This is a genomic window from Sulfurimonas sp. NWX367 (assembly GCF_039667065.1).
Classification (GTDB): domain Bacteria; phylum Campylobacterota; class Campylobacteria; order Campylobacterales; family Sulfurimonadaceae; genus Sulfurimonas; species Sulfurimonas hydrogeniphila.
The window spans coordinates 632,012-689,682 of sequence record NZ_JALCZM010000001.1; the positions used below are offsets into that span (position 1 = coordinate 632,012).

At 35.9% G+C, this 57,671-nt stretch carries 54 protein-coding genes, 1 tRNA gene and 1 CRISPR repeat array (2 of these 56 running past the window's edge); of the genes, 41 read left to right on the forward strand and 14 right to left on the reverse strand.

The window, feature by feature from the left end:
- Together rny and MNY28_RS03275 are read right to left on the reverse strand one after the other, a co-directional pair.
- Window positions 1–916: the 5' portion of a ribonuclease Y gene (rny, locus tag MNY28_RS03270; protein ID WP_151900088.1), read on the reverse strand. Its footprint begins 653 nt before the window's first position; the window shows 916 of its 1,569 coding nt (coding positions 1–916); the start codon lies at window positions 914–916; its stop codon lies off the left edge, out of view.
- 24 nt (window positions 917–940) lie between these two features.
- Window positions 941–1,507 carry a 5-formyltetrahydrofolate cyclo-ligase gene (locus MNY28_RS03275; protein ID WP_151900087.1) on the reverse strand — a complete coding sequence of 189 codons (567 nt, stop codon included), beginning with the start codon at window positions 1,505–1,507 and terminating at the stop codon, window positions 941–943.
- A 66-nt stretch (window positions 1,508–1,573) separates the two neighbouring features.
- Here MNY28_RS03275 and MNY28_RS03280 point away from each other — a divergent pair, with 66 nt between their 5' ends.
- The 7 genes from MNY28_RS03280 to acpS all read left to right on the forward strand — a co-directional run bounded on the left by MNY28_RS03280 (window position 1,574) and on the right by acpS (window position 7,692).
- On the forward strand, window positions 1,574–2,137 hold the full coding sequence (locus MNY28_RS03280; RefSeq protein ID WP_346388891.1) for a TlpA disulfide reductase family protein: 564 nt from the start codon (window positions 1,574–1,576) through the stop codon (window positions 2,135–2,137).
- A gap of 2 nt (window positions 2,138–2,139) precedes the next feature.
- A complete protein-coding gene (ftsY, locus tag MNY28_RS03285; protein ID WP_346388892.1) occupies window positions 2,140–3,018 on the forward strand; it encodes a signal recognition particle-docking protein FtsY in 879 nt (292 codons plus the stop codon).
- Window positions 3,019–3,123: 105 nt separating this feature from the next.
- Window positions 3,124–4,308, forward strand: a complete 1,185-nt coding sequence (locus MNY28_RS03290) for an AAA family ATPase (RefSeq protein WP_346388893.1) — start codon at window positions 3,124–3,126, stop codon at window positions 4,306–4,308.
- Window positions 4,309–5,005: 697 nt separating this feature from the next.
- The gene (radA, locus tag MNY28_RS03295; protein WP_346388894.1) at window positions 5,006–6,352 is read left to right on the forward strand and encodes a DNA repair protein RadA; all 1,347 of its coding nucleotides are present in this window, start codon (window positions 5,006–5,008) and stop codon (window positions 6,350–6,352) included.
- A gap of 70 nt (window positions 6,353–6,422) precedes the next feature.
- The gene (locus MNY28_RS03300) at window positions 6,423–6,683 is read left to right on the forward strand and encodes a hypothetical protein (RefSeq protein WP_151900081.1); all 261 of its coding nucleotides are present in this window, start codon (window positions 6,423–6,425) and stop codon (window positions 6,681–6,683) included.
- Between the two features lie 64 nt (window positions 6,684–6,747).
- Window positions 6,748–7,305, forward strand: coding sequence for a flagellar basal body-associated protein FliL (fliL, locus tag MNY28_RS03305; protein WP_151900080.1), 558 nt, complete (start codon window positions 6,748–6,750; stop codon window positions 7,303–7,305).
- A 3-nt stretch (window positions 7,306–7,308) separates the two neighbouring features.
- Window positions 7,309–7,692: a holo-ACP synthase gene (acpS, locus tag MNY28_RS03310; RefSeq protein ID WP_151900079.1), complete on the forward strand. Its 384-nt coding sequence runs from the start codon at window positions 7,309–7,311 to the stop codon at window positions 7,690–7,692.
- Here acpS and thiS read toward each other — a convergent pair.
- Both thiS and MNY28_RS03320 read right to left on the reverse strand, forming a co-directional pair.
- On the reverse strand, window positions 7,660–7,860 hold the full coding sequence (thiS, locus tag MNY28_RS03315) for a sulfur carrier protein ThiS (protein WP_346388895.1): 201 nt from the start codon (window positions 7,858–7,860) through the stop codon (window positions 7,660–7,662). The genes acpS and thiS overlap by 33 nt on opposite strands.
- Window positions 7,861–8,023: 163 nt before the next feature.
- On the reverse strand, window positions 8,024–9,115 hold the full coding sequence (locus tag MNY28_RS03320; protein WP_346388896.1) for a DUF1887 family CARF protein: 1,092 nt from the start codon (window positions 9,113–9,115) through the stop codon (window positions 8,024–8,026).
- 115 nt (window positions 9,116–9,230) lie between these two features.
- Between MNY28_RS03320 and MNY28_RS03325 the strand changes: the two genes are divergently transcribed.
- From MNY28_RS03325 to MNY28_RS03395, 15 genes are all read left to right on the forward strand, one after another.
- On the forward strand, window positions 9,231–10,154 hold the full coding sequence (locus MNY28_RS03325) for a WYL domain-containing protein (RefSeq protein WP_346388897.1): 924 nt from the start codon (window positions 9,231–9,233) through the stop codon (window positions 10,152–10,154).
- 53 nt (window positions 10,155–10,207) lie between these two features.
- On the forward strand, window positions 10,208–10,732 hold the full coding sequence (locus MNY28_RS03330) for a hypothetical protein (RefSeq protein ID WP_346388898.1): 525 nt from the start codon (window positions 10,208–10,210) through the stop codon (window positions 10,730–10,732).
- 10 nt (window positions 10,733–10,742) lie between these two features.
- A complete protein-coding gene (locus MNY28_RS03335) occupies window positions 10,743–12,911 on the forward strand; it encodes a CorA family divalent cation transporter (protein ID WP_346388899.1) in 2,169 nt (722 codons plus the stop codon).
- Window positions 12,904–13,986 carry a hypothetical protein gene (locus MNY28_RS03340; protein WP_346388900.1) on the forward strand — a complete coding sequence of 361 codons (1,083 nt, stop codon included), beginning with the start codon at window positions 12,904–12,906 and terminating at the stop codon, window positions 13,984–13,986. The genes MNY28_RS03335 and MNY28_RS03340 overlap by 8 nt, the downstream gene beginning before the upstream one ends.
- A complete protein-coding gene (locus MNY28_RS03345) occupies window positions 13,983–15,245 on the forward strand; it encodes a type III-B CRISPR-associated protein Cas10/Cmr2 (protein WP_346388901.1) in 1,263 nt (420 codons plus the stop codon). Before MNY28_RS03340 ends, MNY28_RS03345 begins: the two co-directional genes overlap by 4 nt.
- Window positions 15,245–16,210: a hypothetical protein gene (locus MNY28_RS03350; RefSeq protein WP_346388902.1), complete on the forward strand. Its 966-nt coding sequence runs from the start codon at window positions 15,245–15,247 to the stop codon at window positions 16,208–16,210. Before MNY28_RS03345 ends, MNY28_RS03350 begins: the two co-directional genes overlap by 1 nt.
- 1 nt (window position 16,211) lies before the next feature.
- Entirely contained in the window at window positions 16,212–17,030 is an 819-nt protein-coding gene (gene cmr4 / locus MNY28_RS03355; protein WP_346388903.1) for a type III-B CRISPR module RAMP protein Cmr4, read from the forward strand.
- A complete protein-coding gene (locus MNY28_RS03360; RefSeq protein WP_346388904.1) occupies window positions 17,030–17,398 on the forward strand; it encodes a type III-B CRISPR module-associated protein Cmr5 in 369 nt (122 codons plus the stop codon). The genes cmr4 and MNY28_RS03360 overlap by 1 nt, the downstream gene beginning before the upstream one ends.
- A 1-nt stretch (window position 17,399) precedes the next feature.
- Complete coding sequence (gene cmr6 / locus MNY28_RS03365) at window positions 17,400–18,413, forward strand: type III-B CRISPR module RAMP protein Cmr6 (RefSeq protein WP_346388905.1); 1,014 nt, start codon at window positions 17,400–17,402, stop codon at window positions 18,411–18,413.
- 3 nt (window positions 18,414–18,416) lie between these two features.
- Window positions 18,417–20,648: a CRISPR-associated endonuclease Cas1 gene (gene cas1, locus MNY28_RS03370; RefSeq protein ID WP_346388906.1), complete on the forward strand. Its 2,232-nt coding sequence runs from the start codon at window positions 18,417–18,419 to the stop codon at window positions 20,646–20,648.
- Window positions 20,648–20,929 (forward strand): CRISPR-associated endonuclease Cas2, encoded by a 282-nt coding sequence (gene cas2 / locus MNY28_RS03375; protein ID WP_346388907.1) that lies wholly within the window; start codon window positions 20,648–20,650, stop codon window positions 20,927–20,929. Before cas1 ends, cas2 begins: the two co-directional genes overlap by 1 nt.
- A gap of 414 nt (window positions 20,930–21,343) precedes the next feature.
- Window positions 21,344–21,976: a CRISPR direct-repeat array (repeat unit 37 nt; unit sequence ATCCATCTCACCCCGCGTGAGATAGTTATTTCGAGAC).
- A 178-nt stretch (window positions 21,977–22,154) separates the two neighbouring features.
- Window positions 22,155–22,886 (forward strand): hypothetical protein, encoded by a 732-nt coding sequence (locus MNY28_RS03380; RefSeq protein ID WP_346388908.1) that lies wholly within the window; start codon window positions 22,155–22,157, stop codon window positions 22,884–22,886.
- Window positions 22,883–24,427 carry a hypothetical protein gene (locus tag MNY28_RS03385; protein ID WP_346388909.1) on the forward strand — a complete coding sequence of 515 codons (1,545 nt, stop codon included), beginning with the start codon at window positions 22,883–22,885 and terminating at the stop codon, window positions 24,425–24,427. Before MNY28_RS03380 ends, MNY28_RS03385 begins: the two co-directional genes overlap by 4 nt.
- Window positions 24,420–25,634 (forward strand): vWA domain-containing protein, encoded by a 1,215-nt coding sequence (locus tag MNY28_RS03390; protein ID WP_346388910.1) that lies wholly within the window; start codon window positions 24,420–24,422, stop codon window positions 25,632–25,634. Before MNY28_RS03385 ends, MNY28_RS03390 begins: the two co-directional genes overlap by 8 nt.
- A gap of 2 nt (window positions 25,635–25,636) precedes the next feature.
- Window positions 25,637–26,242 (forward strand): hypothetical protein, encoded by a 606-nt coding sequence (locus MNY28_RS03395; RefSeq protein ID WP_346388911.1) that lies wholly within the window; start codon window positions 25,637–25,639, stop codon window positions 26,240–26,242.
- Window positions 26,243–26,274: 32 nt separating this feature from the next.
- Here MNY28_RS03395 and MNY28_RS03400 read toward each other — a convergent pair whose 3' ends face one another.
- Window positions 26,275–26,532, reverse strand: coding sequence for a c-type cytochrome (locus tag MNY28_RS03400; RefSeq protein WP_346389036.1), 258 nt, complete (start codon window positions 26,530–26,532; stop codon window positions 26,275–26,277).
- A gap of 297 nt (window positions 26,533–26,829) precedes the next feature.
- Here MNY28_RS03400 and MNY28_RS03405 point away from each other — a divergent pair, with 297 nt between their 5' ends.
- From MNY28_RS03405 to MNY28_RS03450, 10 genes are read left to right on the forward strand one after another with little or no spacing between them, the layout of a single operon-like run.
- Window positions 26,830–27,975 (forward strand): succinyldiaminopimelate transaminase, encoded by a 1,146-nt coding sequence (locus MNY28_RS03405; RefSeq protein ID WP_346388912.1) that lies wholly within the window; start codon window positions 26,830–26,832, stop codon window positions 27,973–27,975.
- Complete coding sequence (locus MNY28_RS03410; RefSeq protein WP_151900076.1) at window positions 27,962–28,471, forward strand: hypothetical protein; 510 nt, start codon at window positions 27,962–27,964, stop codon at window positions 28,469–28,471. The genes MNY28_RS03405 and MNY28_RS03410 overlap by 14 nt, the downstream gene beginning before the upstream one ends.
- Window positions 28,468–29,781, forward strand: a complete 1,314-nt coding sequence (gene murC, locus MNY28_RS03415) for a UDP-N-acetylmuramate--L-alanine ligase (protein WP_151900075.1) — start codon at window positions 28,468–28,470, stop codon at window positions 29,779–29,781. Before MNY28_RS03410 ends, murC begins: the two co-directional genes overlap by 4 nt.
- A complete protein-coding gene (locus MNY28_RS03420) occupies window positions 29,781–30,110 on the forward strand; it encodes a hypothetical protein (protein WP_151900074.1) in 330 nt (109 codons plus the stop codon). Before murC ends, MNY28_RS03420 begins: the two co-directional genes overlap by 1 nt.
- Window positions 30,103–32,325, forward strand: a complete 2,223-nt coding sequence (locus tag MNY28_RS03425) for an endonuclease MutS2 (RefSeq protein WP_346388913.1) — start codon at window positions 30,103–30,105, stop codon at window positions 32,323–32,325. Before MNY28_RS03420 ends, MNY28_RS03425 begins: the two co-directional genes overlap by 8 nt.
- On the forward strand, window positions 32,325–33,512 hold the full coding sequence (locus MNY28_RS03430) for an NAD(P)/FAD-dependent oxidoreductase (RefSeq protein WP_346388914.1): 1,188 nt from the start codon (window positions 32,325–32,327) through the stop codon (window positions 33,510–33,512). The genes MNY28_RS03425 and MNY28_RS03430 overlap by 1 nt, the downstream gene beginning before the upstream one ends.
- Before the next feature lie 45 nt (window positions 33,513–33,557).
- The gene (locus MNY28_RS03435; RefSeq protein ID WP_346388915.1) at window positions 33,558–34,112 is read left to right on the forward strand and encodes a LemA family protein; all 555 of its coding nucleotides are present in this window, start codon (window positions 33,558–33,560) and stop codon (window positions 34,110–34,112) included.
- A gap of 3 nt (window positions 34,113–34,115) precedes the next feature.
- Entirely contained in the window at window positions 34,116–35,078 is a 963-nt protein-coding gene (locus tag MNY28_RS03440) for a DUF3137 domain-containing protein (RefSeq protein WP_346388916.1), read from the forward strand.
- Window positions 35,075–35,593: a YtfJ family protein gene (locus tag MNY28_RS03445; protein WP_346388917.1), complete on the forward strand. Its 519-nt coding sequence runs from the start codon at window positions 35,075–35,077 to the stop codon at window positions 35,591–35,593. Before MNY28_RS03440 ends, MNY28_RS03445 begins: the two co-directional genes overlap by 4 nt.
- Window positions 35,594–36,379, forward strand: coding sequence for an EI24 domain-containing protein (locus MNY28_RS03450; RefSeq protein WP_346388918.1), 786 nt, complete (start codon window positions 35,594–35,596; stop codon window positions 36,377–36,379). It begins immediately after the preceding gene.
- 342 nt (window positions 36,380–36,721) lie between these two features.
- Here the strand turns inward: MNY28_RS03450 and MNY28_RS03455 are convergent, their stop codons facing one another.
- Entirely contained in the window at window positions 36,722–38,800 is a 2,079-nt protein-coding gene (locus MNY28_RS03455; RefSeq protein WP_346388919.1) for an ATP-dependent helicase, read from the reverse strand.
- 108 nt (window positions 38,801–38,908) lie between these two features.
- On the opposite strand from MNY28_RS03455, the gene MNY28_RS03460 reads away from it, so the two are divergent.
- The 4 genes from MNY28_RS03460 to MNY28_RS03475 all read left to right on the forward strand — a co-directional run bounded on the left by MNY28_RS03460 (window position 38,909) and on the right by MNY28_RS03475 (window position 45,928).
- Window positions 38,909–39,730 (forward strand): GGDEF domain-containing protein, encoded by an 822-nt coding sequence (locus MNY28_RS03460; protein WP_151900068.1) that lies wholly within the window; start codon window positions 38,909–38,911, stop codon window positions 39,728–39,730.
- A gap of 76 nt (window positions 39,731–39,806) precedes the next feature.
- Window positions 39,807–42,434: a valine--tRNA ligase gene (locus MNY28_RS03465; protein ID WP_346388920.1), complete on the forward strand. Its 2,628-nt coding sequence runs from the start codon at window positions 39,807–39,809 to the stop codon at window positions 42,432–42,434.
- A gap of 1 nt (window position 42,435) precedes the next feature.
- Window positions 42,436–43,974: a SulP family inorganic anion transporter gene (locus MNY28_RS03470; protein WP_346388921.1), complete on the forward strand. Its 1,539-nt coding sequence runs from the start codon at window positions 42,436–42,438 to the stop codon at window positions 43,972–43,974.
- 91 nt (window positions 43,975–44,065) lie between these two features.
- Window positions 44,066–45,928 carry a diguanylate cyclase gene (locus MNY28_RS03475; RefSeq protein ID WP_346388922.1) on the forward strand — a complete coding sequence of 621 codons (1,863 nt, stop codon included), beginning with the start codon at window positions 44,066–44,068 and terminating at the stop codon, window positions 45,926–45,928.
- A 3-nt stretch (window positions 45,929–45,931) separates the two neighbouring features.
- Here MNY28_RS03475 and MNY28_RS03480 read toward each other — a convergent pair whose 3' ends face one another.
- Complete coding sequence (locus tag MNY28_RS03480; RefSeq protein ID WP_346388923.1) at window positions 45,932–47,347, reverse strand: hypothetical protein; 1,416 nt, start codon at window positions 47,345–47,347, stop codon at window positions 45,932–45,934.
- Window positions 47,322–48,044 carry a flagellar basal body L-ring protein FlgH gene (gene flgH, locus MNY28_RS03485; RefSeq protein ID WP_151900064.1) on the reverse strand — a complete coding sequence of 241 codons (723 nt, stop codon included), beginning with the start codon at window positions 48,042–48,044 and terminating at the stop codon, window positions 47,322–47,324. Before flgH ends, MNY28_RS03480 begins: the two co-directional genes overlap by 26 nt.
- Window positions 48,045–48,116: 72 nt before the next feature.
- Here flgH and MNY28_RS03490 point away from each other — a divergent pair, with 72 nt between their 5' ends.
- Window positions 48,117–48,560 carry a GatB/YqeY domain-containing protein gene (locus tag MNY28_RS03490; protein ID WP_346388924.1) on the forward strand — a complete coding sequence of 148 codons (444 nt, stop codon included), beginning with the start codon at window positions 48,117–48,119 and terminating at the stop codon, window positions 48,558–48,560.
- 3 nt (window positions 48,561–48,563) lie between these two features.
- Here MNY28_RS03490 and MNY28_RS03495 read toward each other — a convergent pair whose 3' ends face one another.
- The gene (locus MNY28_RS03495; RefSeq protein ID WP_346388925.1) at window positions 48,564–51,608 is read right to left on the reverse strand and encodes a DNA mismatch repair protein; all 3,045 of its coding nucleotides are present in this window, start codon (window positions 51,606–51,608) and stop codon (window positions 48,564–48,566) included.
- 412 nt (window positions 51,609–52,020) lie between these two features.
- Here MNY28_RS03495 and MNY28_RS03500 point away from each other — a divergent pair, with 412 nt between their 5' ends.
- The 4 genes from MNY28_RS03500 to MNY28_RS03515 all read left to right on the forward strand — a co-directional run bounded on the left by MNY28_RS03500 (window position 52,021) and on the right by MNY28_RS03515 (window position 53,397).
- The gene (locus tag MNY28_RS03500; protein WP_346388926.1) at window positions 52,021–52,425 is read left to right on the forward strand and encodes a hypothetical protein; all 405 of its coding nucleotides are present in this window, start codon (window positions 52,021–52,023) and stop codon (window positions 52,423–52,425) included.
- Between the two features lie 4 nt (window positions 52,426–52,429).
- Complete coding sequence (locus tag MNY28_RS03505; protein ID WP_346388927.1) at window positions 52,430–52,717, forward strand: hypothetical protein; 288 nt, start codon at window positions 52,430–52,432, stop codon at window positions 52,715–52,717.
- 181 nt (window positions 52,718–52,898) lie between these two features.
- Window positions 52,899–53,126, forward strand: coding sequence for a CopG family transcriptional regulator (locus tag MNY28_RS03510; protein ID WP_151900060.1), 228 nt, complete (start codon window positions 52,899–52,901; stop codon window positions 53,124–53,126).
- Window positions 53,113–53,397, forward strand: a complete 285-nt coding sequence (locus MNY28_RS03515; RefSeq protein ID WP_151900059.1) for a type II toxin-antitoxin system mRNA interferase toxin, RelE/StbE family — start codon at window positions 53,113–53,115, stop codon at window positions 53,395–53,397. Before MNY28_RS03510 ends, MNY28_RS03515 begins: the two co-directional genes overlap by 14 nt.
- A 295-nt stretch (window positions 53,398–53,692) precedes the next feature.
- On the opposite strand, the gene MNY28_RS03520 is transcribed toward MNY28_RS03515, so the two are convergent.
- The 5 genes from MNY28_RS03520 to MNY28_RS03540 all read right to left on the reverse strand — a co-directional run.
- Window positions 53,693–53,782: transfer RNA gene (locus MNY28_RS03520), tRNA-Ser, on the reverse strand.
- Between the two features lie 43 nt (window positions 53,783–53,825).
- Window positions 53,826–54,509 (reverse strand): orotidine-5'-phosphate decarboxylase, encoded by a 684-nt coding sequence (gene pyrF / locus MNY28_RS03525; RefSeq protein WP_346388928.1) that lies wholly within the window; start codon window positions 54,507–54,509, stop codon window positions 53,826–53,828.
- A 75-nt stretch (window positions 54,510–54,584) separates the two neighbouring features.
- Window positions 54,585–56,549, reverse strand: coding sequence for an acetate--CoA ligase (acs, locus tag MNY28_RS03530; protein ID WP_346388929.1), 1,965 nt, complete (start codon window positions 56,547–56,549; stop codon window positions 54,585–54,587).
- A gap of 271 nt (window positions 56,550–56,820) precedes the next feature.
- Window positions 56,821–57,432 carry a 3'-5' exonuclease gene (locus tag MNY28_RS03535; protein WP_346388930.1) on the reverse strand — a complete coding sequence of 204 codons (612 nt, stop codon included), beginning with the start codon at window positions 57,430–57,432 and terminating at the stop codon, window positions 56,821–56,823.
- Window positions 57,432–57,671, reverse strand: partial view of a putative nucleotidyltransferase substrate binding domain-containing protein gene (locus tag MNY28_RS03540; protein ID WP_346388931.1) — the 3' end only. 1,575 nt of this gene lie beyond the right edge of the window; only the last 240 of its 1,815 coding nucleotides appear in the window; its start codon lies beyond the right edge, outside the window; its stop codon occupies window positions 57,432–57,434. Before MNY28_RS03540 ends, MNY28_RS03535 begins: the two co-directional genes overlap by 1 nt.

Sequence of the window (57,671 nt, forward strand, 5' to 3'; positions counted from 1 at the left end):
CACCTTCTGCCAAAATTTTGGATTCAAACTCCTCAGAAACTTTTTTAAATATCTCTTCTATTCGCGCAGGCTGAATTCTTCCGTCTTCTATAAGCAACTGCAGTGTTTTTGTTGCAATAGCTCGACGATACAAATTAAAACTGCTCACAAGAATAGCATTTGGTGTGTCATCTATAATGATATCCACACCAAGAAGAGTTTCCAAAGCCTTGATATTTCGCCCTTCTTTACCGATAATGCGGCCTTTGAGTTCATCACTCTCCAAATGAACCAGATTTGTCAATCTCTCAGAAGCAAATTCTCCGGCAAAACGACTCGTTGCCTGTGCCAAAATAAAATTGGCTTTGCGCTCCCCTTCTTGTCTGGCTTCATTTTCATATTTTCTTACAATATGTGCTATCTCGCCACGCGCCTTTTCTTCAATTTTATCAAGAAGAATTTTTTTAGCCTCTTCCTGTGTCATACCTGCACTGTGTTCTATGGTATGGACTGCTTCATCTATTTTCTCTTCATACTTTTTTTTCAGTGAAGCCAGTGATTTTTCATTTCTTTCCAGGTTAACTTTTTGTGCTTTGATTCTGTTTAACTCATTTTGAATGTTTTTTTCTTCATCCTGTATCAAGCGCTTCAGACTTTGTTCTTTGCGTAAAAGTTCATCTTCTCTTTGCGCAAAATCTGCACGTGCACGTTCTTTGGCACTGTCAAAGGCTTTTTGTGCTTCATGCTCTATTTCACGTGCTTTGAGTTTTGCACGTTCCAGAAGTGTCTGTGCTTCATTTTCAATCGCCTTTGCTTTGGCAACCGCCTGTTCAACATATACATCAAAGTTAGCACCGGTTATCTTTTTAGAAATTAAAAAACCAACTACTCCACTTACTGTTGCAATTGCACCACCAAGCAGTATTTCGTTTAACATCTAATAAACCTTTTTATAAAGACCTTAGCTACTCCGTTTACGCAGTGTTCTTGTCGGGGTTATAAGTACATCACATGCCACATCATATGCATCACATATCAAACTGTCTGTGTGACAAAATACCGGTTGTACAAAAATAGTATATGGTTTTTCTTTTAATTTTGCAAAGAAACGATCATACATCCCTTTTCCAAAACCAATTCTCTGTAAATTACCGTCAACTCCCACTGCTGGAACTATAGCTATATCAATTTTATTATTTTTTTTTATTGTATTTCCCGCTTCAAAAATATCAAATTTTTTTTTCTTTAGCGGTAATCTAAATGGTACCATTTTAAAACTTTCGCCTTGCATAAACGGCACAAAAATATCGTGTTTTTTTCTCATTTTTTTAAGCACTTTAAGGATGTCCGCCTCATATGGCAACGGATAAAAAAACAATATTTTCAGTCTTTTGCCGGTTTTAAAATGTTCCAACTCTTTTAAGAGTGCATTATTTATTAAAAAATCTTTATAAAACTTATTGTGTTGTGATGCTTTTTTAATCTTTTGAAGACATATTTGCCTGAAACTGTTTTTTGTAAGAGTCATATTAAATCTTTATCGCTATAATTTTGCATATTTTACACAAATAAACAAACAAAGGCAAAAAAATATATGAGAAACACTCCACTCTTAACTACTTTACTGGCAATCGGATTACTTTTTGGAGCCTGCTCAAAAGAGAAAGAAAACACCCGCCAAGAAGCAAATTCACTCCTTGCAACAAATGAAATCATTTTAACATCACTCGACAACAAACAGCTTGTTGTCGAAAAAGCAGACAATGGACTGCAACTTGAGGGGGCAAAAGGCAAAGTAGTCATTTATGATATATTTGCAACCTGGTGTCCGCCTTGTCAGGCGGAAGCGTCACACCTTGCCTCACTCCAAAAAAAATACAAAGATAAACTCATCATTATTGGGATTAGTGTTGAAAACAATATTCCAAACGAAAAGCTTGAAACATTCAAAAAACAATATAATGCAAACTATACTCTTGTCAATTCAAGTGAAAACTCACGTATCATCAGTGAAATAGCAAAAGAGTTAAAATTAGGCAGAGACTTCGGAATTCCGCTTATGGTTTTATATAAAGACGGTAAAATAATCAATTATTATCAGGGTGCTACAGAAGAAGAGTTTATCGAAAGTGACATTAAAAAAGCGTTAGGAATATAACAATGTTTGGTTTTATAAAAAAATCCCTCAGCAAAACCGTCGCCGCTATAAAAACAGTCGCTCCAAAGAAAAAAATCACTTTTACCAAAGAAGAACTCGAGGACATTTTGCTTGAAGCGGATGTAGAATATGCTTTGGTCGAAATCATTCTCAACGAAATATACCAAGACAAAATCACACGTGAAATTTTGCGTTCCAAACTCTTGGCGACACTGGCATACACCTCTTACAAAGAACCGGAGTTCACACCGCCTTTTGTAGAACTCATAGTCGGCGTCAACGGTGCCGGAAAAACAACCACTATTGCAAAACTCGCTTACAAGTACAAGCAGGAAGGCAAAAAAGTTTTACTCGGTGCAGGCGATACCTTTCGTGCCGCAGCCATCGAACAGCTGACACTTTGGGCAAACAGACTTGACATTCCCATTGTTTCTTCCAAACAGGGACATGACAGCTCGGCAGTTGCCTATGATGCCATAGATTCGGCAAAGGCAAAAGGCATAGACAACGTCATCATTGACACCGCAGGGCGTCTGCACACACAGACAAACCTGGCAAATGAGCTCAAAAAAGTAAAACGCATCTGCGACAAAGCCCACAAAGGCGCACCGCACAGAACCGTACTCATCATAGACGGCACACAGGGCAATTCCGCAATAAGTCAGGCAAAGGCCTTCAATGAGATGATAGGCATAGACGGCATCATCATCACAAAACTCGACGGTACGGCAAAAGGCGGCAGTATCTTCTCCATCGCCTATGCCTTGGAACTTCCTATAATTTACGTAGGCACAGGAGAACAGCCGGAAAATCTCACACCGTTTGACAAATACGAATTTGTAGACGGTCTGCTTGATGCCATTTTTACAGAAGATGCATAACTCTGCTTTTATATTATAGTACTTCATAAAACATACGGATAAAATATGGTTCAAACCATAATTTTATGATATAATATTTATGTTCAAACAATAAAAGGACTTCTAATGCTTCAAACTCTTAAAGATTATCAACTGAACTATTTACGAGTTTTAAAAAGTTCCTATAAGCGCTATATACACAAAAATATAGATTTTTCTCAAAAAATGATAGGTCTCATAGGTGCCAGAGGTGTTGGAAAAACAACTTTCTTATTACAGTATTTACAAGAAAATGATCTGCCTCTTGCTAAAAAGCTTTACTTTAGTGCAGATGCAATAGAAATAGAATCATTGTTTGAGATAGCATACAACTTTTCAAAAGAGGGTGGGAAGCTACTTGTCATAGATGAAATTCATAAATATAAAAATTTTGAAATAGAGCTAAAAAAAATTTATGATATGCTTGATTTACATGTAATATTTTCTGGTTCAAGTGCATTGCAATTAGATAATTCTAAAGGAGATTTAAGCAGACGAGCTGTTCTATACCATATGAAAGGTCTGTCTTTTAGAGAATTTATAGAGTTAAAGAGCTCAAAAAAGTTGCCAACTTTTACATATGAAAAACTTTTTGTCGACCATGAAAATATAGCGTATGAAATATCTTCCAAATTAAAAATTTATGAGTATTGGACGGAGTATCTAAAAATGGGATACTACCCTTTTTATTTTGAAAATGAGGGAAGTTATCTGCTTAGACTCCAAGAGACAATCAATACGGTTATTGAAGTAGATATACCCTCTATTTTTCCGATAGAGTATGATAAAATTATTAAGCTTAAAAAGCTTATAAAATTTGTATGTGAATCTAAACCATTTAAAATCAATATTAAAGAGCTCTCTGTAAAAATAGGTACAAGTGATTACCATACACTCTATAAATATATGGAGTATTTAAAAAGAGGTAAAATTCTTAACCTTTTAAGAGCGAAAACCAAAGGCGATAATATTTTCACTAAGCCGGATAAACTTTATTTGGGAAATACGAATCTTCATTATGCGTATTGCCAAAATATTGAGATAGGTACGATTAGAGAAGTTTTTTTTATGAGTATGTTTGACGATGATGTTCTAAGTGTACCTGCAAAAGGTGATTTTTTAATAAACAATAAATATTTGGTAGAAGTAGGCAGTAAAAATAAAACTTTTAAACAAATAAAAGATATACCAGACAGCTTTGTTGTTGCGGATGATATTGAAATCGGGCACGGCAATAAGATTCCACTCTGGTTGTTTGGGTTTTTATATTAAAATTTATCGTTAAAGCAGGTTGAACATAAGGTAGTAAAAAGGATATTCAATCACAGGGGTGGAATTAGAAGATATGTAACAAAAGAAGAAAATCAAGTTTTTCACTCTCTGAGACATAATCCAAGTTCACAAATGCTTAGAAATGCAGTACACCAAAAACTTCCGAAAGATTTAATAAACAGAATACTTGGACATGAACCTGATAAAGACACTACTACTCAGCAGTATTTTAGTGGGTATAGTGTTAAGGAACTTTTTAAGGGAATTAAGTGGTTGGAGTTTGGAAAATTATAGCTTGATAAATATTTATATTATCAGTTGTATCATTTTAAGCTTTTCTATATATAATTTGTAGGAAGTAGAATAATCTGCAACAGATGTTTGATGTGTCAATATAAAGAGTTGCAAAAATATTATGCAAAAAAAAATTAATACAAAATTACCCCTCTCAATGCCATTAAGTTAAGAAAATAGCTTGATGTTTTCTCGGAACCTAGGTTTTAACCAAGGCCTTAGTCTTGAAAGGCACAAAGCCCGCACTGAAGTACGGGTTTCGAAAAAGCCGCTTAACTTAATGCCATTGGACTACCCCCCCCCTGTGATTGGCTCTTTCTTTTTTATGACAAAATGTCATTTTTTTAATACAAAAATAAAAAATAGATTATAATGTTTTAAATATAAATAAGAGATGATTATTATGGCTAAGAAAAAAGTACTCTTTGAGTGTCAACACTGTGGGCTTACCACACCTAAATGGATGGGAAAATGTACCAACTGCGGTGCCTGGGACAGCTTTGTTGAATTAAACGAGCACCAACAGGAAGTTGTCAAACAGACAAAATCAACGACATCATCATCGGCTAAAGCTGTCAGTATTAATGACATTGTAGAAGAAGAAGTCTATAGATTTTCTTCACTCGACGATGAGCTTGACAATGTTTTAGGAGGAGGCATTGTTCCCGGTTCACTCACACTTATAGGAGGAAGTCCTGGTGTTGGCAAATCAACCCTCTTGCTTAAAGTAGGTTCAAACATTGCATCAACAGGCAAAGATGTACTGTATGTTACAGGAGAGGAATCAGCCGGACAGATAAAACTGCGTGCAAACCGCCTCAAGTCAAACCATGATTCACTCTACCTTTTAAGTGAAATACGACTTGAGCAGATTTTGGTTGAACTTGAACACAGAAAATATGATTTTTTGATTATTGATTCTATTCAAACTATTTACTCGGAAAACATCTCTTCTGCTCCGGGAAGTGTTACACAGGTTCGCCAGATCACTTTTGAATTGATGCGTATTGCCAAAGACAAGGATATAGCCATTTTCATTATCGGGCATATTACAAAAGAAGGCTCTATTGCCGGTCCTCGGGTTTTGGAACATATGGTTGACACCGTTTTGTATTTTGAAGGGGATTCTTCCCAGGAGCTGAGAATTTTACGAGGCTTTAAAAACCGTTTCGGGGCAACAAGTGAAATAGGTGTTTTTGAGATGAAAGCCGAAGGACTTGTGAGTGCCACAGACATTGCTTCACGCTTTTTTAACCGTAACTCCTCTCAAAGCGGTTCTGCACTTACTGTCATTATGGAGGGTTCCCGTCCCATCATTTTAGAAGTTCAGGCGCTTGTGTCAGAATCACACACGCCAAATGCAAAAAGACAGGCAACCGGCTTTGACAACAACCGACTAAATATGCTTTTGGCACTGCTTGAGCGAAAACTGGAGATTCCGCTTTCGGGATATGATGTTTTCATCAATATAACAGGCGGTATTAAAATCACCGAAACAGCAGCCGATTTAGCCATACTCGCAGCAATTATCAGCAGTTTCCGTGATCGTGCCATCTCAAAAGAGACTATTTTTATAGGTGAAGTCTCTCTGGTTGGCGATGTTCGAGAAGTATATGCCCTTGATGCAAGGCTCAAAGAGGCGAGAATGCAAAATATCACCAAGGCACTTGTATCTAAAAAACCACTTGAAAAGACAAGTATAAAAACATTTATAGTCGATGAAGTAACAAAACTTTTGGAGTGGTATTAAATTATACATTTTAAAGTTATATTTGCATAATTTCGTTGTATAATAACTCTATATTTTCAAAAGGCAAAAAATGATAGATGCAGAGTTTAGAAGCGAAGAACGATTTTCAAGATTGTCACTGGCTTACGAATGTGCGAAAGAAAAAGATGATGTATGTGCAAAAATAGAATCAATAATCAATAAATATGCTTTCAAGCCTGACACATATACAACAAAAGTCGCTAACGGAAAAGAAGTTTTGGTTATTGAATTTCATGATGACTGTAATCGTGAAGCCGGACCGATTTTTGAAGAAATAATCAAGTCTCTTGATGTTAAAGTTATTAACTGAAAATAAAAATAATTATTTTTCTGATATACTAACAAAAATAAAACTGTAATTTCAAGGAAGAAATATGGCTGAAGAAAAAGAAACCGAAGAATCCGCACCCGTAGAAAAAAAATCCAGTAATTTGCTGATGATTATTATCATTGTTGTTTTGATTCTTATCATAATTATAGGTGCTGTAGTTGCCTTTTTGTTAATGGGTTCAGATGAAGAAGCAGCAGTCAACAATGCTCCTCAGGCACAGGAAAGAATGGCGGATACACATACAAGCAGAAAGAGTGTATCTAGCAGTTCATTTGACAACAACAGAAAACTGAGTGATATCGGTGTCTTATATCCGCTGGACACTTTTACAGTTAACTTAAAAAGTGATTCAGGAAGAAGATATCTCAAAGCAACAATGTCTTTAGAACTTGATTCTCCCGAGCTCAGTCATGAACTTGACTCAAAAGCACCGGTACTTCGGGACAGAATTATTCGAATACTCAGTTCTAAAACTTTAGAAGAAATCTCTTCCAAAAAAGGCAAACAAAAAGTTTCACAACAAATTATGGATACACTGAACTCTATGATTACTGACGGAAAAATACAAGGTATCTATTTTACTGAATTTGTTATTCAATAATTAATGATTGGTATAGATATCATAAAAGCATCGCGTATGCAGCATCTGATGATGCGGTTCGGCGACAAAGGGCTTCGCAGATTTCTGTCAGAAGATGAGATCAGACTTGTAAAGTCCTACAAAACAGCAGCCGGATTCTGGGCTGCAAAAGAGGCATTTTCTAAAGCACTGGGAACAGGCATAGGTGCCGAATGCTCCTTTTTCGATATGAGAATTTATAAATCGGAAAAAGGCGCTCCACTTTTTGCACTTTCAAAAAAGATCATTGAAAAATTTAAGATTACTGATGTTGCTTTATCGATTACACATGACGGAGACTATGCCATCAGTGTTGTCAATATAGAGTTTTTAAACTCACCCTCCTCCGACAAAATCAAGCAGTTCTAATTTATCATTATCTTTTAAAACTTTTTTATCCCAGTCATTTTGCTTTACGATTTCCATGTTTACTGCCGCTGCCATAACTTTATCAACCAAATCAAGTTCTTTTAGAATTTCCAAGAGTGTTATATCTTCTTTAAAAACTTTGCTGTTTCCATTTACAATTATTTTCATAAAAACTTTCCCAATTTATTTTTTCTATTGCTAAATTATATCTATTTTACTTGAATATACAGGTAATATTTGATATAGCAATCCAAATTTTAAAAAAAGTTAAATAATTATTCTGCGAACTCTAAATACTGATGCTCTGACAAGCGTTTTAATTTATCCAACTTTATAATAAGAATAAATTTTGAATTTCTTCTAAAAATTCACTTTTATTGTGTATAACAGAACCACGAAGGATGATATTATTTAAAATACCTCTTCTGTATGGTGTCAGTTTTTTGTTTTGTGTATCATATATATCTTGTTTATATTGTATTTCATTCGTCAATATCATTATTTTACAGTCATCATCTATAAGGTTGATGAGTGCACTGTATTTATATATAAGTTCAGGTTTGTTATTATTTTTTTTAAATTTACACTCTATCATATGAAGATGATTGTTTTTCATTAAAAGTATGTCAAACTCATTAATAATATTGATGCTATTGTTAAACGGTTGCTTTACAATTGTACCAACTTCTATATCATCAAATGGAAGTTCTTTTATTAATAGATAAATATAATATTCAAAAAGTCCTCCCGTAATTAAAGGACCGTCATTAACAATATCAATTTTCATATTTTTTATTAGTTGATAAGCCCTTGGATACCTATTTGTTTGTAAAGATTTTTGTTGACTTATATCTCTGTTTAAGCGTTCAAGTTCATTAGAGTACGTATTAAAAAGTTCAAGGATTTCATATTTATACTTGTGTGCAAACTCTTTATTTCCTCTTTGTTCAACGGTAAACCCCTTAAGTTCAAAATGTTCGACTATAGAGAGTGAATTTTTCAATGTAATGTTTTGCATACCTTTTTTTGTTATCAGGTTGTAACTGTTCTCATACATATCATAACTTAAAAAATTACCACCACGTTCTAACAGTCCCATAGCAAGAAGCAGACCAATATTTGCCAATCCATCTGTAATATTAAGATAAACTTGAGACATTTCCGGTTCTATTTCTTCAATTCTTTTAATAAGCCTTTTAATGCTTGCAACAGAATCTTCATCGACGACAAAAGCTTCTGTTGTTATATTAAGTGCCTTTTTTATATTGAATTTTTCAAGTGCTTTAACAATCTGTCTCTGCTTTCTTCTCTCACCAAAAGCATCATCATTAACCACAATATGATGTGTAACTCTCTTTTTTAATTCATTATATAATGGAAAAAGTGAGGAATGAAAATCTCCAATAATTGAAATAAGTAACATAAAATAAAACCTTTCATAAATTTTAGAAAACTATAACTCTTTTTTTGTTTAAAATAAATTAAATTAAGAATATCAATATATAATATTTCCTCCAATTTTAAACGGAATAAAATACATGAAAAAAGACTATGATAAAACACTGACACGACTTGTAGGTATTCTTACAAAACTCTCTAATGAAGAGATGCCAACCTCCAAAGAGTTAGCAGATGAATATAATGTAAGTATGCGAACAATTCAAAAAGACATAAAAGAACGACTTCATTATTACCCAATAGTAAAAGACAATGAGCATAGATTTCGATTTGAGTACGGTTATTCACTTAAACGTACAACTTTGACAAATGATGAGATGGTGTTTTTAAATCTTGCCCTTACACAGTTTGAAAATGTAGATGATATCGATAAAATAAAAGATAGCATCTATAAAAAAATAATAAATAAAAACTTTTATTCGCCCTATTTTATCAAGCAGGCTGATCTTGAAGATTTAGATATTGAATCACCTTTCATATCGGAACTTGAGCAGATTATAGAAGATAAAAAAATTGTATACATTACTTTTACAAATCAAAAAAAAGAACTTGAACTTTACAAAATCGCTGCTTTTGATGGTTTTTGGTATATTTTAGCAAAAGATATCGAGGAGCAAAAAGTAAAAGTATTTCGTCTTTCAGACATCAAACATATAAAAAAGACAGAAAAATATCATCATACGAGTAACAAGTATATAGAAGAAGTTTTAGGTCGTGTACACTCCGCTTTTTTTGAAGATGGAAATTCTTTTGAGGTTGAAGTAAAAGTATATAAAGAAATTGCTATCTATTTTAAAAATAGAGAATTTTTAGAATCTCAAGAAATTTTAGATACTTATGAAGATGGTTCTTTGCGAGTAAAATTTTGTGTAAGTCATGATGAAGATATTGACAATATTATAAAGTCATGGCTTCCGCATATTGAAGTACTAAAACCAAAGAGGTACAAGGATAAATTACTAAATGAGCTGCAAAACTACATAAAAAATTTAAAAACGAATTAATGGTGTCGTTTATGCTGTATATAATTTTATAAATGAAAAAAAAGGTTGAAAATATGACAAAAATCGTAGCAACAATGGTAATGGGAATTGTAATTACAACCAGTGCACAGGCAAATAATGTATATAGCAATACAAATCGTATTTGGTTTAATAATACAGCTCTTAGTAAAGTAAAAATAGGAGGAGGAGTAGATAACTCAAACCTCTATATAGGTATAGATTGGATGACACCTTCGCAAAAAGGTTTTAGTATTGGACTTGGTACTGATTATTTAAACTATGCAGGACCAAAGAACAGTTCACAAACTTATGGAAGTATATATACTTTTGGTGCTGAACTAAAAGTTGCTTATGACATTGGTGAATTAAGTGCCGGGTATTTTCCTGTTCAACTTAAAGCAGGGTATGGCTATGGAGTAGCAAGGATTAACACATTAAACAAATGGGGTACGAACTACAGTGTAGCAGCAGAAGTAAATGTTTATAAAGGAATGGGCATCGGTATCGCACATCATTGGCAAGATACTGATATGATTAATTTTGATGATACTGTTGTCTATTTTTCTATAGCTTATTAAAAGTATAACAATGGCACAAATCTTTTTACTTGGTGGAAATGATCTTGAAATGATAGAAATAAAACATCTGCTGGAGCAATCCGGCAAGTGTTTTTACGATAGAGAACTCACATGGGGTGCAAAACTCAGTGACTATAAAGATATCTTCAATGATACAGATACCTTTATAGCCATTGAATTACAAGAAGATATAACACCACCAAAAAATTACAAAACTATAGATCATCATGGAAAATTTTCGCAAAGAGAGAGTTCACTTCAACAGTTGGCAAAAATACTTGGTTTAGATCTTAATCGATGGCAACAACTCGTAGCGGCTAATGATGCACACTATATCTCAGGTCTTAAACAACTCTGTGCAACACCAGAAGAAATAGAAAAGATTCGCAAAGCAGACAGAATAGCTCACGGTGTTACTTTAGAGGATGAAGCAGCAGCCAAACAATCACTCCAAACTCTAAACGGTCAAAATATTATCTACTCCCACACATCACACTTTAGTACAATTTCAGACAGAGTTTGCAATGAATTTACACACTATGTCATCTATAATGATGAAAAAATTGTTTTTTATGGCTATGAAATAAAAAAAGTTATAGAGTTTTTACATAGAAATAAAATTGATGATAGTAATTACTATTTTGGTGGCGGAGAATATGGATTTTTAGGGATTATAGAGGGAACTTTGTCAGGAAAAGAGATACAAAAACTAATAAAGGAGTTTGAAAATATGCAAAAGCAAAAAGAGATTATCAGTTATCATACGTTTATGTTGCCTTTTACATTCAAAGGAGCATTTCAAAAAAAAGAAAGCTGGATCTATAAACCATATGCTGTTGAAAACCGTGAGACATACAATGAGTACCTTTACTTCTACAAACATGTTCAAGAAGCTCTTTTTAACAAAAAAGGAGAAGGAGACTCTTTTTCTGACTACTATGAATATAAAATACAAGAAGGTATATATGTTATTGATTGTAAAAAAGGAAAGTATACACTTGAAATTGACGGTATCTCTTTACGTACTTTTCAAACAGATGTCGCCATTTTAACATTTAATCTGATCAACAAAGAGTATGGCAATCCTCAAGATATTTTAGCAATTAATGACTATGGCAGAAGAATATATCCTCCATTTTTAAACCTGGAAAAAGGTTTACAAGGGACAAAAGAGGTTCTTTTGGCAAATGCACTTACATTGCAACTGCAAGGGGAAGACCCTATAGAAGAAAATTTTTGCCGTTTTGAAGAAGTAAAGGATCATGATGCTGAAGACCTTTTGCCATCTTTTATTAAAATTCTTATAAAGAAGAATTTTTCTGAACAGAAAATTAAACCAATCATAGATGACAGAATGTTTCTACTTTCTCAGTACCACAATGATGACATAGTAAATAAACTAAAAGTATTTGATGAGGACAAAAATGAATATGCGTATGCAAAGAGTGATTTTTGGTATGAGTATCTCTTTGTAGATGGTAACGGTAAAACCTGTCAAAGCAGACATATGTGTCAAAAACTCATCACTGAGTCAAGTTATGATAGATGGATAGAATCAGGAACCCTCTTTGGCATCAGCCGTTACTCTTTTGTATCGCTTACAGGAAAGGAATTTGGGAATAATATACTCTTGGGGCATACACGTACAATCTACTTTCAAATGTTTACACTTTTATTGGCCTACCGTGCAAGTATCATTAAGTTTTCAGATGAGATACAAAATACAACAGATAATAAGAACAGAGATTTGTCACAATCAACAAGAAAACTCTATAAAAAGTACTTAAATTATTTAAACAAACTCTACTTTAAAGAACTTACGGCACAAGATCAGGGCATAGAACTTTATAACCAAGCAATGCAGATAATGGAAATTCCAAAATATATGCACGATCTTGACAATGAGATGAATGAGTTACATACGTTTGTAGAAATGATTGAGGAGAAAGAAACAACAAAGACAATGAATAAGCTTACAGAGCTTGGAACTATATTTTTACCGGGAACATTCATAGCCGGTATGCTTGGTATGAATGTACTTCCTGCCGGTATTTCTGGATGGCTGTGGAGCGGAGTTACATTTCTTGGTATTTTCTATGTAACAAAGAAAATTACGCAACGCTATAATATTAATCTTAAAACATTTTTCACATCACCAAAAAAGGAGCATCATGAGTAAATTTAAGCGCGAGTTCACTCTCAAACAACACACCCCCATCATTCACTTTCAAAGTGAACAAAACGGGGCGACATTAAGAGCTACGGAATTAAAACCAAAATTTGATCGGTTTTTATTGGAAAATGTAAAAGGTTTGCCTTATATAAAAAATATAAATGGGCATAAATCATTAGATTATAAGGTGAAGATAGAACCTAATCTTGCATCGAGTAAAAAAATAGAAAAAGGATCTCTTTTTTTTGGGAATATTGGAGATGGTAAAGAAAAAGAGTACAAAGAGTACACAAAACCTTTTAAAATAGTCTTTTTAAGCTTCCTACCAGAGATTTTAGATGCTATCGATAATAATTTCGAGGCATTTTTGGCAAATACCAACTTTGGAACAAGGCAAAGTAAAGGGTATGGAAGTTTTTATTTAGCAAATAAAAAATTCAATCAAGATTTAGTCCTAGAAAAGGTTTATACTTTTTCATCAAAAGATTGGGAAAAAAATGTAGGGCTGTTTTATCAGTTTTTAAGACAAGGTATAAATCTTTCAATGCGCCCATCAAGTCCTTTTTATACAAAACCAATTATCTTTGCATATGCTAAAAGTAAAGGATGGCAATGGGAGAAAAAAAGCATAAAAGAGAAATTCTTTGCAAACAAGCTTCAAGAACAACAAAACAAACATCAAAGTGATGTTTTACTGTTTTCATCAGACAAAAAACTTCTCTTACGTGATCTTTTTGGACTTTCATCTTCTCAAGAGTGGAAAAGTTATAATGTAACAATAGAGAAAGAGCATCAAGACATAGAACGTTTTCAATCACCGATAACGTTTAAGATAGCAGACGAAAGAGTCTATTTCTGGGCAGATAAAAGTGTCCAAAAATTACTTGATCAAGAATTCACTATCAAAGTAAAGAGAAAAGGAGATCTAAAACTCTCTACTCCAAAAAGTTTCAGCTTCGATGATTTTTTTGCTTTTGCTTTTCGCCTTAATTTAGAGACATATATTGAGAGTAAATATCATAAAGCAAATGAGTATGCTGTACTTAAAAAAATATTTAATGAAATAAAGGCTGGCTTATGAAATATATAGGACTAACAATAGGACCAATTTATAAAACACTGAAAAAAGCCAAAAAGCCAAAAGAACTTTTTAGCAGCAGTTATATTTTCTCTTATATTATGAAAGAGATAGTACAAAAATTTAAAACAAGAAAGTTTATTACTCCATATGTAAATGATGATGTATTTAAAATAGATAAAGTTGGATTATTTCATGATCGCTTGATTTTTAAATCACAAAAAGGTGATGCTGAAGCGTTAGAGCGTTGTATTGATGAAGTATTAAATGATGTCGCTCAAAAACTTGCTGTTTCTTTTGAAAATGTTAAAAATTATTTACAAATTCACTTCATTGAAAAAGAGTTGAGTGCAGATGCAAACCCTATTATAAAGCTTACTCCGTATCTTGATACCAAGGAGCTTATGTTTGAAGTAACACAAGATGAAAGTTTTGCAAATGCTCTCAGAAGAAAAAAGGGTGATAAAGATAACTTTCTTACAGAGGGAAAAAATATAGTAGATGATATTAAAAAACTTTGCTATCATAATTACTACTGTATTGTTCATGCAGATGGTGATAAAATGGGAGTGGCAATAGAAAAACCAGAAAATATCTCTAAAGTTTCCCAAGCACTCTTTCACTACTGCCAAAATGCACATGAAAGTGTTAAAAAATTTGGCGGACAGACAATATTTGCCGGTGGAGATGATTTACTCTTTTTCGCTCCGGTTATAGGTAAAGATAAAAGTACAATTTTTAATCTTTGTGACAAGATTGCACAAGACTTCAGTACCAATATTCCCGAAGCAACATTAAGTTTTGGTATCTCCATCAACTATGTTAAATTTCCTCTTTATGAGGCACTTGAAAACTCAAGAAAACAACTTTTTGCAAAAGCAAAAACAGAAGATAAAAACAGTGTCGCTTTTCAAGTCACCAAACATAGCGGACAAAGCTTTGAAACAATAATTCGCAAAAACGATACAGAGGTATATCAAAAGTTCTTAAAACTGATGACAACACTTGAAGATGAGCAAAACAACAGTAACTTTTTACATTCCCTGCACCATAAAATAAAGAGTTACAAAACAACATTAAATGAAATTTTACATAATGAAAAAAAATTACATAACTTCTTTGATAACTATTTTAATGAAGCTGGGCATAGTGAATACAAAGATTTTTTTGATGAACTTGTATCATATATGGCTGCTTCAAAAGATCTAAATCAGGTCTATGCAACGCTCCGTTTTATGAAGTTTGTAAAAGGAGATAAATAATGAAATATCTTATAACACTAAAAGCACTTGAACCTTTCTTGTTTGGTGGTGAAGATACTTATGGAACACTAGGGGATAAAACAAATGGCACATATCTGGTAAAATCACGTCAATTTCCACAGCAGAGTGCACTTTTGGGAATGCTCAAAAAAGAGATTATGACACAAGCAGGTGTACTCACTCGTAAGATAAGAGGAGAATGGATTGATAAAAAAGATAAAGAAGATGCAAAAAAGCTTACCGGCACGCAAAAGTTTGATATCTTAGCAACACAGACACAAGATTTTGGTGTTATTAAAAGCCTGTCGCCACTCTTTTTAATGAACGAAAAAAAATCATTTATAAAGAAAGTAGATATAGACAGCTACTCTTATAAAGATGGTCTCCTCAAAGGATACAATCCAAAAAAAGATATTTATGATAATTTTGTTTCAACAAAGACGCATACAAAATTATCTAGCAGTGATATATTTCAACCAATCCAACAAACAGGTAACAAAAAAAACGGTGGAGACAATTCACTCTTTAAAAAAACAACGTACCTGCTACGGGATAATTTTGTTTTTGCTTTTTATCTTGATGTTGATTTCGAACTAAAAAGTAGTCTTATAACTCTTGGGGCAGATAGAAGTAAATTTCTTATGCAGGTAAAAGAGTCTTCAGACAGTGTGCAATATGAAGATAAAAACGGTTACTTGACACTTTTAAGTGATGCCTATATTACACTTGAAAATATTGCACAACATTGTGACTTTGCTGTGACAAGTGAAATAAGTTTTCGAACTTTACAAAACAAAAAACATGTAACACAGCACAATAAATTTCAAAAAAGTAAAAAAGTAAATCTTTATGAAAAGGGCTCTGTCTTCATTAACCCTTCTCAAGATTTACTGCAAAACCTCAACAACACAAACTGTCAAAAAATTGGCTTAAATATATATTCATACAAACAGGGAGATAAATAAAATGAAAATAGAACTTTATAAAATCAATACACTCAGTAACTTACATGTAGGTAGCGGAGATATAAACTTTGACATTATTGACAACCAGGTACAAAGAGATGCTATTACAAATCTTCCAAATATTAACTCTTCTAGTCTCAAAGGTGCTTTTCGTGAAGTATTTTCATCTGAAAATGGTTCTAAAGCCCTGGTAGAGTATATCTTTGGACCTGATAATATTTCAAACGATTCTCATCAAACAGGAGCATATAGTTTTTTTGAAGCACAAATACTTACACGTCCTGTTCGCAGTAATGTAAAAGCATATTTTAATGCAACTTCCCCTTTAGTTATTCAAAATTTCTTAGAAACAATTGAAAATTTCAATATTGATTTTGATGCAGAAACAAAAAAAGTATTGCAACGCTTTGCTGATTTAAAAGTACAAAAGAGTTCACCACTGATTTTTCAAAATATAAAAAATGCTATTTTGGAAGATGACAAAGCAACTGTCAGTAACTTTGATACAACAGTTTTAGAAAAATTTTTAGGAAAAAATTTAGCACTTTTTGATGATGCTGACTTTAAGCAACTAGAACTTCCTGTATTAGCTCGTAACGCCTTAGAAAATGGAATAAGTCAAAATTTGTGGTATGAAGAGGTCGTTCCGAAAAAAACACAGTTTTTCTTTTGTATTGCAAAACCTGATAATATTGATGAAAAAGATGCCAAAAAGATAGCAGGCTTTGAAAATAGATTTCACAATGAGGGTTCTATAGTTCAATTTGGTGCCAACAAATCTATAGGTTATGGCTTTTCTAAAGTAACAAGGATTTCATAATGAGTAAAAAAAATATTGAAAAGCATATACCAAAAGCTATAAAAGTTTTAGAACGTACATTTGAAAATGGTGTTATTCCATCAGCATACAATGGCTATATATCTTCTTTTGGTGCGAGTGTGATTCAGAGTGGTTTAAAGCCGACACTTGCACTCTTTGAAAACACAGATGCAAACACTAAAGAGGACAAAAGTTATTTAACAAAGATTATTTTACAGATACTAGATCAAGATACACAGGAGAGTTCTTTGTTAAAGTATATTCTCCCAAAACAAAAAAATGAAGCATATCTCAAACAACAGATATTGGATATTGCTGTAGCTGTGAAGCTAAGCATAAGAACATTTAAACTCAAAAAAGGTGAATAACATGGGTGCAAATATTGGATGGCTCTTTTACAAAGAGTATTTTAAAGATATCAACTATGCAGATATATCAGACGCTAAAAATGAATCTTTGATTCAGCAAAAAGTAGATAATATCATCAAACAAAAGCCAGAGTTAGAATCAAAAGATTTTTTGGGAAATATCCACTTTACGGCAACAACCACCTACCCTGGACTTTTGCTTGGAAGTGGTAATGCCCATGAACTTCCAAGTATTAAAGGACAGGCTATCTTAGGTTTCTCTTTTGACTATACAACAGGTCTCCCGGTAATTGCTGGTTCTTCCGTAAAAGGGGTACTTAGAAGTATTTTTAAACATAAAGAATATATTCAGGAATTACTTGAAGATAAAACTGTTGATATAGAAGCACTTGAGCGTGAAATTTTTACCAATGGCGATATTTTTTTTGATGCAACTGTCTCAAAAAGCGGACGCAATCTTTTGGGTGATGATTTTCTAACACCACATGATGAAAACGGATTAAAAAATCCCATACCGCTTCGCTTTATAAAAGTGATGCCGGGCGTAACTTTTACATTTGAGTTTAAACTCAAAGATGGCATTATTACAAAAGAGCAAAAAGCACTGCTTTTTGCCAATATCCTGGCAGACAGAGGTATAGGAGCCAAAACAAATGTAGGCTATGGGCAGTTTGAGGCGAACCTTGCACAAAAGGCAAAAAATCAGATTCAAGATTATCAAGAAGAGCTTAAAAAACAAGAACTTGAGCGGAAAGAGAAAGAAGAACAATTACAAAAAGAAGCAGCTCTTTCTGCGCTTGACTCAAATGTAGAAAAAATTAAAGTGAGCATCGCAAACTATACTAAATCAGATACAAAACTGATTTTTGAGACTATAGAACTGTATGAACTTGCAGTCGATGAAAAAAATGAACTTGCTGACTTTCTTGAGAGCCATATAGGTCCAAAACCTACACCAAAAAACAAAGCGCCTATTAAATGGGCGATAAAAGTTTATGAACTTTTGGGAAGATAGTTTATGTTTACGAAGCCACTTGAGTATATCTTTTTGCCATCAGCACTTAAAAGTGCTTATGAAGAGATAAATAAAAATGCAAGCGGTATTGATGAAATACATTTTAAAGAGTTTGAAAAGGAGTTTGATGAAAAGATCAATAAACTTTCTAACAAACTCTTAAAAGGAGAGTTCTCTCCTGAACCGTTAAAGCAGATAGAGATAGAAAAAACTGATTCTGACGAGAAGCGCCCCATTGCCCTGAGTGCAATTAAAGATAAAATAGTACAAAAAGTTCTTTATAATAATCTCAATCCTTATTTTGAAAATAAATTTAATGACAAATCATATGCTTACAGACCTGACAAATCAACCATGAAAGCACTCAACCGAGTAACTGACTACATAAATAAAAAATACTTTCATATTCTCAAAAGTGATATTGACAATTTTTTTGAAACTATAGATCATGACATATTATTAAATCTGCTAGAAACAGAGATAGCAGATAAAAAAATTCTCAAGTTAATTTCCTTGTTTTTAAAGACAGGTGGTTTTAAAAATATGGAGTATGATGATCATCTCCAAGGTGTGCATCAAGGTGATATACTTTCTCCTTTACTCTCAAATATCTATCTCAATCAAATGGATATATTTTTAGAAAAAGAGCAACTGGTTTTTGTGCGTTATGCAGATGATTTTGTTTTATTGTTTCAAAAGAAAAATGATGCCTACAAAGTCTTGAAAAAATTAAAAGAATTTCTAAAAACACTGAAACTTTCTCTTAAAGAGAGTAAAACAAAAATTGTTCATATAAGCGAAGGCTTTACATTTCTTGGCATCTCTTTTATAGGAAGAAATCGATTTGTAGCAGAACAAAGAATAGTCCGCACACTGCAAAAAATAAAAAGCATAGCCAACACATCAGCTGGTTTTTATACTTATTCAGAAAATATAAACAGCTACTTAAGAAGTCTAAAAAACTATTATCTTAAAATTATACCCGAGCATAACCAGCAACATCTTATGCTACAAAATGCTTTGATTGAAAGTGTTTCACATAAGGTATATCTCAGTAAAACAAACAAAACAGTAAAGACGAAAAAAGTATTTAAAAATTTCATATCCGAGATTCGTTTTGAAATACTTTTTGATAAGACTGAAGCAAACTCTGCAAGAGAACTTGCACTTGCAAAAGGCTATGAAGAGTACAAAGCAAATAAATCCTATAAAGCTTCTACAAAAATCATCAACAAAAAGAAAAATATATATGCTAAAAAATTTGCAAACGAGGCAACGTTACATATAAGTACGCCGGGACTAATGCTTGGTATTTCAAAAAATAAGTTTGTTGTAAAAGAATATGGCAGAGTAAAAGAACGTTATCCTCTTAATAGAGTTCAACGTATCATTTTAGAAGGGAAAGGTTTTACCATAAGCAGTGATGTTTTTAAAAAATGTGCCCAAAACAATATAGGCATAGATTTTATAGACACAAAAGCATTTCCTTATGCAACTTTTACAAGCTATAATGCTGCATCTACGCAGATATATACAAAGCAATCTTTACTACTGCAAACAAAAACACATATTTTATTAGCGCAAGCTTTTATAAAAGGAAAGGCAAAAAATCAGTTAAATTATCTGAAGTATATGAACAAATATCATAAGATATTAGACAAAGAAATAAACACGATGCAAAAAAATTTCCTTAAAATAAAGACAGCTGAATCAATAGAGTCTCTGATGGGTATAGAGGGTGCTATTTCTGCATCGTATTGGAATGGTGTTCGTTTGTTACTTGAAGTTCCTTTTGAAAAACGCATAACACAAGGTGCAAGGGACATTGTAAACAGTTCGCTCAACTATGCCTATGCAATTTTATACGGAGAGGTACAGCGTGCACTTCTTACAGCGGGCTTGAGTTTAAATATCTCATTTTTACATACTTTAGACGGTAACAAACCTACACTTACCTTTGATATGATTGAAGAGTTTCGAACGTTTATTGTCGATAGAGTGCTAATCTCTATGCTCAATAAAGATGAACCTCTCAAATTAGGGACCGATGGACTCTTAACAAAAACAAGCAGACAACTTTTGTCTCGTAATATCAAAGAAAAACTAGGAAGCTATACAATGTGGAAAAAAGAGTCAAGAAAAGTAAAAAACATCATACAAACACAGGCATATCTTTTAGCTAAGGTAGTAAAAGGCGAAGAGAAAAAGTATAAACCTTTTATAGGAAAGTTTTAATGAAGTATGTGATAAGCTACGATATTGCTAACGATAAACATCGTACAAAACTATCTACCCTTTTAGATAAATATGGAACGCGCGTTAACTACTCTGTATATGAATGTGAACTCAGTCAAAGACAATTCGATAAACTGCTGTATGAAATAGAACTTAAAAAGTTTATAAATAAAAAGTATGATTCGTTACGGTTTTACTATATTCATGAAAAATCAGTTGGGCGTTGTTTTGAATTTGCAAACAGAGCAGAACCCTTTGAATATGAGGAGATGTTTATTTAAAACAGTATAAAATTCTCTTGCGAACTTTTTTCAGCGTATTTTAGAGGCTTACAAAAAAAATCAGTTGAAAAAAGTTCGTAAAAGTCAGATGTTTTACTTTTTTCTAACTTGATTTGCGAACTTTTAGTTTTTTTTTAGTTTGAAACCCTTTGTTTAAAGTGTTCTAAAACTAAAACAATCCTGAAAGTGAGATGATCGTATTTTTTGAGAAAAACATTAAATAATTTGCGAACTTTTTGAAAGATACAAACCTCGTAAAACAGGCGTTTTTTGACTTTTTACTGTTCAAACTTCAAAGTTACATTTTGTAAAAAGAGGGGGATTTTCGAATTTTTTTGATAATATTCCTAATCATCGCTTGTGTAACTCTTCCAAGAAAGGGTATAATACTCATCCATATAGCCATTTTAGGCTATCCATCTCACCCCGCGTGAGATAGTTATTTCGAGACATTATAGTAAACATAAGCTTTCCCGTCTGGAGATTTTAAGTATCCATCTCACCCCGCGTGAGATAGTTATTTCGAGACTAAAGCACTTCCCAAAACTCTTTTTTGTCAAGGTGTTGTGCTATCCATCTCACCCCGCGTGAGATAGTTATTTCGAGACTTTTCCTCTAGGTAGCTATCTACCGAGTCAGCAGCATAATCCATCTCACCCCGCGTGAGATAGTTATTTCGAGACAGCAGGCGAAAGAGGTTTGCCTCCACAACGTGACCCATATATCCATCTCACCCCGCGTGAGATAGTTATTTCGAGACAATACTGTTTGACGAGGTAAAATCAGATGCATATCATCCATCTCACCCCGCGTGAGATAGTTATTTCGAGACTGAGCAACATTTGATACCGGCAATTTTTCCATTGATCCATCTCACCCCGCGTAAGATAGTTATTTCGAGACCAATAGCAAATGTTATATTAAATGCCTTTTTTGAATCCATCTCACCCCGCGTGAGATAGTTATTTTGAGACTGATGGGAGACATTATCTGTCTGTTCTACTGCTTTGATCCATCTCACCCCGTGTGAGAAAATCATTTTCCAACAAATACAAATAATTACAAGCAATTAAAAACTCTTACTAAACGAAATAATGCATTCGTTTTACAGTGTTATACTTTTGCTTATGAAAAATATGAGAGAAATTTCAAAAAAAAAGTTTTTTTATGTTATGCTAAGAAATTTTCATTACCATATAACAACAAAAAGTCAAAAGGATTTTTTTTGAGTCTTGAACTTCAAGTAAATACACAAAAACATTGTGCACAACAGATCGACAGTGAGTATGTCGGCCTCTGTATTGATGATGTTTTGGCATTGGCAAAACGGGCAAAAGAGAGTGACAAACAAGCATTTTTTGTTAAAAATGACTTGGAAACATTTAAAAGCCTTATGCAGTCCTTTGTCAACAAAAACAATCAAAAAGCAGAAGAAGCTCTGCTGCACCAAGAAGAAAATATTTCTGATATTATGGTGAGCTTCGCTAAAAATGAACAAAACCTTATGGATCTCTATAAATATCTGCTCTTACAATACCAAAACCTTATAGAAGAAGATCTCTCTTTGCAAGAGTATCAGCCTGTCCTCTATTTTGACAACTACTTTGTTGATTTTGAAGAAAATCTTGAAGATATAAGAGAACAGACCGTACCTAATCCGACAACACACTCCTACTACCATAAACTCTATAAAACAACACAGGACAAACTCTCTATTGTTTATAGAGTACATCTCAAAAACAGACAAAAGTATCAAGAAGAATATATTGATGACAGGTACAAAATAACACCGCTCAATGCAGATAAAAAACGCTATCTTTTAGAAGCTGAAATACTGCTTGATGAATTTAAACAGTATGGAGAGATTTTTTTACAACAACTCAATGCTTCTAGTGCTGAAAAAGAGAAGTTTGAAAAAGATCTCACAAGATTACGAGAGAGGTTTGAAATACAATGATACACTTTTTAAAAAATTTGTTTTATGCCAAACCTCATGACCTCTCTACAAAGCAGCTTAAAAATGAAACAGACATACTTCTTAATGAGTTTGATAAAGAGTATAGACTTAAAGAGGTAAACAACATTGCACTCTCAAAAGATGAATTTAGAACAAATATGCTCTATGTATCAAACTATCTTTATGAAATAATGATCAATACCTCCAATGCAGTTTATCAAAAAATTCAACTTCTTGAAGCTTCTTACAGTGAAATAAAATCTGAACTTGACAATAAACTCTACTATGAACTCAATACTTTGGAAAAACAAAAAGAAGAATGTATATCCGAAATCAATCACATAGAAGAAGAGATACAATCTTATACAGCTGAGAAAAAAACAATAGAAAAAGAGTTCAACAAACTTGAAAATCGTAAAGTTACCGGTGATTTGCAAAAACTCCCGTTTTGGGTATTTTTGGCCGTGATGCTTTTAGTCGGCGGGGCTGAACTGCTCATTTACCAAAATGTATTTTTATCTCAAGAGATAGGACTTACTGCAGATATGCCGCTAGAAAAACAATCTCAGGTCTTTTGGACCTCTTTGTTAATGTCCATCGGTTTTGTGGGAATGATTATTTGGATGGCGCATGCACTTGGCAAACTTGTACGCCATTTTGCAAATACAACCCAAAAAGAGAAGAAATTTTACATCATAAAAATTATGATAATTGTAGCTATATCTGCTGCGGCTATCTGGGCAACGGTAGACATTCGTTCTAAAATGCATACAATTTTAGCTGATGACAATCAGGTAAAAGTTCTTAAAATGCAAAAAGAAGATACGAAAGAGACATCTCTTTTTGGCGACAACGACACGGCAGGTTTTGCAAACAGTGCACAAAATGACTCGCAAGATGATGGTTTTGGTGATGGCGATGACTTCGGTGATGGCGGAGGCTTTGGGTCAGATGAACCGGTACAACAGACAAAAGAAGAGCCTTCAAGCTTAGATACCAAGATACAAAAATTACGAGAAGATGCACAAAAAAGAAAAGAAAACACTGCTTATGTTTTTGTCATTATTAACCTTTTTATCTTTATAGGCGGTGCTTTTTTATCGTACTTTAGTCATACTTCGAGTCCTATTTATGAAATGATTGAGTCAAAAATAAAGCTGCTTGAAACAAGAAAAAAGAAGTGTCAAAAAAAGATCATTACCTTAGACAAAAAGATGATAGCCTTTAAAAAAGAGGAGATTAACAGACTCTTTTCAAAGCTTGTTGATGCCGCCGCACTTTATGATATACATGTCCGTACATATAATGCCTATACGGCAGTCTTTAAAATACAACTTGAACTTGTAGAATCATACCTGCGTGAAATATATAGAACGCAAGGTGTAGCTATAGAAGAAGAATCGTATGTCGCTATGATACTCAGAGAATATATAACACTCGACACACGAAAAGAGTTGCAGCATGTCAACAATATTGAAGAGTATATGATCTACAAATTTCAAAAACCACAAACACTCAAGGAGATGAAAAAAGATGTATAAAATACTGTTTTTACTGTTTTTGACAACATCAATTGTATGGGGTGATACTTTTGTATTTGTTGATCTCTCTGCAGGAATGAACCGATCGCAATACAATGAACTCGGACGATTAACGTACTTTAACAAATCACAAAAGAAAACTATTTATAAAAATAGAGAAAAAGTTTACTTTTATGCTTTCAAGGGAAATATTAAGCTCAAAACAAGAGCACGTTACAGTGAACAAAAAATAGGGGAACAAAAATATAAAGAGAACAACAAAAAATTTATGAGATTTTTTATAAAAATAAAAAAAGGAGTTAAGCCGCCAAAAAAAGGGAAACTCTATGGTGATGTCATTTTTCTTGTTGATATTTCCGGCAGTATGGTAAACAAAAAGCATAACTATTTACGTGAAGTAAAAACTGCAATGGAGCATCTCATAAAAAACAAGGCAAAAAACACAAAAGTAAGTATCATCACTTTTGACGGTAAAAAAAACATGCCTGCTCAAAAACGCAGTAAAATTTTAGCTGACAACCTAAAAAACAAAGAACGCCTCCTCTCCATTACTGAAAATATAAAAGTTTCACGAAATGACACTTTTTTAGGCAGTGGGCTTAAAAAAGCAATGGAAGTTTTACCCCTTCAAAATCGAGGAAAAAGAACCATTATGATATTTACCGATGGAGCCAAGATAAATGATGAAAAAGTAGCAAAAGCAGAAATAAAAAATCTGGAAAAAGATAAAGTTGATGTAAAAGTAGTAGCTGTAGGCGGTGCGGATGTTGCCATGCTTAAAAAATTCTCAACATCAGGGTATGTTTATAACGCTACAAGTACAGACCTTACAAGTATCATCAAGGATATGTCAACATCTTCAGACGAAATCGTGCTTAATTTAGATAATTTTTTTGATGGGCTTGATATTAAAAAAAATGATAAAATAATTATCTACTCTACAATGAAAAATATAGATAATATCAGTGATTTTGATTTGGTTCCAAATCTTGCTTCAAAAGATTTTTACCAAGAGTTTAAACGTCAAAACAAAGAACGCGGTATCAATTTACACCTCAATGGAGCGAAAGTCTATGTCCGTGTTTTAGGAGATGAAGACCTCTCAAAAATTAAAAAACTAAAAACCTTTTGGAACTATTTTTTCAGAGACAGTGGAGCACAACTCATATATTTTAAAAACGAAGCCTTAACGAAAGATGAATTTTAACAATGTCGCAATTTTCACGTAAATATTACAAAAATGACTATAAATTAGAATCAGAAGAAAAGTCGAACAACCATAACACTCCTTTCAATAAAGGAGTTTGGACCTTTTGGAGAGTTTGGGGTTTGTATGAATATTTGGTTCTTGGATTGCTCCTTGTTATTATTTTTATTCTTCTTTTAACAAGAGATACGACAGTTATTCAACAAACCAATGTTGTAAAAAAAACAACACATCCGACAACATCCATAGAAAAGAATAAGCAAGAAAAGGTTGTAGAAGAAAGTGACTTTCCTAAAAAAATTCTTCCCTCCAATCCTTTACCGAAAAAAAGTGTAGTTGATGGAGAAAATCTGTATGGTCCACTTACCATGCAAGAGTATCTCTACTTCGCAGACGATGTAGATAATTTTTACCCACATTTTTTTGATAAAAAAAGTCGAAAAAGCATTGCTTCTGCACACACTGAATGTCAAAACAGTGATTGTATACTGACACCCAATGAAATAAGCAATCTCTATATGGCTGCCTATACAGAGTGGTTAAACGATACAACTTCTCAAAAGTACACTTTTGTTCTCAAAAACAATCACTACTATCTAAAAGAGTAGCAATGCTCTATAAAATACATAGCTGTTGCAACTTATAATTTTGAAATATATTCTGCCAAAGCTTTGATGTCTGCATCGGAAAGTTTTGCTGCCTGTCCCTTCATAACAGCTTTCATAGCTCCGCCGTATGTTCCGTCTTTATAGCCTTTGAGCGCCGTTATGATTTTTGTTTTGTCCCATCCTTTAATTATCTGAGATTTTCCTAAAGCTTTTTTCTCAGCATGTGCTCCGTGACAACTTGAACAAGCAGTAAAAAGTTTTGCACCGTCAGCTGTTGTTGTCTGGGGCACATCTTTTGTTACCTTTTCTACCACTACAAGCTTCTTTGTTTCAATGGCTTTTTGCACTGCAGCAACTTTTTGCATTGCATCATTTTGTCGGGTTTGAACAGGTTGCTTTTGGACCGTTTGTACCTCTTTCGCAACTTCTGCTGTAGCCGATACATTCTCAGATTTTTTCTCGTCACTGCATCCTGCAATCAACATTGCAAGTACAACTGATAATACTATCTTCATTTTCATATTCCTTAATTGTTTATTAGTTATTGTACAGTATAATAGCTTTAATTTAATAAAGCGATGAAAACTATGAATTTTGAACCCTATCCATTTGAAAAACTAACTAATTTACTGCAAAATATACAACCAAACAAAGGCTACTATCCATCTGTTTTAACAATCGGCGAACCACAGTTTGAAACACCTGATTTTATACAAAAAACATTAACTGACAATACTGCACTTTTAAAAAAATATCCAAAGACCAGCGGTGAGACGATTTTAAGAGAAGCGCAAAGAGATTTTATAGGCAAACGCTTTGGTGTCACGCTGAACGATGCACAAATCATTCCCACATTCGGCACGCGTGAAGTTCTTTTTAACTTCCCGCAGTTTTTGCTTTTTGACAAGAAAAATCCCGTTATTGCCTACACAAATCCTTTTTACCAAATATACGAAGGTGCAGCAACAGCGACACGAGCAAAAGTGATACATTTGAATTTGAGTGAAAAAAACAGCTTTAAACCAGAAATCAACGAAGAAGAGCTGGCAAAGTGTGATCTGGTTATACTTAACTTTCCAAACAATCCTACTACGGCAACGCTCACTCTTGACGAACTAGGCGAGTGGGTCAAACTCGCGCTCAAACATGATTTCGTTTTGCTCAATGATGAATGTTACAGCGAAATATATACAAACAGACCGATGCCTTCACTCCTAGAAGCCGCGTTACATGTAAACAATGATACATTTAAAAATATTTTAGTGATTAACTCCATTTCCAAGCGTTCTTCTGCACCTGGTCTTCGCTCCGGTTTTATTGCCGGTGACGCCACAATACTGGGAGAGTATATGAAGTACAGAACCTACATAGGCTGTGCCTCACCCCTGCCTTTGCAATATGCGGCAGCAGCGGCTTGGAGTGATGAAGAACATGTTGCCAAAGCAAGAGCTGTCTATCAGGAAAACTTTCGTATAGCCCAGGAGATATTGGGAACAAAAATTCCTGATGCTACATTTTACCTCTGGATACATGTCGGTGATGCGCTTGAATTTACTAAAAGATTATACAAAAACTACAATGTAAAAGTACTTCCGGGCGAATATCTTGCCCGAGAAGATGCAAAAGACGACAACCCGGGCAAAGGGTTCATTCGTATTGCACTGGTTGAGAATCCCCAAAAAACAAAAGATGCACTTGTAAGAATTAAGGAATGTTTAAATGAGCAAAGATAAAGAGTTAAAAGAAAAAATCCTCAAAGCCCAGCAAAGCGGTGACATAGCAGCACTTTATGTTTTGGAACAGCAGGCACATGACAGTTTCGATGAAGAAACACTGCAAGGTTTTTATGCAAATATTCTTGATTTGGCGCTGGAAAAGCTTACCGAAACACTCGAAGCCCACAGAGCCATGGATATGAACGAAGTGCAGGATTTTGCAACCCTGCGTGCTTTGTATGAATATGCGATAGAGCACTACTCCGCCGGTAAGGCAAATGATGCTGCTGCCCTCTTTGAGGTACTCAGCGGGCTTAGCAATGACGAAAAATTTTCAAATGCTTTAAAACTGCACTGGATAGCAGCAGAGGAAAAAATTTCTTTTGATGACTTCCTTGACAGAGTTGCAGATTTGGAAGCGACACAAAGAGCGGGAACTTTTTACATAAGCGAGTTTCAGCAAGAGGCACAAAAATTGCTCGACACAATGAAAGACAAAGGCACAAAAGCATGAAAATACACTTCATCGGCATCGGCGGCATCGGTATCTCAGGACTTGCACAGTATATGCATTACAAAGGGCATGAAGTCAGCGGTTCTGACATCAAGGAGACTGTTATTACCAAAAAACTGCGCGCTCTTGGTTTACATGTAACCATACCCCACTCTGCAGATGCTGTTACGAATCACGACCTGGTAGTACACTCTGCGATTATCCGTCCTGACAATCCCGAAATTATTGCAGCCAAAGAAAAAGGTATAGAAGTGCTTGCCCGCCGTGAAGCACTGCCTAAAATTCTGCAGGACAAAAAAGTCTACTCTGTTGCCGGAGCGCATGGAAAGAGCACAACGACAGCAATTCTCTCAGCTATTATGAGCGGCTCTGCCATTATCGGTGCAGAATCCAAAGAGTTTGGCTCAAACGTCCGTTACGATGCAACAAATGATGTTATGATCTTTGAAGCTGATGAGAGTGACGGAAGCTTTATAAACTCTAACCCGCACTGTGCCATCGTCATCAATGCCGAGCCTGAGCATATGGAGTATTATGACTATAATTATGAAAGATTTTACGACTCTTACAAAACTTTCATAAATCTTGCACCACTCAAAGTTTTAAATGCCGAAGACCCGTTTTTGGCAACACTGGTCAATGAAGTTGAAGCCAAGTGGCTTTATCCCAGCAAAGAAATACAAAACATAGAGTTCGTACTCATAAACAATCAGCCCCATACCCGTTTTACCTTCCGTGATTTTGGGAGTTTTGATGTTTGGGGATTTGGCAAGCATATTGCCATTGATGCAGCCCTCGCGATACTTGCGGCGCATGAATCCATGTCCATAGAAGATATACGCAAAAATATTTTAAACTTCAAAGGTATTAAAAAACGTTTTGATATTGTCGGATTTGAGCACGACAGTGTCATCATAGATGATTACGGGCATCATCCTACAGAGATCAAAGCCACTTTTGAATCGGTCAAAGAGTATGCCATGCTCAAAGGTTTTGACAAAATTACAGCCATCTGGCAGCCGCACAAATACTCCAGAACCATTGACAATCTGGAGGAATTCATCAAATGTTTCGACGGAGCGGCCGAGCTTATCATCCTCCCTGTATGGGCAGCGGGAGAAGCACCGCGCGATATTGATTTTCAAGAAAATTTCAAACATTACAACCTTACTCTAGCGGACAAAATATCCCGCAGTAACAATACTATAAAAGTTATAAAAGACAATAAAGACTTGGAAACACTTGATAAAGGTCTCATCATCGGTTTTGGTGCAGGTGATATTACCTATCAAATCAGAGGCACACTGTAATGGCATATATATATGGCTTAATTATAGTTACCCTGCTGTTTGCAGCCCTGCATTACTTTACAGAGCTTGACAAATTGCAAAAACTTCTTATCGGAGCTGTATTGCTCTTTATCATACTCGGTGCCATTACCTACAACAAATATAATCAGGCACAAAGAGACAAAATGCTCAAGACAATAATAAAATACAAACAGGGAAAAACGATTACATGTAACGGCGTCGATGTCAATGCAGACATATACTCCCTCAGTACAGGCACCTATACCTTCATAGGCAAAAAGAACACACCCCACTATGCAGAGATGATAAGTGCAGACAGTTGTGAATAAAACTGCTAAAAGTTCCCGAGTCGATACCCTCATCCACCAACTTGACTTAGTTGAACATATAGAACAGTTTAAAAGTTTTTTTTCCCGTGAACACTCTTTGTACATTGAAGGTGATCAGGAACTGCATTTTCGTTACATCAAAGAGTTGGATAAGCTGGAGTTTAAAGCCCCGCCTAAAGTAAGTGATTTTTTTGAAATCAAAGGACATCTCAAAAAACACGGTGTCTTAAATTTTGAACAGATTTTTGAGATTGTCAAAATTGTGCGCTATTTTCGTTATTTTAAAAACAGAGAACTTGAGGGCCTAATCGGAGAATGGATGGAAAAATTCATCATCCCGGAACAGTTTTTGGAAATAGAAAAATATTTCACAAATGACGGAAAATTTGAAGAAAATCTGGATGAAAACCTTTTTACGCTCAGTAAACGCATACAAGAGCACAAAAGCAACATCTCAGGCGCACTCAAAAGAATGATGTCAAGTTCAAAACTCGCCGGTTACCTTGTCGATACACAGGTTCACTTTGTAAACAATGAAGAGTGTCTGCTTGTGCGTGGCGGATTTAATCATGTCCTTAAAGGTGCCATACTTGGCAGAAGTACCGGTGGATTTTTTTATGTTGCACCCGACAGCGTACTTAAATCAAAAGAGCAGATTCGTTTTATAGAGCAAGAACGTGAAGCAATATTTTACGAATATGCCAAAGAGTTTTCAAAAAAACTCTATGAACTGCAGCCTTTTATCAACTTTATAGACAAAGAGTTTACCAAATTTGACAACTATCAGGCACGGGTACTCTTTGCAAAAAGCAAAAACCTGCAACTCGTCAAAAGCAAAAAAGATACAAAAATAGTGCTCAACAGTTTTATTCATCCTGCTTTGCATAATGCAAAACCTATCAATGTTGACTTTTCCAAAAATATTTTGATGATTACGGGTGTCAATGCCGGCGGAAAAACCATGCTTTTGAAGTCCATATTGGCAGCTTCTTTTATGGCAAAGTATATTATTCCTATGAAACTTAATGAGACAAAGTCACATATAGGCAATTTTAAAGCGATACAGGCCATTATAGATGATCCGCAAAATGTCAAAAACGACATCTCGACTTTTGCCGGGAGAATGCAGCAGTTTTCCCGTATATTTGAGTACAAATCAGCACTCATCGGAGTCGATGAGATAGAACTCGGAACAGACTCCGATGAAGCGGCGGCGCTTTTTAAGGTCATTCTCGATGATTTAATCAAACGCGGACAAAAAGTGGTTGTAACCACCCACCACAAACGCCTTGCTGCACTGATGGCGGATCGTGATGATGTGGAACTGATGGCTGCCATTTATGATGAAGAGCAGAGAAAACCGACTTATGAATTTATGCAGGGCATCATCGGGAAAAGTTACGCATTTGAGACAGCAAGCCGTTACGGCATCTCAAATACCATTGTCAATGAGGCAAAAAAAGTCTATGGCGACAACTCGGAAAAACTTTCACTCTTGATCGAGCGCGGTTCACAGCTTGAACGCGAACTCAGGCAAAAACATCAAAAAGTCGATGAAAAACTGGATGAAATTCATAAAAAAGAGCATGCCCTCAAAGAACAAAAAGAACAGCTTTTGCGTGAACTTGAAAAAGAAAAAGCAGCACTCAAGCACTCTTATGATGTTGCCATAAACGAAGCCAAAAATGCGGCAAAAGCAGGCGATGTCAAAGAGATTCACCGTGCAATGAACAAAGCAAACAAAAAACTGCCAAAACAGACACAAAAAGAGGACAAAAGAAATATAGAGTTTAAAGTCGGAGACAAAGTCAAATACCATTCCCAAAAAGGGACGATAGTCTCCATGAAAGGCAAAAACGAGGCGACCATAGAAGTGGACGGTATGCGGGTTCGCGTCAAAACAAAACATCTCAAACCTACACAAATCATTAAACAGAAACCGACAACAAACTTCAATGTGCATGTAGAGAAAAAAGCGGGGCTTAAGTGTGACTTGCACGGTTTAAGAGCCGAAGAGGCCTGTGAAGTCTTAGACAAATTTTTAAGCGACGCGCTTATCAACGGCTGGGACGAAGTCATAGTCTATCACGGCATAGGCACAGGAAAACTCTCTTATGCGGTCAAAGAGTTTTTAAAACGCCACCCGCGAGTGAAAAAATTTGAGGATGCCCCACAGCATATGGGTGGATTTGGAGCAAAGGTAGTACATCTGTAATGGCAAAATCAGTTGCAATCATCGGAGGCGGTGCAAGCGGGCTTTTGTGTGCCATATTCTGTGCAAAAGCAGGTTTACATGTAACGCTCTACGAACAAAATACCAAACCGGCAAAAAAAATTCTCGTCTCTGGAAACGGACGCTGCAATATTACAAACAAAAATTTACATGTAAACGATTTTTTTTCTCAAAATCCAAACTTTGCAGAGTATGCCATCAGGAACTTCGGTTTTAAAGAGTTTGAAAAATTTGCCGCATCAATCGGACTGCTCTTACATGTAACGGATGACGGAAGAGCCTATCCGCTGAGCAATGAAGCCAAAAGTGTTGCCAAAATTTTTATAGAATATGCCCAAAATCTCGGTGTGACTTTTCATACAGAGCATAAAATTACCGATATAAAAAAACTGACAAACAGTTATGACAGTGTTGTCGTTGCCAGCGGTTCGCGTGCTGCTTCTCATTTGGGCGGCAATGCCGATGCCGAGGAGTTTGCCAAAGCCTTTGGGCACACTGTCATTGAAGCCTATCCCTCTTTGGTACAGCTGCATTTAGCATCAAATACTGCGAAAAAAATGAGCGGAGCCAAACTCAATGCCGAAGTGACTCTGCTGATTAACCATCAAAAAGAGACAACAGTAAAAGGGGATGTGCTTTTTACAAATTACGGTGTTTCCGGTTTTGCTATTTTGGATATCTCCCAGCATGCCTCACAAGCACTCTTGGAGTACGGGGCTGTAGATATTTCCATCAACCTGCTTCCTGAATTTACAGCACAAAAACTCTCTGCCCATCTCTTACATGTAAAGAAAAACATGCCTGCGTTTACTTTTTTGGATGTATTGGTCGGCTTAGTTCCCTTAAAAATAGCAAACGGTATTTTGCAGGACCTGCATCTCAACCCTGAGAGCAAAAATATAGATACAAAACTCTCCAAAAAAATAGCAAACCTGATGCTCAACTGGCGATTTGAAGTAACAGACACGCATGGATTTCGGCACGCAGAAGTCAGCGGCGGGGGCATAAATACTTTAGAAATAGACAACAAAACATTTGAATCAAAAAAACAGAAAAATCTCTACTTTATAGGAGAGTGTCTCGATGTCGTCGGCAAACGCGGCGGATACAACTTTGCTTTTGCCTGGGCAAGTGCCTATGCGGCGGCCAACGCCATAAGTGCAGATTAAAATATAAACAGATAAAATATACTTATATTAAAAAAGGTTGCTTGTATGTCCACACCGCTTATAATTCTCATAGTGCTTGCCATAGTTCTCATTCTTATGTACAACTCGCTTGTTGCAAAGAAAAATCAGGTTGAAAATATTTTTGCTTCGGTGGATACGCTTTTGAAAAAACGCTATGATCTCATACCAAATCTTGTTGCCGGTGTCAGTAAGTATATGCAGCATGAAAAATCAATCCTTGAAGATATAACAAAACTCCGTGCCCAGGCAAACAAAACAAATCTGAGCAACAAAGAGAAAATAGATTTGGACAAAAAAATGAGTGCTGCTCTTGGCTCAATTATGATTGCGGTTGAGAACTATCCTGAGCTCAAAGCAAATGAAAACATTCTGCATCTGCAACATTCGCTCAATGAAGTAGAGGCACAGATCTCGGCAGCCCGCCGTGCTTACAATCAAGCCGTTACGGATTACAACAATGCACTTGAGCAGATTCCTACAAATATCATGGCAAATATGATGGGCTACAAGAAAAAAGATGTTTTTGTCATCAGTGAAGACGAGAGAAAAAATGTCAATGTCAAAGAGCTGTTTTCTTAAGATATGAAAAATATCAGTGAGTTAACAGATTTTTACTATAAAACACTCTACCCTGTTTTGCAGGAACTTGAAAATAAAAGAGAAAAACTTAAAAAAAAGATTATAAATATCGGTATTGTATATACTGTTATTATCCTGCTTTTTGCCTTTGCACTTTTAAAAAACATCCAAAACATTGAAGCCTGGATTTTTGCAGCAGTTGTGTACCTCGCTGTGGGCGGAGGCATATACAAATACCTCATCAAAGATTATACCGCCCAGTTTAAAAGCCTCATAATTGAGCCCTTAATTCAAGAGATCGATAAAAATCTCACTTATCTGCCAAATGCGCATATTGCACAAGAGAGTTTCACCCGTTCAAAGATTTTTACCGCACGGCCTGACAAATTCAGCGGCAATGACTATATTCGAGGAGCAATTGATGGAATAAAAATAGAACTCTCAGATATTCATGCCCAAAAAAAACATAAAGATTCAAAAGGCAGAACAAGCTGGAGCACAATATTTCAAGGTCTTTTTATTGTTTGCGAATTTAACAAACATTTTGCATCCCAAACCGTCATTCTTCCCGACAGTGCCCAAAATACATTTGGCACGCTTATCGGCAACTGGCTGCAGGCAAACAATATGAGCCGCAGCGGACTTGTAAAAATGGACAATGTTGCCTTTGAAAAAGAGTTTGTTGTCTATTCAAACGACCAAATTGAAGCACGCTATATTTTGACACATACACTTATGAGCAAACTTCTGCATTTGAAAAAAAAATCAAAACACCCTTTCTATGTCTCTTTTTTGGGAGGCAATATTTATATGGCAATAGAGTATAATAAAGATCTTTTTGAACCGTCTGTATTTCATTCACTTTTAAAGTATAAAATAGCAATGCAATATATACAAACCCTGCATTTGGCACTGGGAATTGTCGGGGAGTTACAACTCAACCAAAAACTATGGAGTAAACGATGAAAATAAAACTAACACTGGCAGCACTTTTAACCACCCTCAATTTGTATGCGCTTACAATCGGGGAAGCACCAAAAAATGTAACAATAGAGGGTGAAAAAGGAGGACTGGTAACAGGAGGCGCATGGAACTCAAATATGCTTAAAAATAAAGTATTTGTCATGTTTTATGTTGATCCTGATGAAAAAGATGTTAATGAAGATTTTTCTCAGGCACTGAAGAAAAAACACTACAGAGAAAAAGGAGCGTTTGGCAGTATTGCCATTGTCAATATGGCGGCAACATGGAAACCAAACTTCGCAATCGAAGCCATCCTCAAAGGCAAACAAAAAGAATTTCCAAAAACGATCTATGTAAAGGACAAAGACAAAACTCTGGTAAAAGAGTGGAATATAGCGGATGATGCTTCAAATATCGTCATTTTTTCAAAAGACGGCAAAGTTCTCTTTTACAAATCAGGAAAAATGAGTGAAGACGATACACAAAAAGCATTTCAAATCATTGAGGAAAATATATAAATGGAGAATGAGACAAACATCCTTGCTCTGAGTATCAAAGACCTTTTTACAAAAAAAATGCTGATGTATTCCATCATGCCTTTTGTCATCAGTATGCTAATTTTGTATATTCTCTTTTTTATCGTTGCCGGTTTTGGTGTTGACCAGCTCACAACCATGGAGATACAAAGCACACAAACGACGATCCAAAACGGCATACCTCACACAGAAAGCTTTCAGGCCACACTCGCAGGTACGGGCATCATGAAATTTTTAATGAGCAGTGCACTGACTTCCTGGATAGCCACTTTTCTTATCTATACCATAGGCGGATTCATGACATTGTATGCTTCTATATTTGTAGCACTGCTTGTTATCGGCTTTTTAACCCATGCTATTTTGAAAGAAATTCACTACAGGCACTATCAGGATGTAGCAATGATAGGCTATTCCAATGCAGCAGAAGGCATATTTTTAACACTGAAATGGATGTTTGTTATGATTGTCCTGTTTTTTGTATTTATTCCCCTGTATTTTATACCCGTTGTAAACATCATAGCATTCAATTTTCCGCTGTATTACTTCTTTCATAAAATGATGATCTATGATGTCTCTTCGGCAATATGCACCAAAGAAGAAGCGATGAAAATCAGGTTTTTTCATGCCAATACACTCAGACTCAAAACATTGGGACTTTATCTGCTCTCACTCATCCCTTTCGTTATATTTTTTGCATCTGTTTTTTATGTGATATATCTTGGACACAGTTTCTTTTTAGAAACCAGAAAGTTACGCAATGAAAGCTAATATGGCATTGTGTCCGGAATCGGTACTGTAGTGCCGATTACTGTTGCTTTCCAGCCACTCTCAGCCCACCCTAAAGGATGGGTTCCTAACAAACTGCATATTCCACGGAATCGGTACTTTAGTGCCGACTGCTGTTGCTTTCCTGCCACTCTCAGCCCACCCTAAAGGATGGGTTCCGAACAAACTGCATATTGCACGGAATCGGTACTGTAGTGCCGACTGCTGTTGCTTTCCTGCCACTCTCAGCCCACCCTAAAGGATGGGTTCCGAACAAACTGCATATTGCATGGAATCGGTACTTTAGTGCCGACTGTTTAGAATTAAAAGTACAGATTCGAAAAACTACTCTTCCTCTTTTTCTTCCTGCATTACCATTTTCCTGTAAGCTTCATCTTTAACAACCATTCCGGCTTCATACAAAAACTGGCTTGGCACAAAGTTCTGTTTTTTAATCTTGTCGTATTTGGCATAACTCAAATAGAGTATGTCTTTTGCCCGTGTGACTGCCACATAAAAAAGCCGTCGCTCTTCATCAAGACTCCCGCCCCTCTGCATCAGTTTTCTGTTTGGAAAACGCCCGTCCATCAAATCTATCACATACACTTCTTTGTATTCAAGCCCTTTGCTTGCATGCACACTCAAGAGATTAACCCCCTCTCCCTGCGTCAAGTCGGATGAACCCAAAATCATCGCATTTAAAAAACGTTCATGCTCAGAGTAAGGTTTTGAGAGCTCTTCTAAGAGCAGAGTTTTTCTCTGTATTCTGCTCAGTGCTTCCGTTTTTTGTTTCTCATCAACAGAACCGTCTTTGAGTGTCGCTCTTTTAGTTGCAAGTACATCGGATATATACATGTAAAGCGATGAATTTGCAATTTTTTTCACGACTGTTTTTGGCTGTTTAATACCTTTTAAATCGCGAAACAACAGATAAAAATTATGCAAAAAAGTCGCGCTCTCTTTCGTCAGTTTTGGATGTTTGAGTACCGGATTTTTCATAAATTTTGCTTCAAATCCGAGTTTTGCATATTTTCCGACAGCACCGAGTTCCAAAAAATCATCAAAAAGACCGAGCTGATGGTTGAGTTTGCGCTTTTCAAAAGGATTTTTCATCCCCTCATCAGGCGCATAGAGTCCGTAAAAAATACTCCCCTGCCCTAAAGCTTTGAGTGCAATATAGAGCTCTTTTGCCATAGCACTTCCGATACCCCGTGCAAATTCAAAGAGATGTATAAAAGCCATCATATCCGACTCGTTCACAAGCAGTGTATATAAATCAAGTATCGCTTTTATTTCGCGCGAATCAAAAAAACTCGTGCCTCCTTTTCGCTTGCAGGGAATATCAAGCTCACGAAGTCCAACTTCTATACCGTCAGCCGAGGAGTTATTACGAAAAATCACGGCTATTTCTTCTCTTGGTGTTTGCGTATCACAAATCATGGCAGCCATGGCATGATACTGGTCAAACAGCTCATCAAATGCCAAAAGTTTTGGCGCCTGCGCATCATATATACGTGTCACTTCCAGTTTTTTCGGATAAATTCTCTCATTATGCTCAATCACCTTGTTTGCAAGAGAGAGAATAGGCACAGAAGAGCGGTAGTTTTTTGTCAGAGTATGCACAACCGCATCAGGATATTTTGTCGTAAAGGAGCCTATAATCCCGATATCAGCACCGTTAAAAGCATAAATACTCTGATCATAATCCCCCACACAAAAGAGCGAGGGCGGGTTCATCGCATCTATAAGCGTTCCCTGCAGGGCATTGGTGTCTTGGTACTCATCCACCAAAACCTCTTTATATCCCAGTTCGTCATTTTTGCACATCTCTCTGAAGTTCAACAGCAAATCGTTAAAATTTAAAAAACCGTACTCTTTTTTCAGTGCTTCAAATTCATCGACTATATCGGCATATATCAGAGCAAAGAGTTCATGTTCGGGATATTTTTCTATAAGCCAGTCTTCAAAATTATTTTGCAGTTCCGTATTTTGGTAAAAAGAGTACAAATCGTACAGATAATTCCCGCCGTAGGGCTGTACTTCAGCCTCTATATGCATAAAAGAGCGCTTTTCAAAGACAGAGCGAAAGAGTGTTTTGAGTTCTCTCTGCTGTTTGAGCACCACTCGTTTGTCTCTTTTTTTCAGCCATCTGTAACTGACCGCATGAAACGTTCCCGCATCAATTTTTTTGGCAACACCCCCGCCGAAATACTCTGCAACACGTGCCACCATCTCTGCTGCCGCCTTGTTTGTAAAAGTCAGCAGAAGAATTTCATTTGGTGCAATGCCATTGTTTAAAAGATGTCCGATTCTGCCGACTATTGTCGAGGTTTTTCCTGTTCCGGCAGAGGCAATGATGAGATTTTTACTGTAAGGAGATGTTGCAGCGGCATATTGTTCTTCATTTAATCGGGACAACGGCATAAACAAACTCCTTGGGCAAAAATTTTAAGAGTGTGATTATACTTATTTATTGTTAAATTTATTTGGGATATGCTAAAATCATTTAAATTAAATGTTTTAAGGCAAGCCATGGAAGAAAATAAAAAAATATTAGAGATTGTTTCGAATGAGGCAAAAAACTCTATCGCACAGATTCCTGTTGTCACACCTACTATTTATGCTTCAGTTTTTTCAGACTTTGCCAAGAAAAACAATCTTGAAATAGAAGATGAGGAAAGCCTTTCAAGAAAGATTATAGAAACTGAATGTTCACGATTTACAACTTTACAAAATGAAACATCCAAAAATGTACAGGCCTTAAGTGAAAATACAAACAGGGCCATTCATGCTATTGAGAACAAAGATGAAAAAATTCTCAATCAGGTGTTGCAAGAGACGCAATATCTTCGTCAAGAAATTGAAAAACTCAAAGAATCTGTTTACAAAGATGAACTGACCCACGCATATAACAGAAAATGGCTTCATGATACTCACCTGGACCCGCTTGGCAATACTTTTGTGCATAATGGAACGCTTGCTATTATAGATCTGAACTATTTTAAACAGGTGAACGATACACATGGCCACATTATCGGTGATAAAGTTTTAATATTTTTGACAAATGAACTGAAAAAACTAAAAATTCCTGTCATACGCTACGGAGGTGATGAGTTTATCATACTCTTTGGCGACAGTGTCTCCGAGGAAAAAGCAAGCTCTTTTTTAAATACAATCAGAGAAAATGTTCTTGGCAAAAAATTAAAAGCACACAACGACACCTTTCGTGTCAGTTTTTCATTTGGTGTAACCAAATTTAAAAAAAATGATCTCCTGCCACAGGTTATAGAAGTAGCTGATAAAAATATGTACAATGATAAGATAGAGATAAAAAAGAGAGTAACCGGCATATAGCAATTTCTAAGCAAATACTCACCTCTTTTTGGATATAATCGCGCAATTTTAATTTAGATAATTTAAGGCGCGCACTATGTCAGACAACAAATACAATCCACAAGAAACCGAAAACAAATATTATAAAATTTGGGAAGAAAGAAAATACTTCGAAACAGACGGAAACAAAGCCATACAAGAAGAAAATAAAAACTTCTCTATTATGATGCCACCGCCAAATGTAACAGGACGACTGCATATCGGGCATGCTCTTACCTTTACACTCCAAGACATCATTACCCGCTACAAACGCATGGACGGCTACAAAACACTTTGGCAGCCGGGAACGGACCATGCAGGAATTGCCACACAAAATGTTGTTGAAAAACAACTCTTAGAACAGGGACTCACGAAAGAAGAGATAGGACGCGAAGCATTTTTGGAAAAAGTCTGGGCATGGAAAGAAGAATCTGCCGGCATAATGACAGAACAGCTTCGTAAAATGGGCGTAAGTCCTGCCTGGGAGAGAGAGCGCTTTACCATGGATGAAGGTCTGCAAAAGTCAGTCAAAGAAGCTTTTGTCCATCTCTACAATGAAGGTTTGATTGTTCGCGGAAACTACATGGTAAACTGGTGCACACATGACGGGGCCCTCTCAGATATTGAAGTAGAACACGAAGAAGAAGATGGTAAGTTTTACCATATGCTTTACCATTTTGCAGATGGCAGCGGCAGTGTTGAAGTGGCGACTACACGACCTGAAACCTATTTTGGAGATACTGCCGTCATGGTACATCCTGATGATGAAAGATACAAAGACATCATAGGAAAAGAAGTTGTTTTACCCCTTCTTGATAGAAAGATTAAAATTATTGCAGACGCTTATGTCGATATGGAGTTTGGAACAGGTGTCGTAAAAGTCACGCCTGCACATGACCAGAATGACTACGAAGTCGGAAAACGCCATGATTTGGAATTTATTACGGTTTTTGATGAAAAAGGTATTTTAAATGACTATGCCGGAGAGTTCAAAGGCATGGAACGCCTTGAAGCACGAGAGCCTATTGTAAAAAGACTCCAGGAAGAGGGTTATATCGTTAAAATAGAAGACCATAAACATCAGGTTGGACACTGTTACAGATGTAAAAACGTTGTAGAACCATACATATCAAAACAATGGTTTGTTCGCAAAGAAGTCGCTGACAAATCCATAGAAAAAACAAATGCAGGTGAAGCAAAATTTTTCCCGCCGCACTGGATAAACTCTTATAATTCATGGATGGGTGAACTCCGTGACTGGTGTATAAGCCGTCAACTCTGGTGGGGACACCAGATTCCTGTTTTTTACTGCGGGGATTGTGACCATGAATGGGCAACAGAAAATGAACACCCGACTGAGTGTCCAAAATGTGCTTCAAAAAACATCTCTCAAGACCCTGATGTACTCGATACATGGTTTTCTTCTGCTTTGTGGCCATTCTCTACACTTGGCTGGGGTCAAGGTGATACCGAGATGGACAAGCTTTTTCAATCACAGGATATGAAAGATTTTTATCCAAACTCTTTGCTTATTACCGGTTTTGACATTCTTTTCTTCTGGGTTGCAAGAATGATGATGATGGGCGAACATTTTATAGGAGAACTGCCGTTTAACCACATCTATCTGCATGCTCTTGTGCGTGATGAACACGGTCAGAAAATGAGCAAATCAAAAGGCAATGTCATTGATCCTCTTGATATGGTCAATAAATACTCTGCTGATATATTACGCTTTACTCTTGCCATTTCTGCTGCTCAGGGACGCGATATACGAATGAGTGTTGACAAACTCGAACAAAACCGTAACTTTACAAACAAACTCTACAATGCAAGCAAATACCTGCAGATGAATGGTGATACTTTTCCTGATATGGAGAGTTTTTGTGTTGAGACCGATCTTGGTCGTTACATGATGAGCCGTTTGAATTTTGCCACAAAAGAGGTTCGTACCTATCTTGATGAGTACAAGTTTAACGATGCCGCCCTGACAATGTACCGTTTCTTATGGAATGAATTTTGTGACTGGGGTATTGAGCTGAGTAAAGCAGACAAAGCATCCATCATAGAACTTGGTGCAATTTTCAAAGAAGCCATGAAACTCCTTCATCCGTTTATGCCGTTTATCACAGAACATCTCTACCATGAACTCAGCGGCACTTCTTTGGAAAATGCTGATTCTATTATGATTAAGAAATTTCCTCACAAAACAAAACAGCGCAAAGAAGAAAAAACATTTGCCATCATTATGGATGCCATCGTCTCCATTCGCCGTGCAAAAGTTTTGGTTGATCTGGCAAATCAGAAAATTCAAAAAGCCTATGTGAAAATTGACGGTCTGAGCGAAAAAGAAAAGGCAATGATGTTGTCTTTTATCGCAAAACTTGCAAAAGTGGAAGATGTAGAATTTACCGATACAAAAATAGAAAATGCGGTCAGTGACATCGCAGACAGCTGCGAAACTTTCATTCCGACAGATTCTATTGATTTGACGCCGATTATCAACAAACTGACAAAACAGGATGAAAAACTCCAAAAAGAGATAGGCAAACTGAGCGGGATGCTGAACAATGAACGCTTTGTTGCGAATGCTCCGGCAGATGTTTTGGCAAAGAATCGTGAAGCACTCAAAGAAGCAGAAGCCAAACGTGAAAAAGTTTTAGCACAACTAGATTCACTAAAGGCATAATTTGTTTGATATAAGAAAATACACCTCTCCAAATATAAAAAACGATATTTTATCAGGTCTTGTTGTTGCAGTGGCACTGGTACCTGAAGCTATTGCTTTTAGCTTTATAGCAGGTGTCAGTCCTATTGTAGGACTTTATACTGCTTTTATCTTAGGTGTTATTACTGCACTTATCGGTGGAAAACCGGGAATGATCAGCGGAGCTACCGGCAGCGTCGCTGTTGTTATAGTCGGGCTTGTTATAGAAGCAAACCTAAAACTCACAGCACAGGGGTTTAGCGGAGATGAACTCTACTTCCATATGCTCCACTATGTTTTGCTGGCAACCATCATAGCAGGACTTATCCAGGTTGCTGTAGGAGTGCTGAAATTTGGAAAATTTATCCGTCTTGTTCCCCAACCTGCCTTATATGGTTTTGTAAACGGTCTGGCAATCGTTATTGCCATGGCACAGTTTAAATTCTTTGAGGGACAGGGTTTAAATATGTATGTTATCGTAGCCATTACCATGTTTATAATGTACTTCTTGCCAAAATATACAAAGGCTGTTCCCTCAGGACTTGTTGCCATCGTCCTTTTAACACTTGTGGTGTATTTTACTCATTTAGACACACTCACCGTCGGAGCATTGGCCGATTTGTCAGAGTTTAAAGGGAAACTGCCGCATCTCATTATTCCCGATACGCTTTTTAGTATGGATGCCATTGTCATGGTTCTTCCTTATGCTGTTATTATGGCTCTTGTCGGTCTTATAGAATCACTCTTGACGCTTGCAGTTTTAGATGAAATGAGTGGGACAAGAGGCAGTGGAAACCAGGAGTGTATCGCTTTGGGAACCGGAAATATCGCCTGTGGATTTTTTGGAGGCATGGCAGGATGTGCAATGATCGGGCAGAGTATCATCAACTATACATCAGGCGGTCTCGGACGGCTTTCCTCATTTACGGCAGCCGTCGGACTTTTGATCTTGGTCATCTCTTTAACAGATGTTTTAAATGCCATTCCAGTCGGTGTTCTTGTGGGTATTATGTTTATGGTGAGTATAGGAACATTTGAGTGGTCGAGCTTCTCACATCTCAAACATATGCCTCGTGCCGATGTTTTTGTAATGGTCGTTGTGACAATTATAACAGTTGTAGAAGATTTGGCTGTTGCAGTCATAGCCGGTGTTATCATCTCTGCACTTGTATTTGCATGGAAGCATGCACGCATCTGGGCAAAAACACATACCGAGGCAGACGGAACAAAAGTATATGAACTTGAGGGCCCTCTCTTTTTTGCAAGTGCTACAACTTTTTCGGATAATTTTGACATTCCTAATGATCCGCCAAAAGTTGTCATTGATTTTAAAAATGCGAGAGTTTTGGATTTCTCCGGTGTCGAAGCCATAGATTCTCTCGTAAAAAAATACGAAGATGCCGGCAAAAATCTTCTTTTGCGCCACTTAAGTGATGACTGTAAAAAAATCATGAAAAAAGCCGGACCGCATTGCAGTTATGAAGAAGATGATCCGACATACAAGGTTGCTATTAATTATTAAATTGTGTTTCAATGTGAAACATGATTTTAACTTTTAACATTTTCAATACATGTAATGATATCTTTTAATCTATATCAGCATATCATTAAATATGAATTTAAAATCTTTGCAGATAAAAATTATCCTTATTTTTTCTCTTCCTGCCATTGCATTACTTTACTTTTCTTATTCTTTGGTAAATGAAAACTATATCAAGTATAAGAACAGTACTTCCTATGCATTCTCTGCAAAACAAACAAAAATTCTCAGTAAACTCATTCATAATTTACAACTTGAAAGAGGACTGAGTGCAGGGTACCTTGTTTCAAAAGATGAAATAATCCGAAAAAATCTGGAAAAACAGTATAAGCATACAGACAGTGCCTATCAGGATCTGATTCATTTTTCAAATGCATATCAGTATCTTAAAAAGCAGTTTCATTCTATTACGGCAGTGAGAAGAAAAGTTCTTAAAACACAAATCAGCTTTTGGGATGAAATGCAATATTATAATACCCTCAATAAAGAACTGCTTCAGGCTATTACTGCACTGATGCATAATTTAGAATCAAAATCATATAACGGCAAAGCCCTTATTGAACTTCAAAAACTTAAAGAGTATGTGGGACAGGAAAGAGCGTATGTTTATAACCAGATACTCGCTCCCAAAAAAAATGAAAAGTATATACATTATATTCATCTCCTGCAGGAAAAAGAGAAAAAGCTCCAGACTATTTTTTACATATGTGCTTCGAAAAACACACAAAATATTTTCAAACAACTCATACAAAAAGAGACTGTACAAAAAACAGCTGCCTTAAGAACAATGTTTTTTCAGGATAAACTCTCATCCAAAGAAGATGCAAAAATATGGTTTCAGACTGCTTCACAATACATTACACAACTTTACAATGTGTCAAGCCACATTCTCAATACCATTGTAACAGATGCCCTGCAGACACAAAAAGATATAAAACGGGTTTTTACATATACAATTATCTTCTGGATTCTCTCTTTTATCTCTTTTTTTCTCCTCCTCTATTATATTAACGCTCTTATCAGAAAAGAGGACAAACTTCTTGCAAAAATACGTATAGCTTCCCATACATTCGACTCACACGAGGCTATAGTCATTACTGACAAAAACGGTGTTGTACTTGAAGTCAATAAATCTTTTACCAGAATTACAGGATATAAAGCAAATGAGATTATAGGACAAACCACAAAGCTGCTAAAATCGGGCAAACACAGTAAAGAATTTTATGCCAACATGTGGCATCAACTCCTTTCATCCGGACAATGGAAAGGTGATATTTACAACAAACGTAAAAACGGTGAAATTTATCCTGAAAGACTCTCCATTACTGCTATTAAAGATAAAAACGGTGAAATTATTAATTTTATTGCACAGTTTTATGATATTTCAGACTTAAGAAATGCACAGGAAGAGGCTCAATATCAGGCAAATCATGATTTTCTCACAGGACTCATGAATAGAAAAGCTTTATTGCAAAGACTCCATGAAGAGAATGCAAAGGCAATCAGACATAGTTTTATTCATGCTTTTTTATTTATAGACTTGGACAATTTCAAACAGGTCAATGACACCTATGGCCACCATGTCGGAGATGAACTTCTCATTCAAGTCTCACACAGAATGAGAAGCATCCTGAGAGAAGAAGATATTCTTGCAAGAATCAGCGGTGACGAGTTTGCAATCATTTTAGTAAATATAGCAGAGACAAAAGAGGCCGCCAAAGAGTATGCGCAGAAAAAATGCCACTCTATCATAGAAGCCCTCTCTCGGACATTTGTCATTGAAGGAAATGAAATTCACATTGGTGCAAGTATAGGCATTAAAATCTTTCCCGATGAAAAACACAACATAGAAAATATTATGAATGATGCCGACAAAGCTATGTATGTTGCCAAAAAAAACGGAAAAAACAGTTGTTCGATTTACAGTAAGATTTGAATCCTATTTTATATAAACAAAGCTTTCGGGTATGACAGATCTGTACTTGGGGATACTTTGTCCCAAAGAAGCATTTATATATGTCGGATCCGCTACAACATACCTTTGTCCTGATACCTGTACACTCTCCCCTGCCATCGGTACATGTAAAGCAGTACTCATGTGATCTTTATACTGAACACCCACAATACCAATACCAAATAAATCTTTCACCAAACGGGCATACAATACAGCTCTGTCCTCGCAATCTGATTTTTCATAATAAAGTGTTTCTTCTGCAAACATAACTTTTTCTCTGCCAAACTGTTCCTGATCACGCTCATATATAAAAGCTTTTTGTACAAAATGCAGTACAAAATCCAAAGCTTCACTTGCTTTTTTGTTCTCAGTATATTTCTTGATATCCCCTGCTATGTCTTTATATGTCTCATACTCCAAAGGTGCATTGAAAAAAACTTTATATTCCACCTGAGGATATGTTTTCATAAAATCAATGAGATTTTGGTTATACCGATAAGAAAAAGTGTAAACTTTTCCATGTTCTTTGAAAGAAACAGTTTTTGTTTGGATTTTTTTTGCAAGTACAGGAAGTGTTTTTAACGTAAAATCAAGTGCTTTTGTTGCTTCAGGATAATCATTTTTATACGTATAGACTTTCGCAATATTTTCTTTGTTATATTTAGAAATGACATAAAATTTTCTATTGTCCAGTGTATAGTTTGGTGCAGAGTAGATCTTGCCTTTGACGCTGTGAAGCAAGACTATATGTTTGTCTGCACCCAAAGCTACACGGACTCTGTAGCCAAGCTTATTCAACAAAAACCAGCTCAATAATTTTTCATTATCCGGTGTAGAAAAAAGAGTATAGGAGAGTCTGTTTATTAAAAGATAAACTCCCCAGTCATTGAGATGCATCTTTTTACATGTACTCTCAATCCCGTACAAAAGGCTGTCGTAATCACTTGTCGCCACAACACTGAAAAAATTCTCAATCCCCTTTTGTGTTCTGGGATAAAAGTTGGCGTTTTTTATTTTTTTATCAACATCAAATCCCAAAGATGTTCCAAAAAACTCAAAAACTGTATTGTCAGCTTTTATTTTTTTTTCCTGAGGAGCGGATTTTTTCTCAGCAAAAGGTTTTATCTTTATCACTAAATTCGGACCGACACTTCGAACTTTTTTTTGATGCAATGCCGGCACAGTCTTTGGTTTTTTCTTTTTATATAAGGGTGTTGAGATATACGCACTGTATTCTTCCCACTGCTGCTGAAGATATTTGTTGAATTCGCTGTCTTTTTTATCTTTAAAGCTGTTAAAAGATCCCGTCTGCACCTTTTTAAACTCCGCAAAACTCCCTGCATATACAGAAGTTAAAAAAAGTGCTGTAACAAAACTAAAACGGCCAAATTGATTGAACAATTTTCGTCCCCCATCCCTGTTTTGTAGCACGATCCATATCTCCCTCCGTTTTATATAATATTTTTGCATCACTGATTTGTGTAGAGTTGATTCTGTTGTATTGATCAATATCATATGGACGGATCACACCGCTTAACTGAATTATCTGCTTCTGGTCATCTATCAGAATCTCTCTTTTTCCGGAAATATAATAATTTCCGTTTTTTAAAATTTTTACAATTCTTGCCGAAATAGTTGTTGTAAAGCTTGCATCCTTTGTTGCACTTCCGGATCCCTTATAGCTACTGTTTGATGTAGAATTAAAACCTACATTCGTAAATCCGTTCAAGTCTGCTACTTTGGAGTTTACAGCAGAATTGAGACCTGTACTTGAAAACAACCCCCCTCCAAGAGCACTTGTATCAGCCTCTTGCAGCTGCTTTGTACCGGTATTTGAACTTTGTGCAGTTTCTGAAATAACTACAGTTACAATATCACTGACATGCATAGCCTTGTGATCAGAAAAAAGAGGATTTTCTCCCTGTCCGAATATACTGCCGGTCGAGGCAAAATCCTGCTGTTCCTCTTTGGCAGGCATCTGTTCAACATAGGCAGGCGGTTCAAAATTTATCTCGGGATCAGTTAAGTTTGCTGTACATCCGTTAAACAACACCACAACACAGAGAAATACAAAAGCAGTCAATTTTATTTTTTTCATAAAGAAAGTCCCTTAATTTTGTTATAATACTAGCAATTACAGTTCCATAAACAATAAACAAGGATTTTACCAATGTCATTACGAGAAACAATCAACCAAGATGTAAAAAATGCCATGAAAGCAAAAGATACAAAAAAAAGAGATGCGCTTCGCCTCCTTACCAGTGCTTTTAAACAGATAGAGGTAGATGAACGAAAAGAGCTTAGTGATGAAGATGTCATAAAAATTATTCAGACACAGGTCAAACGCAGAAATGACGCGGCAAGCCAGTACAAAGAAGCAGGCCGTGAAGATTTAATGCAAATAGAACTTGATGAAATAGCATACTATGAAGTTTATCTGCCAAAACAGCTCAGTGATGAAGAACTGCAAAATGAAATCAAAACCATCATTGAAAAAACAGGTGCTTCAAGCATGAAAGAGATGGGAAAAGTTATGGGTATGGCAAGTAAAGAATTAGCCGGACGTGCCGATGGAAAACGCATCAGTGATGCAGTTAAAAAAGCCTTGGCTTAAATCTTACCAGTCATCCAGGACGAAGCCCTTTGGCTCGTCATTTTCTACCTCTTTTACTTCAATATTTGTATTTATTTCAGGTGCAACAACTTTTTTTACTTCTGTTTTTTTCATCTGCTCTTCAAACTGTAACTCAAGCCCTTTACTCGTCATTATAAAGCCGTTTACATGTAACTTGCCGTCATGAATTTGTTTGTGATGTTCTTTGCACAAAGGCACAAGATTGTGTTTGTTGTCTTTATGAAAATGTCCTATAAAACCTGCATCATCAGCCAGTGATTTTTGCGATATATGATGCACATCTTCTGCCACCGCACCGCAGATAACACATTTGGTCACATAAAGCTCTTTGTTGTACTTGGATTTTTTCTTCTTCACAAGCAGTTCAAGCTCGTCATAATCATTGGCAAGACGTTTTCTGATGGCATTGGCATTTTCCAAAAATTCATTGTCCATATGGAGCGATTTGGCAAATTCCAGTCCGTATATGCTGCTGCCGCTTCCGGCTTGAAGCACACGGTTAAATATCAGTGTATCTCTCTTCTCATCATACTCCACACTCAGGTGCAAATCTACAACATTGTCAAGCGAAGTAATTTCATTCATTGTTGAGAGTTGATGCAGGTGCGTTGCAAACAAGAACAGACATCGTGTCTCGGCAAGTTTTTGTATCGCTGCAGCCACGATGGCAACGCCTGAGAGTGTCTCTGTTCCGTGGCTTATTTCATCGCCCAAAACAAGCGATTTTACGGTTGAGCGGTTGAAAATATTTTTAAGTTCAAGCATTTCCACTGCAAAGGTAGAGAGTCCCTTTGCCAGATTATCCTTAGAAACTATGCGTGTAAAGAGAGAATCAAAAATACTGAATTTCATCACCGCAGCACTCACAAAAAAACCCGACTGCGCCATCAATACCGCAATGCCGATACTCTTCATCAAAGAGGATTTTCCGCTGGAGTTTATACCGTATAAAAGGACTCCGTTAATGTCATGCCCGTCATGCACAGCCACATCAAGCATCACCGTTTTTGGATGAGGCAGGTCCATATAGTCACGGTTTCCCATCACTATATCATTGGGAACATAGAGCCCGCCCCGCTCCTGCACTTCTATCAAAGGATGACGCAATTGCATAATCTGCATAAAATTTTCATCTTCTTGTGTTTCCACTATCATCGGTCTTGAATGTTTGTACTCCTGTGCGACCTTTGAAGAGCTCACTCCCACGTCCAGATCAGCCACATAGCTGATAACTCTGTCAAAAAGAAGTGAATAGCGTCTCTCAAAAAGTGCCTGAAGTTGGATATATCTCTCTTTTACCAAAACAACAATTTTTCGGCGGTTTTTCATGATATTGTCAGAAAGTCTGTCGGTAAAAGCAGAGGTGATTTTGACATTGTTTGTCAGTTTTTTTACACTGAAATCTGCAAAATCTTCCCGTTTTTTGAATTCACTCTCAATCAAAGAGAATCTGTTTTTGCTCAAAGAGATGTAATAGCCCTCTTTTTCCAAAAGTCCCAAAGTCACCATTTTTGTCGAACTTCCTGCATTGACACTTGTCAGAAGTGCTTCGATTTTCAAAATTATATCTTCAAAAGCAAGCATCATTACGCTGTTTTCTTTGACCAAAGTATCTATTGCCTCATCCACACCGCTCATCAAAAAGTTTTCATCTACCGTGGCATTGGTAAAACGCCGTGATATATCCAAATCTATCGTTTTAGTTATATCACGCAAGAACTCTTCCACTTCACTCTCATGAAAAGGCGTTTTTTGAATTTTATGCTTTTTGACATAAAGCATCAATTCCTTGACACTTACCATAGAATCATACATATGATTCATCTCAAAAGGATGCAGTCTGCCAAGACTTAAACGGCGAGAAAGCCTCTCAAGGTCATAAACACCCCGCATCATTTCATCCAAATACCTTACATATGAAGCAACCCGTTCTATAAGATTATACCGACGTTCAAGTTCGTCTTCTTCCATTATCGGATTTAAAAGACGCTCTTTTAAGAGTCTTTTTCCTATAGCCGTTGCACTCTTGTCAAGCATTTTTAACAGTGTGAACTCTTTTTTGTCTTTGGAAATTATCCCCATCTGCTCCAGTGCATTGTTGCCCAGATACATAAAACGGCGATTGTCTATAAGACGGGGCATCGCCATCTTCTGCACTATATGATAATCATGTTCTATCACAAAATTGATGAGAATTGCCAAGGCTTCGGTAATCATAGGAGAGCGTTCCAAATCCAGATGCTCTATAGGAGAGAGCAGTGAACGAATCTGATATACCTCTTTAAAAAGTTCATTTTGAAACTCTATTTTTGCCCGTTTGTTGTTCACAGAATAATGATAATGTTCGGGAATTTCCAAATACTGCATCACATGACGCTGGTCATCAATTCCGTCTAAAAAAGTCACAACAATTTCACTCGTTCTGTAAACATTTAAAAGATTAAAAATCTCATCAAGTGCATAAGCAGGATCTTCACTTGTCCCGTGTGTCTCATACAGCCATGTTTTCCCCGTGGTTACGTCAATGGCAGCATACCCTACCGTATAAATATCACGAAACTTGTCAATCAAAACAGAAACAATGTAATTGTCATCATTGTCAATAATATGTTCAAAATTGGTACCGGGTGAGACAATTTGAGAAATATAACGACTGATCTTAGGAGGATTTCCCTTTTGCTTGACGACTATAACCGTATACTTCTGCTCCTGAATCAAACGGTTTAAGTAACGTTCAAACGAAACGGCAGGCACACCCGCAAGCAGAGGGTTTTTTTCAGAATTGTCTATAATTTTTTTATTTTTTTTCGTAAGCTGTATATTTAAAAGTTCCGCTATCTCTTTGGCTTTTCCAATCTGTTCTTCATCATTATTGACTTCATACACTTCAAAAAAAGTACCGATTTCCATAAAAACAACTGTATCATTCCCATACTTCTGCTCAAAAAACCGTTGTAAATCAAAATATATCTGCGTTAAAAGTTTTTCTTTATTGTTTAATATTTTATTAACATCTGATGACTGCATGGAACTCTTTTTTACTAAGCTTTATTTAGAATATGATTATAGCATAAGAAGGATTTAAAAAGCGGTGAAGAGGTGTCAAGCGCAATCCAAAAATGTACCAAAGTACAATATATCACGACAGAGTTAAGAAACAGGCAGTTTACGCTTATACTGCTTATTTTAACTCCGCCGTTGACATCACACTTACAATTTGTGAGACCGTTCAAAATTCCATAAGTTCAAATCATAAATTTGACAGAAGTATTGAAATATATGTCTAACGGGATAGGACAAGAAAAAAACTGATTTTTAAAAAGGTGCTTGAAAGTTCGTATTTTTGGGGTTTGTAGTGGACGAGGAGAAACTCGAAAAAAACCTATCCTGTATTTTATTTAATATGCTATAATTTAGTAAAAACATCGGAGTTTTTATTATGACTATTCGTATAAATACAGATTTTATCGATTATGTTGACTATATTGATATAGCTCAAGAAGCATTAAAAACTGCCCCTAAAAAATTGTTTGAAAAAATGATACGTTTGATTATTAATAGTATTCATACTCAAGAAATAGAATTAGAACGATTTTCATTGCAACTGGATGATATGCACACTTTTCCTGTTGATAATATAGAAGAATTTTATGATACTTTATTAAATGCTATTGATGACATAAAACTTTTTAAAAAGAAATTAGAGCAAATAAAAGGTAAAGATATTCTTTTTGAAGAACTTTATATCCAAGTAGATAAACTTTATACTTCTTTGATTATTTTTTTAGACAGGATAGGTCAATTAGAAGTTCGTATTCTTCAAGAAAATAAAAAATCTGCTTAATATTATGGAGATTATCAAAACTTCGCAATATCTTCGTACTGAAAAACAACTAATTAAAAAATATGTTCTTTCTCAAATCCAAATAAATGATACTTTAGAACTTTTTAAACAAGATCCAAATCATTCATCTTTGCACTATAAAAAAATGAATTGCAAGAAAGATAAAGATAGATATTCTATCCGAATTCCAAACACTCAATATCGTATTTTAATGAATTGTACTATTGATGTTATATATTTAGTTTGTGTATGTAGTCATGATGAGTATGATAGAAGAAATCGAGGGTGTTAGTAGCGAAATATATGTCTAACGGGGTAAGACAAGAAAAAAACTGATTTTTAAAAAGGTGTTTGAAAGCTCGTATTTTAGGGGTTTGTGGTGGACTAGGAGAGATTCGAAAAAAACCTATGCTGTTTATTTGACTTCATACACATAAAAGGTGTATAATTATACACATAAAGGAAGTGACATTATGAATACTACAAGATTAAACATTACATTACCTACATCACTTGATAATGATATTAATCGTTATGCAAAAGAGCTTAATACAAAAAAGAGCCATCTTATAGCTTCTGCCCTTGATATGTATTTTGATTATATAGACTTAAAAGAAGCAGAAAGAAGACTTGAGCTTAAAGAGCCTACAATTTCATTTGATGATATGTTTCAAGAGTTAGGTCTTGATGTATCAAATTGAATTTACATTTACCGCAAAAAAAGATTTTAAAAAAGTAAATAAACCTGATTTAAAATTTATTCGTGATAGTTTAAAAGATTTTTCGGAATTATTTTCTAAAGAATATGAAATTGCATTAATGCAAAAAGGTAAGATTAAAAAGCTTCAAGGGCAAAAAGAAGATTTATATCGTTTAAAACTTCGTTCTTATAGAGTTATTTATAAAAAGTATGATGATAAACTTATAATTTTAGTGATACATGTAACTACTCGTGAAAGTGCTTATAAATAGGCGTTTATTTGCAAAATATAATAAAGTGTGAGAATGTTCACTTAAGTACGATAATAACAAATAGTGGCCTGATTTTGATAAAAAAATATTCTGACAAATCCCTATATTGTTGACTTGCAAAAGATTTAAAAAAAGCTATAACTTGACCACAATTACAATTTGTGAGACCGTTCAAAATTCCCTAAGTTCAAATCATAAATTTGACAGAAGTATTGAGATATATGTTTGACGGGGTAGGACAAGAAAAAAACTGATTTTTAAAAAGGTGCTTGAAATCTCGTATTTTAGGGGTTTCTGGTGGACGAGGAGAGATTCGAACTCTCGGTACCGTTGCCAGTACGCATCCTTAGCAGGGATGTGGTTTCAGCCACTCACCCACTCGTCCTTTTGAAGAGTGAGATTATAGTCATTATTTCATAATAATTAGCTTAAATCTGTGCTAATATTTTTTTAACGACCTCAGCAGGGTTCTCTGCCTGATAAATCGGACGTCCGACGACTATAAAATCAACAAGTGCTTCTTTGGCATAGGCAACATCGGCGACTCTTTTTTGATCCCCTGCATCTTCACCAAAAGGACGAATACCAGGAGTGAGTGTCATAAACTCTTTACATGTAAATTCTTTAATAGCCTTGCTCTCATACGCCGAACAGACAACACCGTCAAGTCCGCTTTCCATTGCATCTTTTGCAAACTGATTTGCTTTTGTTGCTATGTCCGCTTCATATATTGCCTGAAATTCCTCTTCACTAAACGATGTCAAAGCCGTTACAGCCAAGACCAATGGACGATTTTCATACTTTTCCAGTCTTTGCATCACGGTATTCATGGCACGTTTTCCTGCACTTGCATGAACATTAAACATATCAACACCAAGTCCCATAATAGACTCGGCGGCATCTGCCATGGTATTTGGAATATCATAAAGTTTTAGATCTAAAAATATTTTAAAATCGGGGTTGATTTGCTTAATAGCCTGCAAAAATGCTTCGCCGTCGCGAATATAGGTACGCAGTCCGACTTTGAGCCAGACATCATACTCTTTTATTTTTTCAATTAAAGCGAGATTTTCTTCTTTCGTAGGTAAATCAAGGGCAACACATAATTCCATACTAACTCTTTTTTGTGGAATTATAGCATGAAAAACTAAAGCCCAGACTGAAGTCTGGGTTCCAGAAAAGTCTTATTATTTGGACTTCACCATTGCTTCAATTTTGGCAACTATGCTTGGATCTTCCAGGGTTGAAATATCCTGAGTAATTGCCTCGCCTTTGGCAATTGAGCGTAAAATACGACGCATAATCTTTCCGCTTCTTGTTTTTGGAAGTCCCGGTGCAAAAACCATATCATCACAGATAGCGATGTTTCCTATCTCTTTTTTGATGATGTTATTAATTATTTTTGCCTCTTCAACCTCATCAGCCACGCCTTTGTCATCTTTTAAAACGATGTAGGCAAAAATACCCTCGCCTTTGAGTTCATGCGGTTTTCCGACAACGGCAACCTCGGCAACATTTTGATGTTTTTTGATGGCTGCTTCAATTTCGGCAGTTCCCATTCTGTGTCCGCTCACATTAATGACATCATCAGTACGTCCCGTAATCGTGATATAACCGTCTTCATCATACACAGCACCGTCACCTGTAAAATAGACAGGTTTACCGTCTTTTTTCACATCACCAAAATAGGATTTTATAAATCTCTCTTTATCTCCCCAGACACCGCGAATCATCGAAGGCCAAGGACGTGTGACACACATATAACCCCCCTCTCCGACTTCAACTTTCTCACCGGTTGCCGGGTCCAGAATCTCTGCCATGATTCCAGGAAGAGGAAATGTTGCGCATCCCGGTTTGATAGGGGTTGCCCCAGGAAGCGGAGAGACTATATGCCCGCCTGTTTCTGTCTGCCAGTAAGTATCAACGATAGCACATTTACTGCCGCCAACCTCTTCATAATACCATTTCCACGCAGGAGGATCAATAGGCTCTCCAACAGTTCCAAGTACTTTTAAACTACTCAAATCATACTTAGCCGGTTCATCTTCACCCATTTTATGCAATACACGAATCGCAGTAGGCGCAGTATAGAACTGGTTGATTTTATACTCTTCTACCATTTTCCAAGGACGACCCGCATCAGGATAGGTCGGAACACCTTCAAACATTACCGTTGTCGCACCCATTGCAAGCGGACCGTAAACTATATAGGTATGCCCGGTAATCCAGCCGATATCTGCTGTACACCAGTAGGTATCATTTTCTTTGACATCAAACACCCATTCCATTGTCATCTGCGCCCACAGTATATATCCCGCAGAATTATGCTGCACACCTTTTGGTTTTCCTGTTGAGCCTGATGTATAGAGCAGAAAGAGCGGGTCTTCACTATCCATAACTTCCGCTTTACATGTAACGTCCTGCATTTTGATCAATTCATTATAAGAGTAGTCACGCCCTTCAACCCATCGTATATCTTCATTGTTTCTCTCAACCACGAGCACTTTTTTTACCGGCCCACCTTCTGCCAAAGCCGCATCTACTACCGGTTTTAACATATATGGCTTGTCTTTTCTGTAAGCTCCGTCAGCAGTGATCACAACTTTTGCATCCGCATCTTCAATTCTGTCTTTGAGTGCTTCTGCAGAAAATCCGCCAAATACTATAGAGTGAATGGCGCCGATTCTGGCACAGGCAAGCATCGCATAGGCAGCTTCGGGAATCATCGGCATATAGATGACAACTCTGTCCCCTTTTTTGACACCAAATTCATTTTTCAACAGATTGGCAAAACGGTTTACATTGTAGTAAAGTTCCAAATAGGTAATAATCTGTTTATCGCCGCGATCTCCTTCAAAAATAATCGCCGCTTTATTCTTGCGTTTGTCTAAATGACGGTCAATACATTGTTCTGAAACATTTAACTTTCCGCCTTCAAACCATTTGACAAAAGGGTAATTCGATTCATCCATCACTTTTGTAAACGGCTCTTTCCAGCTCAGCTTTTCTTTGGCAAATCTGCCCCAAAATCCTTCATAATCTTCAATTGCTTCATCCTGCAAATCATGATATTCACACATGTTTTTGATTCTGGCAGTTTTTGCAAACTCTTTGTTTGGTTTAAAAATCGGTTTTTTTTCTATTTCTGACATTTATTTTCTCCTGTGTTAGTTTTAAGTAATAAGACATAATTAATTTCACTCGCAACAACAGATAAAAAGTTTAGATTCAAGGCAAACTTTACTCTGTGATGTCATTCATCACTGAGTGAAGTTCAACGCAGAAGATAAGCCTTTTATCTGTTGCCCTACGGGTGAAGACAGAAGCTACAATCTGCTTCGTTAAAATCTTTTGAAGCACAATAAGTGCAACTTCAAGATTTTGCCTTGCATTTTATAGCTTCTGTCTCCATTGAGAATGGAATTAATTATGCCTTATTACTTTTAAGTAAATCATTGCTGTCATAATGGCATCATTTACAGCATTATGCACACCCATTTGAGGGATATTACAGTTTTTCAAGATTGTATCAAAACGCAAATCAATATTAGCTTGCGGTATCATTGCAATTGTTTTATCAAAATATATTTCAGAAACTTCAACCATTTTGTTTGGCAGAGTGATTCCAAGCACAGGCTTTATATATTTGTTAATCATCGCAACATCAAACTCAAGATAGTACCCCACCAAAGTGGCACCTTTGATATAATTCAAAAACTCTTTAATTCCTTCCAGCGGTTCTTTTGCATTCTCCAGGTCACATGGACGGATTCCGTGTATTGTTATACTTTTTGCATCAATTGCTCCAAAGTTTTTCAAATAAACTTCAAAAGTTTGTGATGTCAGTATTTTATTATTTTTAATCTTAACTGCACCTATAGAAAGTATTTCATCTTCTTTTGGATTAAGGCCCGTGGTTTCTGTATCGAAAACCACAATTTCATCACTTTGTTCAAAAAGAGAAGAAAAAGATTTATCTTTGAGTTTTGACAGATTTCTCTTTTTTTTCATCTGTTCAAACATAGAAAAAAGCATTACGAAACCATTTCCAAATGAAAATGAAAACTAATAAACTTTTTCAGTTTATCTACCACTTTAAAACTGTCTTTGAGCAAATCCCGGCTTGTTTTGTCCAAATCTTTTGGATTTATATAATTGATATCTTTTTGATCCTTTGCATACAGCATTGTTTTGAGCCTCACAGACAACAGAGTATCAAAACTTTCTATGAGTTCTGTCGCAAAAACTTTATCAAAAACACCTCGGTTGTTCAA

What these genes read in the sequence shown, in the direction of transcription:
- MNY28_RS03290 (WP_346388893.1), top strand. Translation starts at nt 3,124, where the DNA reads ATGCTTCAAACTCTTAAAGATTATCAACTGAACTATTTACGAGTTTTA.
- MNY28_RS03490 (WP_346388924.1), top strand. Translation starts at nt 48,117, where the DNA reads ATGTCATTACGAGAAACAATCAACCAAGATGTAAAAAATGCCATGAAA.
- MNY28_RS03510 (WP_151900060.1), top strand. Translation starts at nt 52,899, where the DNA reads ATGAATACTACAAGATTAAACATTACATTACCTACATCACTTGATAAT.
- acs (WP_346388929.1), bottom strand. Translation starts at nt 56,549, where the DNA reads ATGTCAGAAATAGAAAAAAAACCGATTTTTAAACCAAACAAAGAGTTT.
- MNY28_RS03495 (WP_346388925.1), bottom strand. Translation starts at nt 51,608, where the DNA reads ATGCAGTCATCAGATGTTAATAAAATATTAAACAATAAAGAAAAACTT.
- MNY28_RS03395 (WP_346388911.1), top strand. Translation starts at nt 25,637, where the DNA reads ATGTCGCAATTTTCACGTAAATATTACAAAAATGACTATAAATTAGAA.
- MNY28_RS03500 (WP_346388926.1), top strand. Translation starts at nt 52,021, where the DNA reads ATGACTATTCGTATAAATACAGATTTTATCGATTATGTTGACTATATT.
- MNY28_RS03405 (WP_346388912.1), top strand. Translation starts at nt 26,830, where the DNA reads ATGAATTTTGAACCCTATCCATTTGAAAAACTAACTAATTTACTGCAA.
- MNY28_RS03275 (WP_151900087.1), bottom strand. Translation starts at nt 1,507, where the DNA reads ATGACTCTTACAAAAAACAGTTTCAGGCAAATATGTCTTCAAAAGATT.
- MNY28_RS03335 (WP_346388899.1), top strand. Translation starts at nt 10,743, where the DNA reads ATGGCACAAATCTTTTTACTTGGTGGAAATGATCTTGAAATGATAGAA.
- MNY28_RS03515 (WP_151900059.1), top strand. Translation starts at nt 53,113, where the DNA reads ATGTATCAAATTGAATTTACATTTACCGCAAAAAAAGATTTTAAAAAA.
- radA (WP_346388894.1), top strand. Translation starts at nt 5,006, where the DNA reads ATGGCTAAGAAAAAAGTACTCTTTGAGTGTCAACACTGTGGGCTTACC.
- MNY28_RS03330 (WP_346388898.1), top strand. Translation starts at nt 10,208, where the DNA reads ATGACAAAAATCGTAGCAACAATGGTAATGGGAATTGTAATTACAACC.
- MNY28_RS03455 (WP_346388919.1), bottom strand. Translation starts at nt 38,800, where the DNA reads ATGCCGTTGTCCCGATTAAATGAAGAACAATATGCCGCTGCAACATCT.
- MNY28_RS03385 (WP_346388909.1), top strand. Translation starts at nt 22,883, where the DNA reads ATGATACACTTTTTAAAAAATTTGTTTTATGCCAAACCTCATGACCTC.
- cas2 (WP_346388907.1), top strand. Translation starts at nt 20,648, where the DNA reads ATGAAGTATGTGATAAGCTACGATATTGCTAACGATAAACATCGTACA.
- fliL (WP_151900080.1), top strand. Translation starts at nt 6,748, where the DNA reads ATGGCTGAAGAAAAAGAAACCGAAGAATCCGCACCCGTAGAAAAAAAA.
- MNY28_RS03325 (WP_346388897.1), top strand. Translation starts at nt 9,231, where the DNA reads ATGAAAAAAGACTATGATAAAACACTGACACGACTTGTAGGTATTCTT.
- MNY28_RS03440 (WP_346388916.1), top strand. Translation starts at nt 34,116, where the DNA reads ATGAAAAATATCAGTGAGTTAACAGATTTTTACTATAAAACACTCTAC.
- MNY28_RS03445 (WP_346388917.1), top strand. Translation starts at nt 35,075, where the DNA reads ATGAAAATAAAACTAACACTGGCAGCACTTTTAACCACCCTCAATTTG.
- MNY28_RS03280 (WP_346388891.1), top strand. Translation starts at nt 1,574, where the DNA reads ATGAGAAACACTCCACTCTTAACTACTTTACTGGCAATCGGATTACTT.
- ftsY (WP_346388892.1), top strand. Translation starts at nt 2,140, where the DNA reads ATGTTTGGTTTTATAAAAAAATCCCTCAGCAAAACCGTCGCCGCTATA.
- pyrF (WP_346388928.1), bottom strand. Translation starts at nt 54,509, where the DNA reads ATGGAATTATGTGTTGCCCTTGATTTACCTACGAAAGAAGAAAATCTC.
- MNY28_RS03430 (WP_346388914.1), top strand. Translation starts at nt 32,325, where the DNA reads ATGGCAAAATCAGTTGCAATCATCGGAGGCGGTGCAAGCGGGCTTTTG.
- cas1 (WP_346388906.1), top strand. Translation starts at nt 18,417, where the DNA reads ATGTTTACGAAGCCACTTGAGTATATCTTTTTGCCATCAGCACTTAAA.
- MNY28_RS03450 (WP_346388918.1), top strand. Translation starts at nt 35,594, where the DNA reads ATGGAGAATGAGACAAACATCCTTGCTCTGAGTATCAAAGACCTTTTT.
- MNY28_RS03300 (WP_151900081.1), top strand. Translation starts at nt 6,423, where the DNA reads ATGATAGATGCAGAGTTTAGAAGCGAAGAACGATTTTCAAGATTGTCA.
- MNY28_RS03460 (WP_151900068.1), top strand. Translation starts at nt 38,909, where the DNA reads ATGGAAGAAAATAAAAAAATATTAGAGATTGTTTCGAATGAGGCAAAA.
- MNY28_RS03390 (WP_346388910.1), top strand. Translation starts at nt 24,420, where the DNA reads ATGTATAAAATACTGTTTTTACTGTTTTTGACAACATCAATTGTATGG.
- MNY28_RS03340 (WP_346388900.1), top strand. Translation starts at nt 12,904, where the DNA reads ATGAGTAAATTTAAGCGCGAGTTCACTCTCAAACAACACACCCCCATC.
- MNY28_RS03435 (WP_346388915.1), top strand. Translation starts at nt 33,558, where the DNA reads ATGTCCACACCGCTTATAATTCTCATAGTGCTTGCCATAGTTCTCATT.
- MNY28_RS03465 (WP_346388920.1), top strand. Translation starts at nt 39,807, where the DNA reads ATGTCAGACAACAAATACAATCCACAAGAAACCGAAAACAAATATTAT.
- MNY28_RS03475 (WP_346388922.1), top strand. Translation starts at nt 44,066, where the DNA reads ATGAATTTAAAATCTTTGCAGATAAAAATTATCCTTATTTTTTCTCTT.
- MNY28_RS03345 (WP_346388901.1), top strand. Translation starts at nt 13,983, where the DNA reads ATGAAATATATAGGACTAACAATAGGACCAATTTATAAAACACTGAAA.
- thiS (WP_346388895.1), bottom strand. Translation starts at nt 7,860, where the DNA reads ATGAAAATAATTGTAAATGGAAACAGCAAAGTTTTTAAAGAAGATATA.
- MNY28_RS03350 (WP_346388902.1), top strand. Translation starts at nt 15,245, where the DNA reads ATGAAATATCTTATAACACTAAAAGCACTTGAACCTTTCTTGTTTGGT.
- acpS (WP_151900079.1), top strand. Translation starts at nt 7,309, where the DNA reads ATGATTGGTATAGATATCATAAAAGCATCGCGTATGCAGCATCTGATG.
- flgH (WP_151900064.1), bottom strand. Translation starts at nt 48,044, where the DNA reads ATGAAAAAAATAAAATTGACTGCTTTTGTATTTCTCTGTGTTGTGGTG.
- MNY28_RS03320 (WP_346388896.1), bottom strand. Translation starts at nt 9,115, where the DNA reads ATGTTACTTATTTCAATTATTGGAGATTTTCATTCCTCACTTTTTCCA.
- MNY28_RS03420 (WP_151900074.1), top strand. Translation starts at nt 29,781, where the DNA reads ATGGCATATATATATGGCTTAATTATAGTTACCCTGCTGTTTGCAGCC.
- cmr6 (WP_346388905.1), top strand. Translation starts at nt 17,400, where the DNA reads ATGGGTGCAAATATTGGATGGCTCTTTTACAAAGAGTATTTTAAAGAT.
- cmr4 (WP_346388903.1), top strand. Translation starts at nt 16,212, where the DNA reads ATGAAAATAGAACTTTATAAAATCAATACACTCAGTAACTTACATGTA.
- MNY28_RS03360 (WP_346388904.1), top strand. Translation starts at nt 17,030, where the DNA reads ATGAGTAAAAAAAATATTGAAAAGCATATACCAAAAGCTATAAAAGTT.
- MNY28_RS03535 (WP_346388930.1), bottom strand. Translation starts at nt 57,432, where the DNA reads ATGCTTTTTTCTATGTTTGAACAGATGAAAAAAAAGAGAAATCTGTCA.
- murC (WP_151900075.1), top strand. Translation starts at nt 28,468, where the DNA reads ATGAAAATACACTTCATCGGCATCGGCGGCATCGGTATCTCAGGACTT.
- MNY28_RS03410 (WP_151900076.1), top strand. Translation starts at nt 27,962, where the DNA reads ATGAGCAAAGATAAAGAGTTAAAAGAAAAAATCCTCAAAGCCCAGCAA.
- MNY28_RS03505 (WP_346388927.1), top strand. Translation starts at nt 52,430, where the DNA reads ATGGAGATTATCAAAACTTCGCAATATCTTCGTACTGAAAAACAACTA.